51 protein-coding genes and 2 pseudogenes are annotated in these 54,209 nt (G+C 68.6%); 35 read left to right on the top strand and 18 right to left on the bottom strand.

Features of this window, described 5'->3' with window-relative positions:
- The first annotated feature begins 251 nt into the window (after positions 1–251).
- On the top strand, positions 252–1,298 hold the full coding sequence (locus ABZZ79_RS01565; protein WP_356685268.1) for a hypothetical protein: 1,047 nt from the start codon (positions 252–254) through the stop codon (positions 1,296–1,298).
- 132 nt (positions 1,299–1,430) lie between these two features.
- On the opposite strand, the gene ABZZ79_RS01560 is transcribed toward ABZZ79_RS01565, so the two are convergent.
- The 4 genes from ABZZ79_RS01560 to ABZZ79_RS01545 form a co-directional block, all read right to left on the bottom strand.
- Positions 1,431–3,200, bottom strand: a complete 1,770-nt coding sequence (locus ABZZ79_RS01560) for a TIGR03767 family metallophosphoesterase (RefSeq protein WP_356685267.1) — start codon at positions 3,198–3,200, stop codon at positions 1,431–1,433.
- Positions 3,201–3,948: 748 nt separating this feature from the next.
- Positions 3,949–4,419 carry an NUDIX hydrolase gene (locus tag ABZZ79_RS01555; RefSeq protein WP_356685265.1) on the bottom strand — a complete coding sequence of 157 codons (471 nt, stop codon included), beginning with the start codon at positions 4,417–4,419 and terminating at the stop codon, positions 3,949–3,951.
- Positions 4,420–4,428: 9 nt separating this feature from the next.
- A complete protein-coding gene (locus tag ABZZ79_RS01550; RefSeq protein WP_356685263.1) occupies positions 4,429–5,316 on the bottom strand; it encodes a pyridoxamine 5'-phosphate oxidase family protein in 888 nt (295 codons plus the stop codon).
- A 2-nt stretch (positions 5,317–5,318) separates the two neighbouring features.
- On the bottom strand, positions 5,319–5,807 hold the full coding sequence (locus tag ABZZ79_RS01545) for a VOC family protein (protein ID WP_356685261.1): 489 nt from the start codon (positions 5,805–5,807) through the stop codon (positions 5,319–5,321).
- A 118-nt stretch (positions 5,808–5,925) separates the two neighbouring features.
- Between ABZZ79_RS01545 and ABZZ79_RS01540 the strand changes: the two genes are divergently transcribed.
- The gene (locus ABZZ79_RS01540) at positions 5,926–6,462 is read left to right on the top strand and encodes a CGNR zinc finger domain-containing protein (protein WP_356685259.1); all 537 of its coding nucleotides are present in this window, start codon (positions 5,926–5,928) and stop codon (positions 6,460–6,462) included.
- Positions 6,463–6,631: 169 nt separating this feature from the next.
- Positions 6,632–9,916, top strand: a complete 3,285-nt coding sequence (locus ABZZ79_RS01535; RefSeq protein ID WP_356685257.1) for a S8 family serine peptidase — start codon at positions 6,632–6,634, stop codon at positions 9,914–9,916.
- 61 nt (positions 9,917–9,977) lie between these two features.
- Here ABZZ79_RS01535 and ABZZ79_RS01530 read toward each other — a convergent pair whose 3' ends face one another.
- Positions 9,978–10,736 carry a hypothetical protein gene (locus tag ABZZ79_RS01530; protein WP_356685255.1) on the bottom strand — a complete coding sequence of 253 codons (759 nt, stop codon included), beginning with the start codon at positions 10,734–10,736 and terminating at the stop codon, positions 9,978–9,980.
- Between the two features lies 1 nt (position 10,737).
- On the bottom strand, positions 10,738–11,271 hold the full coding sequence (locus tag ABZZ79_RS01525) for a sigma-70 family RNA polymerase sigma factor (RefSeq protein ID WP_356685253.1): 534 nt from the start codon (positions 11,269–11,271) through the stop codon (positions 10,738–10,740).
- A 122-nt stretch (positions 11,272–11,393) separates the two neighbouring features.
- Between ABZZ79_RS01525 and ABZZ79_RS01520 the strand changes: the two genes are divergently transcribed.
- Positions 11,394–13,640 carry a TerD family protein gene (locus ABZZ79_RS01520; protein WP_356685251.1) on the top strand — a complete coding sequence of 749 codons (2,247 nt, stop codon included), beginning with the start codon at positions 11,394–11,396 and terminating at the stop codon, positions 13,638–13,640.
- Between the two features lie 118 nt (positions 13,641–13,758).
- Positions 13,759–14,781, top strand: coding sequence for an aspartate-semialdehyde dehydrogenase (locus tag ABZZ79_RS01515; protein ID WP_356685249.1), 1,023 nt, complete (start codon positions 13,759–13,761; stop codon positions 14,779–14,781).
- A gap of 6 nt (positions 14,782–14,787) precedes the next feature.
- Here the strand turns inward: ABZZ79_RS01515 and ABZZ79_RS01510 are convergent, their stop codons facing one another.
- Positions 14,788–15,270 (bottom strand): DUF1203 domain-containing protein, encoded by a 483-nt coding sequence (locus ABZZ79_RS01510; protein WP_356685247.1) that lies wholly within the window; start codon positions 15,268–15,270, stop codon positions 14,788–14,790.
- A 209-nt stretch (positions 15,271–15,479) separates the two neighbouring features.
- Here ABZZ79_RS01510 and pepN point away from each other — a divergent pair, with 209 nt between their 5' ends.
- The gene (pepN, locus tag ABZZ79_RS01505) at positions 15,480–18,047 is read left to right on the top strand and encodes an aminopeptidase N (protein ID WP_356685245.1); all 2,568 of its coding nucleotides are present in this window, start codon (positions 15,480–15,482) and stop codon (positions 18,045–18,047) included.
- 222 nt (positions 18,048–18,269) lie between these two features.
- Here pepN and ABZZ79_RS01500 read toward each other — a convergent pair whose 3' ends face one another.
- Positions 18,270–19,529, bottom strand: a complete 1,260-nt coding sequence (locus tag ABZZ79_RS01500) for a M14 family zinc carboxypeptidase (protein WP_356685243.1) — start codon at positions 19,527–19,529, stop codon at positions 18,270–18,272.
- A 248-nt stretch (positions 19,530–19,777) separates the two neighbouring features.
- Here ABZZ79_RS01500 and ABZZ79_RS01495 point away from each other — a divergent pair, with 248 nt between their 5' ends.
- A complete protein-coding gene (locus ABZZ79_RS01495; RefSeq protein WP_356685241.1) occupies positions 19,778–20,899 on the top strand; it encodes a ThiF family adenylyltransferase in 1,122 nt (373 codons plus the stop codon).
- 23 nt (positions 20,900–20,922) lie between these two features.
- On the top strand, positions 20,923–22,077 hold the full coding sequence (locus ABZZ79_RS01490) for a hypothetical protein (RefSeq protein ID WP_356685239.1): 1,155 nt from the start codon (positions 20,923–20,925) through the stop codon (positions 22,075–22,077).
- An 11-nt stretch (positions 22,078–22,088) separates the two neighbouring features.
- Here the strand turns inward: ABZZ79_RS01490 and ABZZ79_RS01485 are convergent, their stop codons facing one another.
- On the bottom strand, positions 22,089–22,490 hold the full coding sequence (locus ABZZ79_RS01485) for an ATP-binding protein (protein ID WP_356685237.1): 402 nt from the start codon (positions 22,488–22,490) through the stop codon (positions 22,089–22,091).
- A gap of 159 nt (positions 22,491–22,649) precedes the next feature.
- Between ABZZ79_RS01485 and ABZZ79_RS01480 the strand changes: the two genes are divergently transcribed.
- Together ABZZ79_RS01480 and ABZZ79_RS01475 are read left to right on the top strand one after the other, a co-directional pair.
- On the top strand, positions 22,650–23,192 hold the full coding sequence (locus ABZZ79_RS01480) for a UTRA domain-containing protein (protein ID WP_356685236.1): 543 nt from the start codon (positions 22,650–22,652) through the stop codon (positions 23,190–23,192).
- On the top strand, positions 23,189–23,968 hold the full coding sequence (locus ABZZ79_RS01475; RefSeq protein WP_356685234.1) for a GntR family transcriptional regulator: 780 nt from the start codon (positions 23,189–23,191) through the stop codon (positions 23,966–23,968). The genes ABZZ79_RS01480 and ABZZ79_RS01475 overlap by 4 nt, the downstream gene beginning before the upstream one ends.
- Here the strand turns inward: ABZZ79_RS01475 and ABZZ79_RS01470 are convergent.
- Entirely contained in the window at positions 23,947–24,990 is a 1,044-nt protein-coding gene (locus ABZZ79_RS01470) for an EamA family transporter (RefSeq protein ID WP_356685232.1), read from the bottom strand. The genes ABZZ79_RS01475 and ABZZ79_RS01470 overlap by 22 nt on opposite strands.
- 169 nt (positions 24,991–25,159) lie before the next feature.
- Between ABZZ79_RS01470 and ABZZ79_RS01465 the strand changes: the two genes are divergently transcribed.
- Positions 25,160–25,729, top strand: coding sequence for a MarR family transcriptional regulator (locus tag ABZZ79_RS01465; RefSeq protein ID WP_356685230.1), 570 nt, complete (start codon positions 25,160–25,162; stop codon positions 25,727–25,729).
- A gap of 32 nt (positions 25,730–25,761) precedes the next feature.
- A pseudogene (locus ABZZ79_RS01460) lies at positions 25,762–26,013 on the top strand (GNAT family N-acetyltransferase); the annotation flags it as partial.
- A 106-nt stretch (positions 26,014–26,119) separates the two neighbouring features.
- On the opposite strand, the gene ABZZ79_RS01455 reads toward ABZZ79_RS01460, so the two are convergent.
- The 3 genes from ABZZ79_RS01455 to ABZZ79_RS01445 form a co-directional block, all read right to left on the bottom strand.
- Entirely contained in the window at positions 26,120–26,377 is a 258-nt protein-coding gene (locus ABZZ79_RS01455; RefSeq protein WP_356685228.1) for a hypothetical protein, read from the bottom strand.
- Between the two features lie 185 nt (positions 26,378–26,562).
- Complete coding sequence (malQ, locus tag ABZZ79_RS01450; protein WP_356685226.1) at positions 26,563–28,866, bottom strand: 4-alpha-glucanotransferase; 2,304 nt, start codon at positions 28,864–28,866, stop codon at positions 26,563–26,565.
- Entirely contained in the window at positions 28,867–29,046 is a 180-nt protein-coding gene (locus ABZZ79_RS01445; protein ID WP_356685840.1) for a hypothetical protein, read from the bottom strand.
- A gap of 580 nt (positions 29,047–29,626) precedes the next feature.
- On the opposite strand from ABZZ79_RS01445, the gene ABZZ79_RS01440 reads away from it, so the two are divergent.
- From ABZZ79_RS01440 to ABZZ79_RS01430, 3 genes and pseudogenes are all read left to right on the top strand, one after another.
- A complete protein-coding gene (locus tag ABZZ79_RS01440) occupies positions 29,627–30,160 on the top strand; it encodes a PadR family transcriptional regulator (protein ID WP_356685224.1) in 534 nt (177 codons plus the stop codon).
- 8 nt (positions 30,161–30,168) lie between these two features.
- Positions 30,169–30,462 (top strand): annotated as a pseudogene (locus ABZZ79_RS01435) (ATP-binding cassette domain-containing protein); the annotation flags it as partial.
- A gap of 90 nt (positions 30,463–30,552) precedes the next feature.
- The gene (locus ABZZ79_RS01430; RefSeq protein ID WP_356685222.1) at positions 30,553–31,593 is read left to right on the top strand and encodes a site-specific integrase; all 1,041 of its coding nucleotides are present in this window, start codon (positions 30,553–30,555) and stop codon (positions 31,591–31,593) included.
- A 436-nt stretch (positions 31,594–32,029) separates the two neighbouring features.
- On the opposite strand, the gene ABZZ79_RS01425 is transcribed toward ABZZ79_RS01430, so the two are convergent.
- The 5 genes from ABZZ79_RS01425 to ABZZ79_RS01405 form a co-directional block, all read right to left on the bottom strand.
- Positions 32,030–32,302: a hypothetical protein gene (locus ABZZ79_RS01425; RefSeq protein WP_356685220.1), complete on the bottom strand. Its 273-nt coding sequence runs from the start codon at positions 32,300–32,302 to the stop codon at positions 32,030–32,032.
- Positions 32,303–32,358: 56 nt separating this feature from the next.
- Positions 32,359–33,027 (bottom strand): hypothetical protein, encoded by a 669-nt coding sequence (locus ABZZ79_RS01420; protein ID WP_356685218.1) that lies wholly within the window; start codon positions 33,025–33,027, stop codon positions 32,359–32,361.
- Positions 33,028–33,569: 542 nt separating this feature from the next.
- Positions 33,570–34,028 (bottom strand): DNA cytosine methyltransferase, encoded by a 459-nt coding sequence (locus tag ABZZ79_RS01415; protein ID WP_356685838.1) that lies wholly within the window; start codon positions 34,026–34,028, stop codon positions 33,570–33,572.
- Positions 34,029–34,520: 492 nt separating this feature from the next.
- Complete coding sequence (locus tag ABZZ79_RS01410; RefSeq protein WP_356685215.1) at positions 34,521–34,715, bottom strand: hypothetical protein; 195 nt, start codon at positions 34,713–34,715, stop codon at positions 34,521–34,523.
- A gap of 14 nt (positions 34,716–34,729) precedes the next feature.
- Complete coding sequence (locus ABZZ79_RS01405) at positions 34,730–34,942, bottom strand: hypothetical protein (protein WP_356685213.1); 213 nt, start codon at positions 34,940–34,942, stop codon at positions 34,730–34,732.
- Between the two features lie 450 nt (positions 34,943–35,392).
- On the opposite strand from ABZZ79_RS01405, the gene ABZZ79_RS01400 reads away from it, so the two are divergent.
- The 20 genes from ABZZ79_RS01400 (at position 35,393) to ABZZ79_RS01305 (ending at position 54,197) form a co-directional block, all read left to right on the top strand.
- Entirely contained in the window at positions 35,393–35,722 is a 330-nt protein-coding gene (locus ABZZ79_RS01400) for an HNH endonuclease signature motif containing protein (RefSeq protein WP_356685211.1), read from the top strand.
- 288 nt (positions 35,723–36,010) lie between these two features.
- Positions 36,011–36,472: a phage terminase small subunit P27 family gene (locus ABZZ79_RS01395; protein ID WP_356685210.1), complete on the top strand. Its 462-nt coding sequence runs from the start codon at positions 36,011–36,013 to the stop codon at positions 36,470–36,472.
- 111 nt (positions 36,473–36,583) lie between these two features.
- Entirely contained in the window at positions 36,584–36,823 is a 240-nt protein-coding gene (locus tag ABZZ79_RS01390) for a hypothetical protein (protein ID WP_356685208.1), read from the top strand.
- 2 nt (positions 36,824–36,825) lie between these two features.
- Positions 36,826–37,149 (top strand): HNH endonuclease, encoded by a 324-nt coding sequence (locus ABZZ79_RS01385; protein WP_356685206.1) that lies wholly within the window; start codon positions 36,826–36,828, stop codon positions 37,147–37,149.
- A 61-nt stretch (positions 37,150–37,210) separates the two neighbouring features.
- Positions 37,211–38,962 (top strand): terminase TerL endonuclease subunit, encoded by a 1,752-nt coding sequence (locus ABZZ79_RS01380; protein ID WP_356685204.1) that lies wholly within the window; start codon positions 37,211–37,213, stop codon positions 38,960–38,962.
- A 196-nt stretch (positions 38,963–39,158) separates the two neighbouring features.
- On the top strand, positions 39,159–40,454 hold the full coding sequence (locus ABZZ79_RS01375; RefSeq protein ID WP_356685203.1) for a phage portal protein: 1,296 nt from the start codon (positions 39,159–39,161) through the stop codon (positions 40,452–40,454).
- Complete coding sequence (locus tag ABZZ79_RS01370; protein ID WP_356685201.1) at positions 40,451–41,116, top strand: HK97 family phage prohead protease; 666 nt, start codon at positions 40,451–40,453, stop codon at positions 41,114–41,116. Before ABZZ79_RS01375 ends, ABZZ79_RS01370 begins: the two co-directional genes overlap by 4 nt.
- Before the next feature lie 38 nt (positions 41,117–41,154).
- Positions 41,155–42,369 (top strand): phage major capsid protein, encoded by a 1,215-nt coding sequence (locus tag ABZZ79_RS01365; protein WP_356685199.1) that lies wholly within the window; start codon positions 41,155–41,157, stop codon positions 42,367–42,369.
- 92 nt (positions 42,370–42,461) lie between these two features.
- Positions 42,462–42,677: a hypothetical protein gene (locus ABZZ79_RS01360; RefSeq protein ID WP_356685197.1), complete on the top strand. Its 216-nt coding sequence runs from the start codon at positions 42,462–42,464 to the stop codon at positions 42,675–42,677.
- A 2-nt stretch (positions 42,678–42,679) separates the two neighbouring features.
- Positions 42,680–43,510 (top strand): hypothetical protein, encoded by an 831-nt coding sequence (locus tag ABZZ79_RS01355; RefSeq protein ID WP_356685195.1) that lies wholly within the window; start codon positions 42,680–42,682, stop codon positions 43,508–43,510.
- Positions 43,510–43,932 (top strand): hypothetical protein, encoded by a 423-nt coding sequence (locus tag ABZZ79_RS01350; protein WP_356685193.1) that lies wholly within the window; start codon positions 43,510–43,512, stop codon positions 43,930–43,932. Before ABZZ79_RS01355 ends, ABZZ79_RS01350 begins: the two co-directional genes overlap by 1 nt.
- A 165-nt stretch (positions 43,933–44,097) precedes the next feature.
- Positions 44,098–45,063, top strand: coding sequence for a phage tail tube protein (locus tag ABZZ79_RS01345; RefSeq protein ID WP_356685191.1), 966 nt, complete (start codon positions 44,098–44,100; stop codon positions 45,061–45,063).
- Between the two features lie 126 nt (positions 45,064–45,189).
- Positions 45,190–45,570 carry a hypothetical protein gene (locus tag ABZZ79_RS01340; protein ID WP_356685189.1) on the top strand — a complete coding sequence of 127 codons (381 nt, stop codon included), beginning with the start codon at positions 45,190–45,192 and terminating at the stop codon, positions 45,568–45,570.
- A complete protein-coding gene (locus ABZZ79_RS01335; protein ID WP_356685187.1) occupies positions 45,567–45,899 on the top strand; it encodes a hypothetical protein in 333 nt (110 codons plus the stop codon). The genes ABZZ79_RS01340 and ABZZ79_RS01335 overlap by 4 nt, the downstream gene beginning before the upstream one ends.
- A gap of 129 nt (positions 45,900–46,028) precedes the next feature.
- Positions 46,029–49,241 (top strand): phage tail tape measure protein, encoded by a 3,213-nt coding sequence (locus tag ABZZ79_RS01330; RefSeq protein WP_356685186.1) that lies wholly within the window; start codon positions 46,029–46,031, stop codon positions 49,239–49,241.
- Entirely contained in the window at positions 49,241–52,177 is a 2,937-nt protein-coding gene (locus ABZZ79_RS01325; protein WP_356685184.1) for a LamG-like jellyroll fold domain-containing protein, read from the top strand. The genes ABZZ79_RS01330 and ABZZ79_RS01325 overlap by 1 nt, the downstream gene beginning before the upstream one ends.
- A gap of 63 nt (positions 52,178–52,240) precedes the next feature.
- A complete protein-coding gene (locus ABZZ79_RS01320; protein ID WP_356685182.1) occupies positions 52,241–52,750 on the top strand; it encodes a hypothetical protein in 510 nt (169 codons plus the stop codon).
- A complete protein-coding gene (locus tag ABZZ79_RS01315; protein WP_356685180.1) occupies positions 52,750–53,070 on the top strand; it encodes a hypothetical protein in 321 nt (106 codons plus the stop codon). The genes ABZZ79_RS01320 and ABZZ79_RS01315 overlap by 1 nt, the downstream gene beginning before the upstream one ends.
- Positions 53,071–53,081: 11 nt before the next feature.
- Positions 53,082–53,957, top strand: a complete 876-nt coding sequence (locus ABZZ79_RS01310; RefSeq protein ID WP_356685178.1) for a peptidoglycan recognition family protein — start codon at positions 53,082–53,084, stop codon at positions 53,955–53,957.
- Positions 53,958–53,999: 42 nt separating this feature from the next.
- Positions 54,000–54,197: a hypothetical protein gene (locus ABZZ79_RS01305; RefSeq protein WP_356685176.1), complete on the top strand. Its 198-nt coding sequence runs from the start codon at positions 54,000–54,002 to the stop codon at positions 54,195–54,197.
- Positions 54,198–54,209: the final 12 nt, after the last annotated feature.

Here is a 54,209-nt window from a genome sequence, read left to right as displayed (position 1 = left end):
CGGGGCTCCGCGGACTGTTCGCGGGCGCGGGGCTCCGCGGACTGACCCTTGGCCATGGATTCGGCAGACGGTGAGCGTTACCGAATCCGGGCACGCATGACCGTAACCCCTGGTCCCCGATGTCGGGACCAGGGGTTTTCCGCGCATTGTCGGCATCCGAACACCCGTCCTTTAGTGCAGGGTTGTCCCGCTTTGTCGACGAGCTTGTAACAGCGGTTCAGGGGCGCTCCGGGGGCGGGAGTCTTCACGGCATGAACCACAACACCCCGCTCTCCCCCCGCCCCCTGCGTCATCTGTCCGAGGTGCACCGCGGTGTGCTGAGCACCGCCCAGCTGCGTGCGCACGGGGTCTCGGCCGCCTACCTGACCGAGCAGTGCCGGGCCGGCGGGCCCTGGCAGCAGATCCTTCCGGGGGTGTTCCTGCTCCACCCCGGGCCCCCCACCAGCGAGGAGCGGCTGCACGCGGTGCTGATGTACGCCGACCGGGAGACCAGGGCGGCCGGGGTGCCGGCCCAGCCGGGGGCACAGGAGCGGGCGGGGTACCCGCAGGTGATGATCACGGGCCTGGCGGCACTGAACCTGCACGGGTTCGCGGGCGCGCCGCCGCTGCCGCAGCTGGAGCGGATCGACGTCCTGGTACCGCGACTTCGGCGGCTGCGGTCGACGGGCTGCGCCCGCGTCGTGCGCACACCGGCCCTGCCCGACCCCTGCCAGGTCACCGGTCTGCCGGTCGCGCCCGTGCCCCGGGCGCTGGCCGACGCGGTGGCCCAGCTGTCGGACGCTGCCACGGTACGGCGGCTGCTGATGGAGGCCGTGCGCGGCGGGCACTGCGAGGCCGCCTCGGTGGTGCGCGAGCTGAACCAGGCCCGGCTGCTGGCCCGCCCGCACGTGGTGGACGCGGTGGACTCCCTGGTGGCGGAGGGCAGGGCCATCGCCGAGGACCGGCTGTACCGCATGGTGCGTGAACACGGGCTGCCCGACCCGGTGTGGAACGTCGACCTGCGGCTGCCCGGCGGCCCCCACCTCGGCGGGGTCGACGCCTACTGGCCCGAGCAGGCGGTCGCGGTGGAGCTCGACGCGCGCGCCGCCCGCCAGGGCCTGCGGCAGGACGAGGACGCCATGTGGTCGGAGTACGCCCGCAAGCGGGAGCATCTGGAGCGGCTGGGCATCACGGTCGTCCACGTCACGCCGAGGAAGCTGCGTGACAGCCTCGAACAGCAGGCCACGGTGGTCCGCACGGCCCTGATGGCCTCCGGCGACCGCGAACCGGCCGCGTATGTCGTGGTGCTGCCCCGGTAGCGAGCCGGGCGGGCATCAGGAGGGGAGAGGAGGGGCCGTCGGGTCGCACCGGGCGGCCCCTCCTCGTGCGTGCTCGGCGGCCGAGCCGTGGATGCCTCCGCCGTGGCCACGGACGTGGCGGCCACAGGGGTTTCAGCCCTTCTGGATGACCAGCTCGGTGTTGCGGTCGCGGGCGGCGCCCGCGAGGTCGGTGCGGCCGCCGGGGGCGTTGAAGGAGATCTCCCGGTAGAGGGCGGCGAGGCCGGTCTGGGAGAGGTCGGCGAAGTCGGTGCGGTGGGGGGCCGCGGACTCCACCAGGGTGGTGAAGAGGGACAGGGTGCCGTCCTTGTTGTCGACCAGTTCGACGACCCGGGCGAGCTGCGGGAAGTCGACGTGGGAGGCGGTGGAGATCTCCCAGAAGGAGCCGCCGTCGGGGGCGGGGTGGGCGAGGATCTCGTTGCGGTGGATGTGGCCGTTGACCCAGGCCAGCACGGTGCGGTGCCGGCCGAGCAGAGCGAGGAGCTCGGCCCCGCTGTGGCGGCGCTCGTGCGGGCGGGACGGGTCCGGCAGGGGGTTGTCCATGGACGCGCTGGTGTGGTGGCTGAAGACGATCGCGTAGGAGTCGCTGTTCTCCTTCAGGGTGCTCTCCAGCCAGCGCAGTTGGGCCGTGCCGATGGAGCCCTCGTAGTGGCCGCCGGGGTCGGTGGTGTCGAGGCTGATGCCGATGACGTCGTCGGCGATGCGGAAGCTGTAGTACTGGGTGCCCGTGTCCAGGTTGGCCGAGGAGTAGCCGTGCCCGACCGGGCCGGGGCCGGTGTGGGCCGGGTCCAGGTGGGCCCTGAGGTACTCGGCCGGGGTGTAGGGGGCGCGGCGCTCGTCGGGGGTGACGGGGCGCAGGTCACGGGCGTGGGCCTGGAGGAGGTCGCGGAGGGCGGTGCCGCGCGGGTCGCGGGCGGAGCGGATGGCGTCCTGGACCTTCCTGGCATCGGCGGCGGGCAGCTCCATCAGCTTTCTGCCGCCGACGGCGAACTCGGTGAGGGAGGAGTCGCCGTGCCCGTAGCAGCCGAGCGGCAGGGAGTCGTGGTTGCCGACGGTGGAGTACCAGGGCAGGTTGAGGCCGGGGCTGTGGACCTGGCGCCGGGCCGCGGCGAGGAAGCCGTCCAGGTGCGGGAAGCCGAGCTGTTTGTCGGTGTCGCGCACGGCGGAGTCGGGCTGCCAGTACTGCCTCAGGCCACTGTTCTGGACGCCCTCGTAGTGGCGCGGGTCGCCGGAGTCGGGGGTGACGCGGCCGCCGCTCATCACCGTCAGGTACCAGTCCAGCTCGCTCCGGGAGTTGTTGTCGGTGTTGTCGCCGGTCGTCATGGCGAAGTGCAGCGGGGTGCCGGTGACGGGGCCGCCGCGCAGGGCGTTGACCCGCTCCACCAGGGACACCGCGCCGTGCACGGTGAGCGCCTCGTGCGGGCGCCAGGCGCGGATGTCGGCGGAGCGCAGGAACTCCAGCCGCAGCGGGTGCTGTACGTCGGTCAGGTGCAGGTCGGTGAGCTGCACGAACGCGGCCAGCGGGGTGCGGCGGCCGGCTCGGCCGGACCGCGGCGCGGCCAGTTCGTCGCGGACCACGCGGCTCCAGCCGGGGCCGTCGCCCAGGCGCCGGTAGCCGGCCGCGGTGCGGGGCGCGGCGACCGTGGCGTCGGTGGTGCCGCGCGTGTAGGGGGCGAGGGGGGCCGCGGGCGCGTGCCGCGAGGAGGCGGCCACGGGCGCCTCCCGCTGGGCGGGGACGGCCGGCGCGGCCTGGCTGTCGAGGGGCCGCAGGGCGTAGCCGATGCCCGCGGAGACGGACACCGCACCGGTGGCGGCGAGGATCGTACGGCGGTCGACCGTCACGGCGGAGACGGCGGAAGCGGCGACAGAGCGTGGGCGCGGCATGGCGCGATCTCCCGGGGTGCGAACGCGTCGGCAGGGGTACGGGGCGGCCCGCCGGGCGGACCTCCCGCTCGCTTCGGATCGTTGGCATCGGGAATGGCCTGCGTATGAACGCGGCGGCAACGCGCAGCGCCGATCTGCGTACGGGGACCACGGACCGGTCCGGGCGACCGGAGCCGCTCGTCCGGCGGCCCGCAGCCGGTCACGCGGAGTTCATTTCATGGGACACGGATCCGGCCCCGGGCCCCGGACGCTCCGTCTCACGGCGGCCCGGTTCCGGGACTTGACGGACCCGCCCCGCGGCCATCCCGTACCGCGCCCCAGCGGACCCGCTCCACGGCCGTCCCGCTCCGGGGCGTAGCTGTCCGGGGCCGGGGACCGGCGGACCCGTCCCGCGGCGGTCCCGTTCCGGGGCCCGGCAGACCTCTCCCGCAGCCGTCCCGCTCCGCGACTCACCGGACCGCCACGGCGATCCCGCACCAGGTCCCAGCGGACCCGCTCCACGGCCGTCTCGCTCCGGGGCGTAGCTGTCCGGGGCCGGGGACCGGCGGACCCGTCTCGCGGCGGTCCGGTGCCGGGGCCCGGCGGACCCGCTCCACGGCGATCCCGCACCGGGACCCAGCCGACCCGCCCTACCGCCTTCCGGTTCCGGGACCCGGCGGACCCGTCCCTCGGCGATCCCGTACCAAGCCCCGGCGGACCCCGCCCCACGGCCGTCCCGCTCCGGGACCTGGCGGTCCGGGGGCGCGGCCTAGTTGTCCGGGGTCGGGGCCTGGCGGATTCGTCCCGCGGCCGGGCGTTCGCGCCACAGGCGCAGTGCTATGTCGACGAGCGGGATACGGGTGAGGCCGGGGACGGTGTCGAGGTCGTGCCAGGCGGCCAGGTCGGTGGAGCCGCCGGTCTCGAACGTCAGCTCGCCGCCCGCGACCCGCCCCTCGTACACGAGGCGTACGCCGTGGTGGTCGACCGCGCGGCGCAGTCGGCGGCGCGGCCGGGCAAAGCGGTGGGAGTGCACCCCGAGCAGGCCGGTGACCTCGATGCGGTAGCCGGTCTCCTCGGTGACCTCGCGCCGGACCGTGTCGTAGGGGTCCTCGCCGTGTTCCGCGCCGCCGCCCGGCAGCACCCACTCGGGGACGCCGTCCGGGCCGGGCGAGCGGGCGAGCAGGAGCTGTCCGTCGCGGACGCAGACGGCGTAGGCCGCCACCCTCAACCTTCGTCGCATCCAGGGACGTTAACGCGCCGGGTCGGGATTGGCGGGTGAGTACCGCGGTGCGGACCAGCGCAGCGGGACGGCCGCGGGTGTCTCGATCACCTCCTCGACGGTGAAGCGGACCGTGCGGCCGCCGTCCTCGGCGATCTCGGTGCGGGCCTCGCCGGTGAGCCGCAGCGCGGTGCCGTCGGTCCAGTCCAGCAGGAGCAGGCCGGCGCGGGGGTCGGCGGCGAGGTTGCCGAGGGTGAGGAACATGGAGTTGCCCGGGTAGTCGGGCCAGGCCAGTTCGTGCGGGGAGACGACCTCGACGAAGCCGGGGTTGCCGCCGCGGTGGCTGACGTCGGCGCCGCCCTCGTGCACGGTGGCCAGGAAGAAGGTGTCGGCCGCCGCGACGAACGCCCGCTGCGCCCCGGTCAGCGCGCTGCCGTGCCGGTCGGCGCCCGGGGTGCGGCCGGGCACGACCTCGTACGTCTCCCGCTTCTGGAGGTACTTCGGACAGTTGGAGAAGACCTTGTCGGCCTCGATCGCCAGGCCGCGCTCCGAGGCCGTGACGCGGCCGCCCAGGCGCATCCGGCGGCGCGTGCGCGGGTCGAGGGCGATGGTGCCGACGGCGGTGCCGGGTGTGGTGAGGGCCGTGGCGAGCGGGTCGGCGGGCGCGGGCCCGTCCGCGACGGAGACGGAGTGCGGGCCGGTGGCCCGGACGAAGCCGGGCGCACCGGTCAGCGGGGAGGCCCAGACCGCGCCGGTCGCCGGGTCCGCGGCACCGGCGATCAGCAGCGGCTGGAGCTCCAGGAAGGCCGCGGCCACCGGCTTGATGCCGGGGCCGATGGACCGGCCGACGTGGTCGGCGGCCTCGCGCACGCCGAGTCGGTCCTGAAGCGCGCGCGAACCCGCGTGGTAGACGGTCATGGCTAGAAGAACCCGCAGGTAGGCGCCGACTGTCCCCCGGACTTGGCTTCGCTCGACCGGGAGCGCCCCCATGGCGCTGGGGCCCCTTCGGCGCCGGTCGGCACGAAGATCTCCAGCCGGGTGCCGTCCGGGTCGTGGAAGAAGATGCCGCCCGACGCGGAGCCCTCGCGATGGGCGACGACGCCCTCGTAGGCGAAGTCGGCGCCGTAGGCCTTCAGGGCCGCCTCGTACTCCCGGACCTGCTCGATGGAGTCGGCCTCGAAGGCCAGGTGGTGCAGCCCGGCGCGGGTGGCGTCGAAGGCCTGGCCCGCCTGCTGCCAGAGCGTGAGCAGGAGCCGCTCCCCGTCGCCGAGGAAGGCGAAGCGGCTCTCGCCCTCCTTGCCCTCGCCGGTCACCGTGAAGCCGAGGACGTCCCGGTAGAAGGCGAGCGAGTGGTCGAGGTCGGTGACGCTCAGGCCGATGTGGCCGGTGCGCAGGGTCGTCGCGGTCATGGCTGTTCCCCTTCAGCTGACTATCTCTAACCTGTGAGTGTCACGTTAATGGTTAGAATCAAAAAGTGTCAACCGGTCACGTACTCTTGAGCGGTTAGCTCGAAGGGAGCCCTACGAAATGTCCGCAGACCCCCGCCCCCTGACCGGCGAGCCGCTCGCCCTCGACCTGCTGAACACGCGGTGGATGCGGGACGGCGCCCTCCAGGACCTGCTGACCGACACCGACGGGCTCACGGTGTGGCTCACGACGAACGGGCTCCAGGACCGCTTCACCGCGGACGCGGCGACCCTGCGGCACACCCTGCGGGCGCGGGACGCGCTCGCGACCGCGATCGACGGCTCGCTGGACCAGGGGGCCGACGCGGTGGACGCCGTCCTCGCGCACGGCAGGATCCGGCCGACCCTCGGCGCCGACGGGCCCGGCGAGCGACCCGAGTTCACCGACCCGGCCTGGGGTCCGGCCTGGCTCGCCGCCCGCGACTACCTGCGCCTGCTGGCCACCGCCCCGGACCGCATCAGGTCCTGCGCGCACGACGCCTGCGTCCTGCACTTCTTCGACACCTCGCGCAACGGCACGCGGCGCTGGTGCCGCATGGCCGTGTGCGGCAACCGCGCGAAGGCCTCCCGGCACTACGCGCGCGGCAAGGACGTCTGAGCGCAAAGAGACCTAAAGGGACCAATCCCCGCACACCGCATAGCGGGTTTTCCCCATACATCCATTTCGGTTCGGCCAACTCTCCCCAAAGACCTGTCCCTTGCGTAAGGCTGCGACCGTCCGGGACCGCATTCCGGACCCCTCAGTCCTTTACGTGCAAGGGATGCCGATGACCAACACCCCCCAGCGCGAGTCGATATCGGCCACCAGACGCACGGCTCGCATAGCCGTGGCCGCGGGTCTGGTGGCCGCTCTGTGCGCGCCGATCCCCCTCGCGCTCGCCGACGACTCGAGCCCGCTCGCCGCCGACTCCGGTGTCAAGTCCGCCCAGGCCAAGCTCGGTTCGGACGACGCCGACCTGCTGGCCGAGGCCAAGGCCGAGGGCGACAAGACCGTCACGCTGATGGTCGCCACCGCGCCCGGCCAGACCGAGCAGGTGGCCGGCCAGCTGGACTCCGTCGAGGGCGGTCTGGTCGGCCGTACCTACGACAAGCTCGGCTACGTCCGGGCCACCGTCCCGACCGCCAAGGCGGACGCGGCGATCTCCGCCGCCGCCAAGCTCTCCTCCGTGCACGGCATCGACCTGCGCCAGGAGATCGCGCTGGACGACCCGACGCCGGCCGCCGACAAGGCCAAGGGCGCCCCCGCCGCCACGGCGGGCAGCTACCCGGCCCCGGGGAGGAACACCCCGGCCGAGAACCCGTACAACCCGTCCTTCGAGACGGGCGCGGTCGACTTCGTCGAGGACCACCCGAAGGCCGACGGCCGCGGGGTCACCATCGGCATCCTGGACTCGGGCGTCGACCTCGGCCACCCGGCCCTGCAGAAGACCACCACCGGTGAGCGCAAGATCGTCGACTGGGTCACCGCGACCGACCCGGTGGCCGACGGCGACGGCACCTGGCGCCGGATGAACAACCCGGTCAGCGGCCCCGCCTTCACCATCGCGGGCGCCAGCTGGACGGCCCCCGCGGGCGGCTACCAGTTCAACCTGTTCCGCGAGTCCTTCACCGCGGGCGGTGACGCCGCGGGCGACGCCAACCGCGACGGCGACACCACGGACGTCTGGGGCGTGCTCTACGACGCGGCCGCCGGCACCGTCCGGGTGGACCTGAACAACAACCACGACTTCACCGACGACGAGGCGCTGAAGCCGTACAAGGACGGCTTCCAGATCGGCTGGTTCGGTACCGACAACCCGGCCACCGACGTCGCCGAGCGCCAGCCGTTCGTCGTCGAGATCCGCAAGGACGTCGTCTACAACGCGGCCGGCGCCAAGGCCGACTACGTCAACATCGGCGTCATCGAGTCCGAGCACGGCACCCACGTCGCCGGCATCACCTCCGCCAACGGCCTGTTCGGCGGCCGGATGAACGGCGCGGCCCCCGGCGCGAAGATCGTCTCCTCGCGTGCCTGCACCTGGAGCGGCGGCTGCACCAACGTCGCGCTCACCGAGGGCATGATCGACCTCGTCGTCAACCGTGGCGTCGACATCGTCAACATGTCCATCGGCGGTCTGCCCGCGCTGAACGACGGCAACAACGCGCGCGCCGAGCTCTACACCCGCCTGATCGACACCTACGGCGTCCAGCTGGTGATCTCCGCGGGCAACTCCGGCCCCGGCGCCAACACCATCGGCGACCCCGGCCTGGCCAACAAGGTCATCTCGGTCGGCGCGTCCATCTCCAAGGAGACCTGGGCCGCCAACTACGGCTCGGCCGTGGAGACCAAGTACGCGATGCTGCCCTTCTCCTCGCGCGGCCCGCGTGAGGACGGCGGCTTCACGCCGACCCTGGTCGCCCCGGGTGCCTCGATCAACACCACCCAGACCTGGCTGCCCGGCGGCCCGGTGACCGAGGCGGGCTACCAGCTCCCGGCCGGCTACTCCATGCTCCAGGGCACCTCGATGGCCTCCCCGCAGGCCGCCGGCGCCTCCGCGCTGCTGCTGTCCGCGGCCAAGCGCAAGGGCATCGAGCTCACCCCGGCCACCCTGCGCACCGCGCTGACCTCGACCGCCGACCACATCCCCGGTGTGCAGGCGTACGCCGAGGGCGCGGGTCTGATCAACATCCCGGACGCCTGGGACGCGATCCTGGACGGTGCCACCGCCCACGAGTACACGGTCAAGGCGCCGGTCGACACCGCGATCGACCAGTTCCTGAAGACCCCGGGCTTCGGCACGGGCCTGTACGACCGTGAGGGCGGCCTGAAGACCGGCCAGAAGAAGACGTACGAGATCACGATCACCCGTACGACCGGTGCCGACCGCACGATCCGCCACGAGCTGTGGTTCGAGAACAACGCGGACCGCACCTTCAAGATCGTGGGCTCCGACGAGGTCGGCCTGCCGCTGAACCAGCCGGTCACCGTCAAGGTCCAGGCCGCCCCGGGCTCCGCCGGTCTCAAGAGCGCGATCCTGGAGGTCGACGACCCGCGCACCGAGGGCATCGACAAGCAGGTCCTCTCCACGGTCGTGGTCTCGGCCCCGCTGGACTTCACCTACTCGGCGTCGTCCACGGTCCAGCGCAACGCGCACAAGTCCTACTTCGTGACCGTGCCCGAGGGCGCCAAGTCCCTGGAGGTCGCGATCGGCGGCCTGGCCGACAAGAGCCAGACCCGCTTCATCGCCATCCACCCCTACGGCGTCCCGTCCGACACGACCGGCACCCCGTACTGCTACAACAACTACCTGGACGGCAACGGCTGCAAGCCCGACGTCCGCTCCTACGCCGACCCGCAGCCGGGCGTCTGGGAGATCGAGGTCGAGTCCCGGCGTACGTCGCCGCTGCTGGACAACCCGTTCAAGCTGGACGTCGCCGTCCTCGACGCGGCCTTCGACCCGGAGACCGTGACCCTGCCCGAGGCCAAGGTCGGCTCGCCCGCCCCCGCCTCCTGGAAGGTGACGAACAACCTCGCCGCCCTCGACGGCAGGCTGGTCGGCGGTCCGCTGGGCTCCTCCAAGGCCACGCGGCCGACCATCGCGGAGGGTGAGCTGCACGTCACCACGGTCGACGTGCCCGCAGGCGCCGCCTCGCTGGACGTCGCCATCGGCAATGTCTCCGACGCCGCCGCCGACCTGGACCTGGCCGTCTACAACGCGGCCGGCACCCGGGTCGCCAGCTCCGCCGACGGCGACTCGGAGGAAGCCGTCTCCGTCAAGAACCCTGTGGCGGGCACCTACCGCATCGAGGTCGACGGCTACGCCGTACCGGCCGGCTCCACCGCCTACGACTACCTGGACGTGTTCTTCTCCGCCGCGCTGGGTTCGATCTCGGTGGACGGTTCCGACCCGGTCCGGCTCGGCACGGGCGCCTCGGCGACCTTCACCGGCAGCGTCAACGCCGCCGCTCCGGCCCCCGAGGGCCGCGAGTTCTTCGGCAAGGTCTCCCTGGTCAACGCGCGCGGCACGGTCGCGGGCGTGGGCAATGTGAAGATCGAGAAGGTCACGCCGTAACGGCATGACGGTCTGACGGTCTGTGAGGGGCGGGTGTCCGTGAGGGCACCCGCCCCTTCCGCTATTCGCAGGCCATGGCGCGCGACCGCGGAAGCGCCTCGTCGATCCAGGCGCGGCTGCGGGCCACGTCCCCGTCGCCCACGCTCCAGACGTCCGGGGAGGCCGAGCCGCTCGGGATCGAGACCAGCGCGTGGTCGCCCTCGCGCAGCCGGGGGTCGGCGTCGCGGTCCATCACGAAGGTGACCACGGCCCGGCCCTTGTCGGGCTTGATGTGACGGGTGACGCGCAGGGTGACACGGTCCTGCGCGGCGCCGGGGACGGGGTCGACGGCGGTGACGTCTCCCTCGGCGACGAGCCGGGCGCAGGCCAGGTAGCCGGGGGCGCTCATGTCCGACTGTGCCCCGGGGCCCGACTTCTCGTCGGAGGCCGCCGCCTTGTTCCCGGCGTCGGACGAGGCGTCGGCGCCGCCCCCCGACCGCACCGCGGCCCAGCCCATCAGGGAGAACACCCCGACCGCGCAGGCCACCCCCACGGCACGCACCGCGAGGACGAAGGGGCGGCGCCGGCGCACGGGCGCGCGAACGGCCACCGGCTCGGGGACCGGCCGCTCCGGGGGTTCGCCGAGGGCCCTGCCGAGGAGGCCCAACTGCTCGCGCAGCAGCGCGACATCGGCCTCGGCGGACCGGTGGGCGGCCATGAAGGCGGCGTCCGCGCGGGCCTCGTCCGGCAGGGGTTCGCCGGTGACCACGGCCATCAGCGGGTCGGGGCCGTCGCCTTCGAAGCCCTCGCCTCCGTCGAAGCTGTCGTGTTCGACGGTCACGTCACACCACCTCGTCCTCGTGCAGCCGGGCGCGCAGGGCCCGGACCGCGGTGTGCAGCCTGCTCTTGACCGTGCCCTCGGGGATGCCGAGCTCCTGGGCTATGCCGCGCACGGGCAGATCGGCGTAGAAGCGCAGCACGAGCACCTGCCGCTGGGCGTCGGGCAGTTCGTCCAGGCCCTGGGCGACGGCGAGGGAGAGCAGGCTGGTGTCCTCGCCGGAGGAGTGCTCGCTCTGCCGCAGGGAGGCCAGCCGCTCCCCGAGGCGCTCCTGGCGGCGCTTGGACCGGTGCCAGTCCATGGCGAGGTTGGAGGCGACCACGGCCGCCCAGGCGGACACGTCCCGCGGCGCCTCGCGGCCGCTTGCGGCCCGCTCCAGCAGCCGCAGGCGGACCTGCTGCACCCCGTCCAGCAGGTCCGCCTGCGGCACCCCGCCGAGCGCGAGCACCGCCCGCACCCGGCGCTCCTGGGCCGCGTCCAGCGGGTCGTCCACAGCGTGGTCCGCCCCCTGGCCGCGGCGGGCCTTTCTGCGCAGCACAGCCACCCCTCTCCTCGCCGCGTTTCTCCTACGACGCGGGAGGGAGCGGAAACGTTCGACCCGGTTTCCGGAATCTCCTCGTCGATCTTTTCTTCACACTGTCTCCACTTAGCATGGGCCCCATGAGTCACATCACCAAAGGAGCCAACACCCCTGTCCCCGCAGCTCCCTTGCGGGTCGCGGTCGGCCGTGCCGCCGTCGCGGGCACTCCGGCCGTGGACGCCTCCGCGCTGCTGCTGGACGCCGCGGGCCGGGTGCGCGGGGACGCCGACCTCGTCTTCCACAACCAGCCCGCGCACCCGTCGGGCGCGGTGCGGGACGGGGGTGTGGGTGAGGGCGGCGGACAGTTCGCCGAATGGCTGGAGCTGGACCTGCCGTCCGTCGAACCGGACGTCCGGCGCGTGGTGATCGCCGGCTCCTGCGACGGCGGGACCTTCGGGCAGGTGCCCGGACTGTACGTCCAGGCGATCACGGCCCACGGCACGATCGTCACCCACTACGAGGTGACCGACGCCTCCACCGAGACGGCCTTCGTCCTCGGCGAGTTCTACCGGCGCGACGGGGAGTGGAAGTTCCGCGCGGTGGGGCAGGGCTACGAGTCGGGGCTGGCGGGTCTGGCGACGGACTTCGGGGTGGCCCCCGCGGCGGCGGCGTCCTCGGGCCCGGTGCCGCTGACGGGCGTGGCGAAGGTCGGCTCGGCCCCGCCGGGGGCACCCGTGGGACCGGCCGGGCTGCCCGCCGCGGCGGAGCCGGCCGCGGGCGGGCTCTCGAAAGCCCGGTCCGAGGCGGCGCGGCCCGCCGCACAGGCCCCGGAATCGGCCCCCGCGCAGCCCGCCGCCCCGGGGGAGTCCCCGTTCCACGGCCCCGGCTTCTTCGACTTCGAGCCGTACGTCGTCTCCGGCGCCGGATCGGACACCGGCGTCGAGAAGGTCACGGTCACGGTGGACATCCCGTTCCCGCCGGAGTGCGCGCCCGTGATCGTCGAGGCGCAGGTGGCGGAGGGCCGACACCAGTCGATCTACGTCCAGATGCCCGGGCGGTCCGACTACGTCCTCAGCCACGATCTGCCCGACCGGCGCGGCAGCACACTGTTCGTGCCGCCCCGCAAGGGCGGCCCGGTGCGGCTGATCGTGCGCAGCAACGGGGAGTGGACGCTCACCGTGCGTCCCCTGTCGACGGCCCGCGGAATAGGCCCCGGGACGGTACAGGGGCGCGGCCCCGAGGTCTTCGCATACGCGGGCGACACCGAGGCCGAGGTGAAGATCCGGGTCAGGGACCGCGAGAAGCACTGGTTCAGCCTGAACTACCACAAGGCCGATGAGAGCGACCCCCTCAAGAAGGACCGGTATCTCCACTCCGGCCAAGGCCGGGTCAAGAAGACCGTACGGATTCCCGAGGGCCCGCTCCTGCTCGTCGTGGAGCACGGCGTCAACGAGTGGGACCTCACCCTCGACCCGCTGCCCGCCCGCACACCGGAGCCGGAACCGAAAGCCGCCGCCCCCGCGCCCCGCCACGCCGGGTGGACAGGCCCGCGGCCCTTCCACGACGCGGAGACGGGCCGCAGGACCGGCGTCTACGCGGGCCGGGGCACGCAGACCGTCACCCTGGTCAACCCGCGGCCGGGCCGGCCGGCGCTGGTGCGGTACGCCTTCGAGGGCGAGGTGAAGCGCCTGATGCTCGCGGTGATCAACATCGACGCCTACGGTGACGAGGACGAGTGGCTCAACGGCGTGCACTACGGCGTGCGGGGCGTGCGCATGGTGTTCCCCAAGGGGAAGGCCGAGCAGACCCTGCGGGTGGAACACGGGGGCGAGTGGAGCCTGACCCTGCTGCCCGAGGAGGAGGCGCCGCTGCTCACAGGCCCCACGGAGGGCCAGGGCTCCACCGTGCTGCGCTACCCCGGGCCGCCCACGCTGATGACGCTCCAGCGGACGTCCACCCGCGGAAAGATCCAGCCGCTGGCCGCGGACGCCGCGAACCACCCCCTCGGCAAGCGGGCCTCGATCGCCGACACGGTCGGCCGGGGCCGGCCCGTCGTGGGGCCGGTGTGGGTGGACTCGGGCGGGACCTGCTTCGTGACCGTCACCGCGGGCGAGCACACGACCTGGCGGCTGGAGCCGGTCCCCCTCGACACGGCCCCCGTGCTCGGCGCGCGCACCGAGGGCGGCTGGTACGGAGTCGTACGTCACACCGGACCCGAGACGGAACTGTCGGTCGCCTCGACGGGCGGCGAGACACAGATCTACGAACTGGACGAAAACCTGTTTCCCCTCCGCAAAGTCACCGGATCTTCCGGCCCGTACCGCGTCCGGCGCGCGTTCCTCCAGGTCCGCTCGCATGGCGAATGGGTGCTCGGGCTGCGCCCGTGACAGGAGTGGCGGTCCATCCCTTGGGCAAAGGATTGGACACATACGCCCGGGTCCCCCGCATGATGGAAGGGTCCCGGCCGTCTGGGCACACACAGGCACGTCACGCAGAGGAGTCCCCGTGAAGGTAGGAATCGTCGGAGCCACCGGCCAGGTCGGCACGGTCATGCGCAGGATTCTCACCGAGCGCGACTTCCCCCTCGACGAGCTGCGTCTGTTCGCCTCGGCCCGCTCGGCGGGGACGGTCCTGGACGGCGTGACGGTGGAGGACGCGGCCACGGCCGACTACACCGGCCTGGACATCGTGCTGTTCTCGGCGGGCGGCGCGACCTCGAAGGCGCTGGCCGAGAAGGTCGCCTCGCAGGGTGCCGTCGTGATCGACAACTCCTCGGCCTGGCGCAAGGACCCCGAGGTGCCCCTGGTGGTCTCCGAGGTCAACCCGCACGCCGTCGCGGACCGCCCCAAGGGCATCATCGCCAACCCGAACTGCACCACGATGGCCGCGATGCCGGTCCTCCGCCCGCTGCACGACGAGGCCGGCCTCGAAGCGCTGGTCGTCGCCACCTACCAGGCGGTCTCCGGCTCCGGTGTCGCGGGCGTCGCCGAGCTGCACGGCCAGGCGCAGAAGGTGATCGCCGACGCCGACAAGCTCACCCACGACGGCGAGGCGCTGGACTTCCCCGAGCCGAACGTCTACAAGCGGCCCATCGCCTTCAACGTCCTGCCCCTGGCGGGCTCGATCGTGGACGACGGCCTGAACGAGACGGACGAGGAGCAGAAGCTCCGCAACGAGTCCCGCAAGATCCTGGAGATCCCCGGCCTGAAGGTCTCCGGCACCTGTGTGCGCGTCCCGGTCTTCTCCGGCCACTCGCTCCAGGTCAACGCCCGCTTCGCCCGCCCGATCAGCCCCGAGCGCGCCACCGAGCTGCTCGCCGGCGCCCCCGGCGTGGTCCTCACCGACATCCCGACCCCGCTGCAGGCCGCCGGCAAGGACCCGTCGTACGTCGGCCGCGTCCGCCGGGACGAGACGGTCGAGCACGGTATCGCCCTGTTCATCTCCAACGACAACCTCCGCAAGGGCGCCGCGCTGAACGCGGTCCAGATCGCGGAGCTGGTGGCCGCGGAGCTGAAGGCCGCCCGCTAGGGGCTGTCAGCGCGGGCCCCCGGGCCTGCGCACCTCATAGAGAAAGCAGCCGTACTCGACGGCCCGGACGTGGACCAGTGCCACGGCCGGGTCGTCGAACGCTTCCCTCAGGGCCTCCTCGAAACCGGTCTCCACCAGCGTTCCGCCCAGGATGCGGCCGTCGACGGAGTAGCGCCGCAGCACCCGGTGGGCGCCCGTGAAGGGCAGGCCGCCGCCCCGCGGACCCGGGCACTCCTCGGCGTGGACGAAGACCGGGCCCTGCTCGTCGTAAGCGCCCGGATCCACGCCCGTCGCCGCCGCCCAGCGCCGCAGCGGGGCGTAGGTGACCAGCGCGATCCGCTCCCCCGGACCGCTCTTGCGCAGACAGCAGCGCAGCGGTGCGCCGCCCTCCCCGTCCGTCACGGGAACCGGCCTGCGCCCCGAGTCGTCGGCGGAGCGCAGCTCCTTCAGGACCGGTGCCTCGACGGGTCGTGCGATGTAGGTCGTCATGTCCCCAGCGTCACCCCGTGGTGACCCGCGCACCGGCGGGATCCGGACATCGTGCTCCGCCCGCCCGTACGCCGCCGACGGCGTGCCCCACCCGGCAGAGGGTTTCCCCTCGCCTCGCCCGAGGCGGGCCCGGGCCAGCCCGCATCGACTCATGCGCATGGAAGGATGGCCGGACCGACACATACGAGGCGGACCGAGGAGATGACCGCGTGCCTGGCACAAACCTGACTCGCGAAGAGGCGCAGCAGCGGGCGGAGCTGCTCACCGTTGACTCGTACGAGATCGATCTCGACCTCTCCGGCGCGCAGGAGGGCGGCACCTACCGGTCCGTGACCACGGTGCGCTTCGACGTGGCCCGGAGCGGGGCCGAGTCCTTCATCGACCTGGTGGCGCCGGCCGTCCACGAGGTGACCCTGAACGGCGACGCGCTCGACGCGGCCGAGGTCTTCGCCGACTCCCGGATCGCGCTGCCCGGCCTCCTTGAGGGCCGCAACATCCTGCGCGTGGTCGCGGACTGCGCGTACACCAACACCGGTGAGGGCCTGCACCGGTTCGTCGACCCGGTCGACGACCAGGCCTACCTCTACACCCAGTTCGAGGTGCCGGACGCCCGTCGGGTGTTCGCGTCGTTCGAGCAGCCCGACCTCAAGGCGACCTTCCAGTTCACCGTGAAGGCGCCGGAGGGCTGGACGGTCGTGTCCAACTCCGCGACCCCGGAGCCCAAGGACAACGTCTGGGTCTTCGAGCCGACCCCGCGCATCTCGACGTACATCACGGCCCTGATCGTGGGCCCGTACCACTCCGTGCACAGCGTGTACGAGAAGGACGGCCAGTCGGTGCCGCTCGGCATCTACTGCCGGCCGTCGCTGGCCGAGTACCTGGACTCGGACGCCATCTTCGCGGTGACCCGGCAGGGCTTCGAGTGGTTCCAGGAGAAGTTCGACTACGACTACCCGTTCGCGAAGTACGACCAGCTGTTCGTGCCGGAGTTCAACGCGGGCGCGATGGAGAACGCGGGCGCGGTGACCATCCGCGACCAGTACGTGTTCCGCTCCAAGGTGACCGACGCGTCGTACGAGCTGCGCGCGGAGACCATCCTGCACGAGCTGGCCCACATGTGGTTCGGCGACCTGGTCACCATGGAGTGGTGGAACGACCTGTGGCTGAACGAGTCGTTCGCCACCTACACCTCCATCGCCTGCCAGGCGTACCACCCCGAGTCGAGGTGGCCGCACTCGTGGACCACGTTCGCCAACTCGATGAAGACCTGGGCGTACCGGCAGGACCAGCTGCCCTCCACGCACCCGATCATGGCCGAGATCGGTGACCTGGACGACGTCCTGGTCAACTTCGACGGCATCACCTACGCCAAGGGCGCCTCGGTCCTCAAGCAGCTCGTCGCCTACGTCGGCATGGACGAGTTCTTCACCGGGGTCCAGGCGTACTTCAAGCGGCACGCGTTCGGCAACACCCGCCTGAGCGACCTGCTGAGCGCGCTGGAGGAGACCTCCGGCCGTGATCTGAAGACCTGGTCGAAGAAGTGGCTGGAGACGGCGGGGATCAACGTCCTGCGCCCGGAGATCACCACCGACGCCGACGGGGTCGTCACCTCGTTCGGCATCCGCCAGCAGGCCCCGGCGCTCCCGGCCGGAGCCAAGGGCGAGCCGGTGCTGCGCCCGCACCGCGTCGCGGTCGGCCTGTACGACCTGAACGAGTCGGGCAGGCTGGTGCGCACCGAGCGCGTCGAGCTGGACGTGGACGGCGAGCTGACGCACGTCGAGGCGCTGGTGGGCCGCCGCCGCCCGGCCGTGGTGCTGCTCAACGACGACGACCTGTCCTACGCCAAGGTCCGGCTGGACGAGGAGTCGCTGGCCTTCGTCACCGAGCACCTCGGCGACTTCGAGGCGTCCCTGCCGCGGGCCCTGTGCTGGGCGTCCGCGTGGGACATGACCCGGGACGCCGAGCTGGCCACCCGGGACTACCTGTCGCTGGTGCTGTCCGGCATCGGCAAGGAGTCCGACATCGGTGTGGTGCAGTCGCTGCACCGCCAGGTGAAGCTGGCCATCGACCTGTACGCCGACCCGGCCGCCCGCGAGGCTCTGCTGACCCGGTGGACGGACGCCACGCTCGCCCACCTGCGCGCGGCCGAGGCGGGCGGCGACCACCAGCTGGCATGGGCGCGGGCCTTCGCGGCGACGGCCCGCACGCCGGAGCAGCTGGACCTGCTGGAGGGCCTGCTGGACGGCTCGCAGTCGGTCGAGGGCCTGGTCGTGGACACCGAGCTGCGCTGGGCGTTCGTCCAGCGGCTGGCGGCGGTCGGCCGGTTCGACGAGACGGAGATCGCGGGCGAGTACGCGCGCGACAGGACGGCCGCCGGTGAGCGGCACGCCGCGACCGCGCGGGCCGCGCGCCCGACCGCGGAGGCCAAGACGGAGGCCTGGGCGTCGGTCGTGGAGTCCGACAAGCTGCCCAACGCCGTGCAGGAGGCCGTCATCGCCGGCTTCGTGCAGACCGACCAGCGCGAGCTGCTCGCGGCCTACGCCGAGCGGTTCTTCGACTCGGTGAAGGGCGTGTGGGAGTCCCGCTCGCACGAGATGGCCCAGCAGATCGCGGTCGGCCTCTACCCGTCGCTCCAGGTCTCCCAGGACACCCTGGACCGTACGGACGCCTGGCTGGCCGCCGCCGACCCGAGCGCGGCGCTGCGGCGTCTGGTCTCGGAGTCCCGTTCGGGCGTCGAGCGGGCGCTGAAGGCGCAGGCCGCGGACGCGGCCGGCTGACGCAGGCAGGACGCCTCCGAGGGGCGGGTGACCGTATCGGTCGCCCGCCCCTCACGTCTGCCGGGGCACTCTCGGAGGCACACCCGCGCGACCCTCACGCGTCCTCGGCACACACCGGCCCGCCCGTCACACGCCCACGGCACACACCCGCCGGCCCGTCACACGCCCACGGCACACACCCGTCGGCCCGTCACACGCCCACGGCACACACCGGCCCGCCCGTCACACGCCCTCGGCACACACCCGTCGGGCGATGTCGAGCATCGTGCGCACGTGCAGGCCGGTCTGGGCGGAGACCGGCACCCAGCGGGGGCTGTAGGTCTTCTCCAGTTCCCGGCACCACTCGCGGACCAGGTCGCCGAGGGCGTCGGCGGTGCACGGGTCGGTGCGGGCCAGGGCGCGGCGCATCATGGCCGCCGCGCGCAGCGGGATGCGGCGGGCGGCGATGCCGAGCGTGGCGTAGTGGCCCCGGGACCCGGAGCGTTCCTCCGCGGCCCAGGTCGCGGCGACCGAGGGCGCCACGTCGACCAGTTCGAGGGCGGCGTCCCGCAGCGGGGCCAGCTCCTCGGGCACGTCGGGGGTGTCGGCGCGCCCGTCCAGTACGGCGGCCAGCTCGTCGTTGCGGGACAGCAGGACCTCGCCCACCCGGGCCACGGCCCGCTCGGGGTCGGCGGCCGGCCGCGGGTCGGCGACGGCGGCGACGCCCCAGGCGGGCGCCTCGATCAGCGTGGTGAGGGTGCCGTAGCGGCGCGGGTACAGCCAGGTGCTCTCGGCGACGAAGCCGCTCGGGTCGCGCTCGCTGCCCGCCCGGCCGGCGGGCAGCAGCAGCAGGCCCGGCCGGTCCGGCCGCCAGTCGGGGCCGTCGCAGGGGTGGTCATCGAGCGGCACGTCCAGCAGGGCGGCGCTGCGGCGGAAGGCCCGTCCGGCGCCGGGCACCCGGCGCGTCATCATCGCGAAGGCGCCGCCGAACTCGATGCCGTGCAGGGTGAACTGGGCGGCCGGGCGCAGCTCGTCGAGCAGCCGCACCAGCGTCGCCGACTCGGGCAGGGGCGGGCGGGTCTCGCCGAGGGCGGGCAGGGACTCCGGCTGGCGGGCGAACGCGGGCCGGTACAGCCGCAGATGGCACTCCTCCAGGGACGGCGCGGGCTCCTCGGGCTGCCAGCCCTCGTTCAGCCGGGCGCCGTCGGGGTCGAGGCAGAGCAGGAAGTGCCAGGCGCAGCCGAGCTGTTGAAGCAGCTGGGGCCGGCGCGCTAACACCGTGGCAAGGCGAAGCGCGGAGGCGCCGCCCACGGGCTCGTTGGCGTGCGCGCCCGCGACGGTGAGGACATGCCGGTCACCGCGACCGGCGGTCAGCAGCCACAGCGGGCGGCCGGCGCGGCTCGCTCCGGCCGCCCGCAGGCTGATCGCTTCGGGTACCGCGGCGGCCAGTGCGCGGGCCTGCCGCTCCAGGTCGACGACGGTGGGATACGACGAGGTCCGCACGCCGGGGCTCCGCTCAGGCACCCTGGGAGTTGCTGTCCCCCGTGGTCTCCTTCTTGTCCAGCGGGCGGATGACGATCTTCTCGGCCATGTGAGGCTCCCCTCCATCAACGCGCCTACGACACAACGGACTTGGCTGAAAAAAAGCCCCTACACGGGCTTCTTGCCAAGAGTCACGCGGGTGAACAACAGTGTCAAGGGCAGGCGTTCACGCTATTCCTGCACCATACGACCACGGGGGTGGTGACCGCGTGACATCCGAGACGGCGTCCTTACGACGGCCCCGCGTCAAGCCCGAGCACCGGCCCTACCGCACCGTCGAAGGCCATGTCCGGATCGGCGGTGTCGTGTACGGCATCGGGGCGGAGATCGCCGATCCGCACGGCTGGATCTGGCGGCTGATGGAGGCGATGGACGGCTCCCGGGACCCCTCCGGGGTGGTCGCCGAAGTGGTGGCCGGGCATCCCGGGGTGAGCGGGGACGACGTGCTCCAGGCGATGGCGGACCTGCGGGACGCCGGGTTCGTGGAGGACGCGGCCGCTCCGGTGCCGGTGTCCGACCGGGAGCGCGAGCGCTACAGCCGGGGTGTGCCGCTGCTGCGCTGGATGGACCTGGGGCCGCGGGCCAGCGCCTGGGAGGCTCAACTGGCGCTGAGCCGGGCCAGGGTGCTGCTGCTCGGCGTGGGCGGCACCGGCGGGCACGCGGCGCAGTGTCTGGTCGCCTCCGGCGTGGGGCATGTGCACTGCGTCGACCCGGACGTGGTGGAGCTGTCCAACCTCAACCGGCAGCCGCTGTTCCGCGAGGCGGACATCGGCCGGCCCAAGGTGGACGCGGCACTGTCCACCCTGCGGGCGCTGAACTCGGATGTGACGGTGACGGGCGAGCGCACCGAGGTGCGCGGGCCGGACGGGCTGCGCGCGCTGCTCGGCCGGGTGCGTCCCGACCTGTTGGTGCTGGCCGCCGACCGCCCCGCCGACCTGCGCCGCTGGGCCAACCGGGGCTGTCTCGCCCTGGGCCTGCCCTGGGTGGACGCCGGCTATCGCGGCCCGCTGGTGACGGCCGGGGTGTACGCCCCCGGGCGGGGCGCCTGCTGGGAGTGTCTGCGCGAGGGCGAGGCGGCCCGCCGTGACCTGAGGCTGGCGCCGGGCCAAGACGAGGAGGTGGCCTCGCCGCGGATGCCCTGGAACCCGGCCACCGCGGTCACCGCGGGTCTGTCCGGCGCCCTGCTCGCCCATGCCGCGCTGGCCCTGCTCACCGGTGTCCCCGCGCTCGACCCGGGTGTCCGCTTCGGCCTCAACCTGATGCTTCCCGGCGACCCGCTCGTCCAGCGCTTTCCCCGCCGCCCGGACTGTCCGGCCTGCGGCGGGGTGTGAGGAACGGGGAGTGAGGTGCCCGCGTGAGCCGGGTCCGGCTGCATGAACTGGCCGCGCGGGCCGACGGGTCGGAGTGGATCGTGGGGCGCATGGCCACCGGCCGCTTCGTCGCCCTGCCCGCCGTCGGCAAGCGCGCCCTGGAACTGCTCGGCGAGGGACTGGGCAGCGACGAGGCGGCACGGCGGCTGCTGGCGGAGACCGGACAGGACCTCGACGTCGCGGACTTCGTCGACGCGCTCGTCGAACTCGGCTTCGTGGCCGAGGTGGACGGACGCCCGGTGCCCGAGCCCGACCCGCCGAGGCCGACGCTGGCCCGGCTGCGGCCCCGCCATGTGCGCTTCACGCTCAGCCCGGTCCTGCCCGTGCTCGTCGGGCTCCTGGTCGCCGCCGCCCTGCTGGCCCGGCCCGACGTCGCCCTCGGCTACCGCACCCTGCTGTGGAGCGGCCACGGCAGCGCCGTCGTCGCGTTCGGGGCGGCCGCGGGCTGGGCGCTGCTGCTGCTCCACGAGTGCGCCCATCTGGTCACCGCGCGGGCGACCGGCGTACCCGCCCGGATACGGCTGGGCACCCGGCTGCAGTTCCTGGTGATGCAGACCGACATCAGCGGCATCGAACTGGCCCCGCGCCGCCACCGTCTGACGGCGTACCTGGCGGGCATCGCCACCAACCTCGCCGTCGCCGCGGCGGCCGCCCTCGCCGCGGGCGCGCTGCACGGCACCCCGCACCGCCTGCTGGCCGCCCTGACCGTCCTCGCGCTGCTGCCCCTCCCCTTCCAGCTGATGGTCTTCCTGCGCACGGACGTCTATTTCGTCCTCCAGGACCTGCTGCGCTGCCGCGACCTGCACGGCGACGGCAGGGCCTACGCCCGCCACGCCGCCCGGCGTCTGCTGGGCCGCACGGGCGCGGACCCCAGCCTCGGTCTCCCGGCGCACGAGCGCCGCGCGGTCCGCGTCTACGCCGTCGTCCTCGTCGTCGGCACCGCCCTGTGCCTGGCCTTCCTCGCCACCGTGACGCTGCCCGCGGACATCACCCTGCTCGCCCGCGCGGCCGACGCGCTCGTGCGGCCCGACGCCTCGACGGCACAACGCCTGGACGCCGCGGCGGTGGCCCTCGCCCTGGGCGGCGTCCACGTGCTGTGGGCACGGACGTGGTGGCGAAGCAGGCGCCGACCCCGCTGACGGCCGCGGCGTTACACCCCGGCCTGCGCCGAGGCGGTCCTGAAGACCGCCCAGACCGTCTTGCCGGGAGCGTGCACCGTGACTCCGAAGTCATCAGCGAGGGCCGACACGAGGAGCAGTCCCCGACCTCGGATGTCATCCACCTTCGCCTGGACCACTTCCGCGGAGCCGTCGCCACTGTCACGCACTTCGACGCGGATCAGCGGCCCATCGGCAACGAACGCCAGGGAGAACTCACGCCCCGGTGGGACACCGTGAAGCACCGCGTTGGTTGCGAGCTCCGAGACGCAGAGCCGCACTTCGTCCAGTCGATCGGCGCAACCCCATGCCACGAGGGTTTCGAGAGCGAAGGCGCGTGCGGCGCTCACGGAGCTGCGGGCCCGGGGGAAGCGTCGTTGCCGCGACAAAGGCATGGTGAACCACCGCCTTGTTCTTGTGGAGTACGATCGGGAAAACCTTACCACTGTTCGCGAAAGGTAGAGAGGTCACCCTCCCTTTTGGGGGCATCCTGTGCGATTCGCTTAATGTGTAAAGCGGCAAGGTCCGGAACACTCGTCAGGCAGGAGGCCACCGTGAGTGAGAGCGGGTGGGTCAGCAGCTCGTTGCCGTATCTGACGCCCCGGGTGAAGGGGCAGACCGACGCCTGGGGAGCCGAGGCCGCCGCGAAGGGCGGCCAGGGCGGTCAGCTGATCGTCTTCGCCGGTGAGGCGCCCGCTCCGGCCGAGGTGGCGGAACTGCTCGGCATCCCAGCGGGAGAACCGGTCGTGGTCCGCCGACGGGTCATCCAACTCGACGGTGTGCCGTCTGAGCTGACGGACACGTACTACCCCGTGGACATCGCCCGCGGCACCCGTCTCGCCGAGAAGGGCAGGATCCCGGGCGGGGCCGTCACCTACCTCGCCGAACTCGGGTATGTCGGTGTACGCGTACAGGAAGACGTCACCGCACGCATGCCCGGCCCCGCAGAGCGCGAGACCTTGCGCCTGGACCGGGACGAACCAGCCCTCCGGCTGAGCCGGCTCACGCTGGACGGTGACGACCGGCCCCTTCAGGTCGACATGATCGTCCTGCCGGCTCATCGGCAGCGTCTGCGTTACGAGATCCAGATCGGATGAGCATGCCCGTCACCGACACAGACACCTCGGACCGGCGGTCGCTCCACGAGCGCATCGCCGCCGACCTCCGGGACGAGATCATGAGCGGCGACCTGGCACCGGGCGCCCGTCTGCCCTCCACCGCTCAGCTCAAGGCACGGTTCGACGCCTCCAACGCCACCATCCAGAAGGCACTCCAGATCCTCAAGGACGAGCGGCTCGTCGTCGGCCGCGCCGGTGCGGGGGTCACCGTACGCGAGCACCGGCAGCAGACCGTGCGACCTGCCGCGTTCATGGCTCCGGCCGACGCGGGACAGCCGTATCGCTGGCTGAGCGAGGCCTCGAAACACGGGAACCTGGCGCACAGCACGCTTCTGGAGGTGGCGGAGGTCCGGCCACCTGCCGACGTGTGCGCGGCGCTGGGCCTCAGCGACGGCGAGACGGCCGTACTACGGCACCAGGTCCTCTCCATCGACGGCGAACCGGTCGAAGTCGTCAAGTCCTACTACCCGTTCGCTCTCGCCCGGGGAACCGCCATCGCGGACCGGCGCAAGATCAGGGGTGGCACCCCGGCCCTCCTGGCCGAACTCGGCTTCCCGCCGCGCCTGAGCGTGGACCGGGTCTCGGCCAGAGTCCCCACCCAGGAGCAGTACCAGGCCTTGAACCTGCCCAGCGACCTTCCCGTGCTCCGCACCCTGCGCGTCGTGTACACCGACGACCGGCGGCCCGTCGAAGCCACCGTCATGGTCAAGGCGGGACATCTCTACGAACTGCGCTACGAGTTCGCCCCTGACTGACCATGGAGCCGGCTTGTTCGCCGCCGCTCAGTGACACCGTCGTGCGCAGCGCGGCCAGGACGCGGGGCTGTGCGGGTGCCGCGCGTGCGCCTCGGCGTACCGCCGCCGTCACGTGGCGTGCGGGGTCGCGATGCCGGACCGGTCACGTCCGTCGAAACGTCTGCCCTCGTCCGCTCACCGCCCAGCTGCCCGGCGACCGTCGCGCCGAACGCCAGGGCCATGCCCGCCAGTTGGACCGGGCTCAGTGCCTGGCCGAGCGCGGCCCAGCCGATGACGGCCGCGGTCAGCGGGGAGAGCGGGCCGAGGAAGGTGACCTGGGTGGCGGTGAGTTGGCCGATGCCGCGGAACCACAGCCAGTACGACACCGCCGTGTTGCCGAGCGCGAGGTAGAGGTAGCCGCCGATCGCCGGGGCGTCCAGCGCGGGCGGGGCGCCCTCGACCAGCAGGGCGAGCGGGGCGATCAGCAGGCCGCCCGCGGTGAGCTGCCAGCCGGTCAGGGCGAGCGGGCCGACGCCCTCGGGGCGGCCCCACTTCTTGGTCAGGACCGTGCCGGTGGACATCGACGCGGTGGAGGCGACGGCCGCCAGCACCCCGACGAGGTCCAGCGCCCCGGCCGCCTTCAGCACGACCAGGCTGACGCCCAGCGCCGCGGCGACCCCGGCGAGGGCCGAGCGCGGCGTGGCCCGCTGCCCGAGCAGCAGCGCCGACAGGCCGACCACGAACAGCGGGCCCGCCGAGCCGACCACCGCCGCCATGCCGCCGGGCAGCCGGTACGCCGACAGGAACAGCAGCGGGAAGAACGCCCCGATGTTCAGCGCGCCCAGCACCGCCGCCTTCCACCACCAGGCGCCGCGCGGCAGGACCCGCGCGAGGGCCAGCAGGAGCAGCCCGGCGGGCAGGGCCCGCAGCAGGCCGGTGAACAGGGGGCGGTCGGCCGGGAGGAACTCGGTGGTGACGGCGTAGGTGGTGCCCCAGGAGACCGGGGCGAGCGCGGTGAGCAGGACGGTCGCGGACCGTTTCATGGCCGGGCCTTTCGTGAGGTCGGGGGTCCTTCTGACGCATCTCGGTCCCCTGGTGCTCCGGCGAGATGACTCGCCAGGAAGTGACTTGATAGAAAGTAGCTTAGCGCTAAGCAACTTTCCGTCAAGCCACTTTCTTGCAGCCGACCGAACGGAAGCGGATACTCCTGCCATGAACCCGAACCCCGAGCCCCAGGACCGCGAGGACCCCCAGGAGCGTCAGGACCGCCCGGAACGTCAGGATCGTCAGGACGCGGTCGACGCGATCATCGGTCAGTGGGCGGCCGTACGGCCCGACCTCGACACCACGCCGATGGAGGTCTTCGGCCGGATCTACCGGCTCGCGCGCGCGATGGGCGACCGGATGGAGAAGGCGTACGCCCGGTTCGGGATCTCACGCGGCGAGTTCGACGTCCTCGCGACCCTGCGCCGCTCCGGCGAGCCCTACACCCTCTCGCCGCGCCAGCTGTCCTCCACTCTCATGCTCACCACCGGCGGCATGACCGGCCGGCTGGACAAGCTGGAACGCGCGGGCCTGCTGCGCCGCTCCCCCGATCCGCACGACCGCCGCGGCCTCCAGGTCACCCTCTCCGACGAGGGTCTCGCCCTCATCGACGAGGCGGTCGGCGCCGGTCTCGACGTCCAGACCGAGGGCCTGTCCGAGCTCACCGAGGAGCAGTCCGCCCAACTGGCCGACCTGCTGCGCAGGCTGCTCGCGGGCACGTCCGAGCCGGGCCGCTAGGCGAAGCCGGGCGACCGGGGAGAGGGGACCGCATGGCGGACTGGGAGATGCGGCAGGCCACGGCGGAGGACGTCGAGCCGGTGGCGGAGCTGCGGGCCGCGGCCATGCGGCCGGACCTCGAACGACTCGGACGCTACGACGATCACCGCGTCCGGCAGCGCCTGCGCGACGCGTTCGAGCCCGCGCACACCTGGGTGATCGAGGTGGCCGGCACCTTGGCGGGCTGCGTCGCCCTGCGCCCGGCGGACGACGCCCACTGGCTGGAGCACTTCTACCTCGACCCCCTGACCGCGGCGCATCCCTGAGCGGGGCCGGCGAACACCGAGAACGCCGGTCCCTGCCGTGTACGACGGGAGCGGCGCCCTCGGGGAAGAGCTGGGTGCGGGCCGGTCAGGCGCGAGCCTTGGCCTTGGGCTTGGTGACCCGGTACGAGGACCGGTCGAGGACCATCACCAGACCGATGGTGACGGCGAACAGGGCGAGCGGGGCGAGCACGAACAGGCCCAGCGTCTCGATGACGCTCAGGCCCGTGCCGGGGTCGTCGCCGTCGTCGCGGGTCAGCGCGAGGGCGGGGGACGACATGAGCAGCATCATCAGCGTCGTACCGGCAGCCAGGGCGCCGGCGCGCAGGGCGTTCTTCTTGTCCACGGTGCCAAAGTAGCGAACGCCGGTTGGAGCCGCTCGCCCGGGGGTCCGTTATGGCGACGCGCCACGTCAGCGGGGTGCGCCCGGGGGTGTCAGATCTCCCGCCGTTCCGCCGCTTCACGACCCCCGGTTCCGCCCTCCCGCACCGCTCGCCACCAGCGGCTCCGCGCCGGCCCTGGATGAGTCATCTAGGGGCTGTCGGGCAGGTTCTGCGGGCCTGCCTCCCGCGTCCCCTCCCGCAGCAGGTCGGCCAGCGCCCGCAATCTGGCGGACGACGTCAGCTCCTCCAGGGTGACCGGACGGCCCTCGGCGTCGGCGACGGGGAGTCGCCAGTTCGGGTACTCGTCCCAGGTGCCGGGGAGGTTCTGGGGACGGCGGTCTCCGACCGCGTCCGGGAGCCAGGCGCCGACGAGGCGGGCGGGAGTGCGCAACAGGAAGCGATGGACGGCGAGAACCTCGGCCACCTCGGAGTCCACGGCCACCTCGGACTTCACAGCACCCTCGGAGTCCACCGCCCCCTCGGAGTCCACCGCCCCCTCCGACGCCACAGCCCCCTCGGACTCCACCGCCGCCTCGAACTCCACAGCACCCTCGGAGTCGACGACCCCCTCGGACTCCACGACCCCCTCCGCCCGCTCGGGTCCCTCGGAGCCCTCCGACTCCCCGGCGGAGACGCGAACGCCGTCCAGCAGGCCCAGCCGGTTGAGAAGGGCCAGCCACTCGGCGATGTCGGCGGCGGCCGAGGCGCGTTCCTCGGCGAGCGGGCGGGTCAGCAGGCCCAGCCGGTCGCGGAGTTCGACGTGGTCGCCGGTGAGCCGGGCCGCGGTGGGCGGGAGGTCGTGGGTGGTGGCCGTGGCCAGGCAGTCCGGGCGCCAGGCCTCGGGCGGCAGGGGCAGGCCGTCGCCGTCCCAGTCCCGTTCGAACCACAGCACCGACGTCCCCAGCACCCCGCGCTCGCGCAGCGCCTCCCGGACGCCGGGCTCGACCGTCCCCAGGTCCTCGCCGATGACGATCGCGCCCGCCCGCGAGGCCTCCAGCACGAGCACGGCGAGCATGGCCTCGGCGTCGTGGCGGACATAGGTGCCGTCGGTGGGCGGCAGGCCCTGCGGGACCCACCAGAGCCGGAACAGGCCCATGACATGGTCGATGCGCAGGGCTCCGGCGCTGCGGAACAGGGCCTGGAGCAGGGCCCGGTAGGGCGCGTATCCGGACTCGGCGAGCCGGTCCGGGCGCCAGGGCGGCAGGCCCCAGTCCTGGCCGCGGGCGTTGAAGGCGTCGGGCGGGGCGCCGACCGACATCCCGGCGGCGAAGTGGTCGCGCCCGGCCCAGGCGTCGGCGCCCCCGGGGTGCACACCGACGGCCAGGTCGTGGACGATCCCCACCGGCATCCCCGCCTCGCGCGCGGTGCGCTGCACGTCGACGAGCTGGGTGTCGGTGAGCCAGGCGAGCCAGGTGTGGAAGTCCACACGGTCCGTCAGCCCGGCCCGCGCGCGGGCGGTTTCGGCCGACCGGGGGTCCCGCAGCGCGTCGGGCCACTGCTGCACGTCACCGCCGTGCACCTCGGCGAGCGCGTTCCAGGTGGCGTGGTCCTCCAGGGCGCTCCCCTGCGCGGCGAGGAAGTCGTCGTAGGCCGCGCGCCGCCCGGGGCCGAGCGGTACCGCGCGGACGAGTTCCAGCGCCTCGCGCTTGAGTTCCCATACGGCGTCCCGGTCGATCAGCGCGCCCTTGTCGAGCACGGACTCCCTGAGCCGGGCGGCGCGTTCCAGGAGCCCGGCGACGCGCTCACGGTCCTCGACGTGGGCGAACTCGGGGATGTTCGCCACACGCAGATGCACGGGGTCGGGGAAGCGGCGGGAGGAGGGCCGGTAGGGGGAGGGGTCCGTGGGTGTGCCGGGCACCGCCGCGTGCAGCGGGTTGACCTGGACGAACCCGGCGCCGAGCACCCGCCCCGCCCACGCGGCCAGCTCCCCGAGGTCCCCGAGGTCGCCCATGCCCCAGGAGCGGTGGGAGAGCAGGGAGTAGAGCTGGACGAGGAAGCCGTACGACCGCCCGGCCGGGGTGGGCAGCCGGGCGGGGGCGACGATCAGGTGGGCCTCGGCGGTGCGTCCGCCGGGCGCGGTCGCGGTCAGCCGGTGCACTCCGGGGGGCAGTCCCTCGACGGCGGCGCGGGTCGCACCCTGCTCGGTCTCGACGTGCAGCCGTGTCCCCGGGGGCAGTGCGCCCAGCGCGGCCGGCTCGCTCCCCTGCCAGGCCACGACGGTGGGCGGCAGCAGGCGTGCGCCGAGCTCCCGTTCGCGGGCGGCGAGTGCGGCGCGGATCGCCCCGGGCGTGCTCGCGTCGACGCCGAGGGCGGCCAGGACGCGGGTGACGGCGACGGGCGAGGCCGTGACGGTGCGGTCGGGGGAGGGGCGGTAGGACGTGGCGACGCCGTGCAGCTCGGCGAGGCGGGCCAGGTCCGCGGTCGGGGGCCGGTCCGGGCGGGGTGCGGTCATCTACGGCCTCGTGGTGTCGGCGTCCGGGGCGGCGAGCGGCGGCTCGCTGGTGAGGGGTTCGGTGTACGGCAGCGGGGGTTCGCTGGTCAGCGGGGTCTGGGCGTAGGCGCTCTCGGCGGAGCACACGCGCGCGCACTCGGCGGCGGGCTCCGCCGGGCGTTTGGAGGGGGCCGGGATCATCGGACGGGTCGAGGTGACCATGGGGACTCCTTCATCCGGAACGGGACACGGGACGAGACGGCGGACACGGAACGGGACGGGGACACGGGACGGGACGGCGGACGCGGGACGGAACGGGACACGTGGCGGAACGGCTGACACGGAACGGCGGACACGGAACGGCGGACACGGGACGGGGACACAGGACAACAGAGCCCTACCCAGCGGGCACGGCGGCAGACGTATCGGAAGACGAATACCGCGTGTCACCACAATCTCCGTCGACTCCTCGCCCGGTCACGGAAGATTCTCTGGCGGGTCCCCGGCAATCCGGCGCTGAGGCCCCTGCGGGCCACCCCACACCCCACCCACGCCCCGACGGCCCCACCGGCACGTCCCCTGACACCCCGACGGCCCCACCGGCAGGTCTCCCGACACCCCGTCGACCCCACCGGCACGTCCCCCTGACGCCCCGAAGGCCGGACGGCCACGCTCCCCGTGACCTCCCGAAGGCCCCACAAGCCCCGCTCGACCGACTTCGTGAAGATTCCCGCCGGGCGACTATTCACTCAGTACATGTACTCAGTACATAATGATCTCCATGAGCACCCGCCACATCCTGCTCGGGCTGCTCGCCACAGGTCCCAGCCACGGCTACGACCTCAAGCGACGGCACGACGAACGCTTCCCGCAGGCCCGCCCGCTGGCCTACGGGCAGGTGTACACGACCCTCCAGCGCCTGGTCCGGGACGGCCTCGCCGAGATCGACGGCACCGACTCCGACGGCGGACCGGAGCGCACCCTGTACCGGGCCACCGAGGAGGGCGCCCGCGAGCTGACCCGCTGGGCGGCCGAGGTCACCCCGCCCGCGCCCTTCGTGGCGAACGAGATCTTCGCGAAGGTCGTCGTGGCGATCCTGGCGGCCGGCGACCCGGAGGCGTATCTGCGCGACCAGCGTGCCGCGCACATGGCCCGTATGCGCGAGCTCACGGCGGTCAAGACCGCCCGCGGAGCGGATCTGTCGACGGTCCTGTCGGCGGACTACGCCCTGACTCATCTCGACGCCGACCTGCGCTGGATGACCACCACCGGCGCCCGGCTCGCTTCCCTCACCGCGGAGGTAGACACCGTATGACCACCGACATGACCACCGACACGAGTCCGAGCCCGCTGCTCGCGGCCTGCGGCCTGGTCAAGACGCACGGCCGGACCCAGGCCCTGCGCGGCGCCTCGGTCCGGCTCGCGGCCGGGGAGATCCTCGCCGTCACCGGGCCGAGCGGCAGCGGCAAGTCCACGCTGCTGCACTGCCTCGCGGGGATCGTGCGCCCGGACGAGGGCGAGGTGACGTACGGCGGTGAGCGCGTCGACCGCCTGTCCGAGGCGCGGCTGAGCGAGCTGCGGCGCACGGAGTTCGGGGTGGTTTTCCAGTTCGGGCAGACTAGGTTTCAATGTTAGTATCAAGCCGAGCTTGCAGCTCCCTGACGTGCGGATAGCGTGGCCAGGTTGCTTCGAAAGCGAGGTTCAGACATGGCTAGGCGCACCACTCCGAAAGTTAGTATCGCCGCGACTGAGTTTCTGGCGCTGCGGGCCCGTAGGTCGAGCAGCAAGACGGCGCTCTATGACTTTCGGAGCCTGCTTCGCCGGTTCGCGCAACGAGTCAACGACTGTCAGGTTGCCTCGCTCGTGCCCGACAACCTTGAAGACTTCTTCTACGGCCCTGGAGCCAGCCTCAGCCTGACGTGCCAGGGCGGGACCCTCCGCGCGCACAAGGGGCGGCTCAAGCAGTTTCTCGCCTTCTGCCACCGGAAGGGGTGGCACGCGCTCACCCCCGAAGCGCTACTTGATGGCATCAACCCGCGCGGCGCCCTGAACCGCAACCGCTACCGCATGACTCGCCCCGAGCTGCGCCGACTTCTCGAATGCGCAACAGACCCGCGAGACAGGGCGCTGATCGCCTTCGTGGCGAACACGGGGGTGCGGATCAGCGAAGCGCTTGCCATGACTGTGCAAGACGTCAGCTTCTCGAAGGTCGAGCTGCACGTTCACCTGCCCAAGACTCAGGAAGAGGTGCCGCTCCCCATGTCTGCTGATCTCGAAGCCGAGCTACGGGTGTGGCTCTCGGCGTACACGGAAGCCGTGGGGCAGCTTGAGAAGGAGTACCGCCTGTTCCCCGCGTACCGCAGGGGCCGATTCGTCGACGGCGCAGGAAGCAGGGTCCGCCACTTCAACCCGACTGCCAGGATCAGCAACCCGCGCATGGTACTTCAACCGGTGGCGGATGCGGCTGGCCTTGAGCTTGAGCCTGGCGACGGGTGGCACACGCTACGGCGCAGCTTCGGCCGGATCATCTACGAAGACGCGCGACGGCATGGGCACGACGACGCTCTGCGCATCACGCAAGCGGCACTGAATCACTCCAAGGTTGAGACGACGGAGCGCTACCTCGGGCTCGACATCGAGAGGCAGCGGTACGCCGACATGATGCGGGGGAAGCCGTTCCTTACCCTTGGAGAGGGGACAGCAGGCAACATCATCTCTCTGAGGGATCGAAGGGCGGACAATGGTTAGGGCGCAAGTCGAGGTGGCTCGTTGCGACGAGTGCGGGACGACCGAGGGTGTCGTCTCGGTCGTTGTGAGCATCGACGGCAGCACAACCGAGACTGATCTCTGCAATGAGCATGCCGCCCCGGCGCGAAAGATTGCTGAGATGGGGCGACCGGCCGAGCAGGGGGCGCAGCGTCGGAAGCGAGCGGCCCTGAGGAAGGCTGCTCACGCTGTCGTTGCGATTGAGGACCTTCCGGAGTTCAGCGGCCAGTGAGCGCGTGTAAACGGCCCCGCACCCATGAGGGTGCGGGGCCGTTGTCGTTCACCGCATGCTGTCGAGCCACTGCCGTTCCTGCTGCCGACGCTGTCTCCAGCCATACGGGATGCCGAGGTACGTCAGCGAAGGCGAGCGCAGGATTCCCGCGCGGTGAAGAAGTCTGCGAAGCCTCAAGGCTCCCCCTTACGTCCAGTACACGCCGCGACGCTTCGCTTCGTCGTCGACCTTCTCGCTCGCGGTAGACAGGGCGTCGCGCTTCGCGCGGTCGTACCCGTACTCGCGCTCAAGCTCGCCGTGCCGGTCTTTGTCTCTCCAGCAGTCGAGCGCATCTGAGATCACGCGAACCTCGGCATCTGTGAGGTCCGCTTGCGGCATGACTTCGCTCAGCACGCGCCGGCGAATGTCCTCATACGCGTCAGCCACTACTGCGGCGTACTGGTTCTGGGAAAGCTTCATGCCCCGTAGCGCATACGCTCGGCGCGTCAGAGACACCGGTACGTCGTCAGGATGTTTCACCACAGCCCCCCGTCGAGGCGCTCGACGTTCTCTCTGTGCACGTCCCGATCGATCGGCATAATCGCCCCTCGAAACGTGGGCCCGATCTTCACAAGCACGGGCTCTTTCGCGTCGAACACGCATAGGTCCATGGCGCGTTCAAGGTTCTCGTTCGATGCCCCCTTGACCTTCGCGACCTTGACCTTCGAGAAGTACGCCAGAAGGGCCGGATCGAACGCGATGAGTTCGGGGAGTGCCGGCGCACTGCGCTCCATCCGCTGAAGCAGGGTGTCGACCATGCCCCAAAGGGCCGTATCAGCGTTGGCGCCCTGGTCGTGGGCGACCGTAGGCGTGTCGTTGTTCGCGGGCTTGAAGACCAGGCCGTCACCGGCCTTGATCTCGACTCGCCCGTATCCCTTCTTGTCCTTTCGGCCCCCGCTGTCGAGATCCGACAGCGCAGCTCGGTCAATGTGCAGCGTCACACCCTCGGGGGGTCCGTCGTAGGTGTCGAGCGGGCACTGATCCTGCCCGATGGCGTATCCGTCCGTTCCCGTCGCGCGGAACCCTGTGGGGCCGAGATGTATCCGGGTCGTCTTGACGGTCGATCGTGCGGGCGAGAAGCAGAGGGCGTTGAAACAAACTCTCGCCATGTCATCGCTAAGCAGCGAGGCTATCGCGGCGCTCATACTCCCCTTCCATGAGTGCGAGCAAGTAGCCGTACGCGGCTCGGGCCTGCTGAGGAACGGCACCGTCACCGATGGCCTTGAGTTGGTCGCCTCGGGACACTCCGTCAACGGCCGTGATCCAGCCGGAAGGTAGACCCATCATCCATTCGGCGAAGGGCGCAGCGAGGCGAAGTCCGCCACGGGGCCCGTACTCGACAGGAACGGGCGCGGGGGCGTTCATCAGCAGCTCCCACCTGCCTACAGCAGGGCCGAACGCGTTCCACCATTCCGAAGGCGAGTGTGCTCGGCGCAGGCTCCATCTCGGGTCGTTCGGCTCGACCGCGAGCAGGTAGCAGACTTCGTCTTCGAGAGTCGGTCCGTGTCCCCCGGCCTTTCTCTTGTCGGGGTGCTGCGGAGCGCCATTCCTGCCCAGGTTGGCTGTCGGTGTCTTGAGGAGCTTCTCACCCTTCTCTCTGGGGAAGAGTCGAGCTACTGCGGTGACCAAATCGTCGCCCCCGGCTCCGGGACGCGCAGCCTTCGCGTAGTCGGGTCCGCGTTTGCTATCAGCGGCTGTAGGGGTCGGCAGGAGTGGCGACACAGAACCATCGGTCACGATGGTGGGGTGCCCCAACGCTGGACGCTCGGTAACTTGTCCATTCCGCATCGTACCCGCCCGCGGCCAGGTCCCCGAGTACGACGTCAAGGCCGCGGCTTCGGATTGCTCCGACGTTTTCCAGGAAAACGTACCTCGGTCGAAGTGTGCGAATGGCTTCGGCAACGTGCTTCCAGACCCCTGACCGCTCACCCTTAATCCCTACTCGCTTACCCGCGTTGCTGATGTCCTGGCAGGGGAAACCTGCTGTCAGAATGTCGACCTGCCCGATTAGGGGCGTCCAGTCGACTGACGAGATGTCCCCGAAGTTGGGAACTCCGGGGAAGCGTGCGCTCAGGATGAGCGACTTCGAGGGGTCGCTGTCAGCCACCCAATAGACGTGCCCGCCTGTCAGCTTCGACACAGCCATTCCGAGCCCCCCGTATCCCGCGCACAGCTCCAGGATTCGAGGGGCAAGGATGATTTTGTTACTCACAGTCCATCCCCGCAGGCTCTTCGCTCTCGAAGAGATCTCTCATGATCCGCTCGTGTTCCTCGCGGTCGAGCGAACCGAGGTCAATCACTTCCGCCATGACATCCCCTCGCTATCGCTTGTGCTTGCCCTTGCTCCGCGAGGAATTTGAGAGATCCTCTATAGCGAGGAAGATGAATCCGACCAGGGCGAAGAGTCCACACCCGAGCAGAATCCAGCGCTGCACTTCCCAGACTGCTTCCACGGCTATCCCCCCTTTCCGATGCTCGCGAAGGCGGCGAGAGCGGCCGTGATAGCGATTCCGAAGAAGAAGCCGCTCATCCATATGGCGAGCAACTAGCGTCCCCAGCGCACGGCAGCCAGCGCGACCAGGGCGAGCGCAGTGAAGGTGTAAAACTCGACGGGCGAGGAGTGGTAGACGAGCATCCGTCAGGCTCCCTTATCGGTCTTGCCGTAGGTCACGGCGTAGTCGTAATCGGCGTAGGCGTTGCGGATGCGGTAGGCAATTTTCGACAGCTCGCGCTTCCCCTTGAGCTGAGCCTTTTCGAGCTGCCAGACAGCAGCCGTGTAGTGCGGGTGGCTCTTGAAAGGGGCCATCATTTCGAGAGCCTTAGCGAGCGTCACCCCGGCGCCCTCTCTCAGCCGTTCTTCTGGGAAGCCGCAGCAATCTTCGCCATGGCCGCAGCAGTGGCCTTCACCTTCTTGTCCTCGGCCGGCGAAGTGGTCGAGTAGCGCAGAGTCGCCCCGTTGATGGAGATTCCGACCCCGGCCTTAAAAGAGGGGTTCCCGTCCTCGGGGCCGTTCTTCACGTAGTTGTTCGCCGAGGTCACGACTCGCGGAGAGAGGAACATCGAGACTCCATTTCGAATGACAGCTTCGATCCGTTTAAACGGCCCCCCTCGCAGGGGGCCGAGTGCTGCCGGTCGGGCTCTAGGTGACCCCTTCGGCGACGTTTCGAAACATAGCTTCGCTGCCATGGCGGTTACAAGAAGCCGCAGCTCAGAGGGCACGGCGTTACGCCGCGGCTGCCGTTACACGTCTAGTGGGGGTAAGGGGGTCGGGCTGAGTGAGCGGAGCGAGCGAAGACCGGGGGGATCGGGGGGCAGACAGCTACAGCTATAGCTACAGACTTCGGCCTAGGCCGAAGAGCTATCAGCGAACGAGCGACAGCGAGAGAGCTGAGAACAGATAGAACGGCAGCGCTCTCGCGCTGCCTCTATTACAGGTCTTCCCTCTATGAACACAGCGCGACAGCGCTGCACAATCCAGAGGGGCACCCCTCCGAAAGGGGGTGCACCCCTATGCCGTACTCAATGTGTCAGCACTGCCGAAAGCTAAGACCCCTCGGCACTGCATGCCCATGCCGGGCAGTAGCACCACGCAGACACAAGAGCAAGAACACCAGAGTCAAAGGCAAGTACGACGCACAGTGGAGAAAGGTAAGAGCGCAAGCCATTGCGCTTCACCCCTTCTGCCTCAAGTGCGGAAGCACCCAAGACTTGACCGGCGACCACATCCGCCCACTCAATCAGGGCGGAACCAACACGCTCGATAACGTTCAAGTTCTTTGCCGCTCATGCAACAGCAGCCGAGAACAGACCATAAGAAGGGCCCGCCGGGCCTCCCCGTAAGAGACACTCGTCTCTTTCGGGCCGTCCGGTTGCAGCAAGCCACTCCAGCGGCGCCCCCGAGGCGCCCGAAACGGCTTGCACCCCTCCACCGGCACGACAGCAGATCAATCACTAAGACACCGCTGCCTGATCCTGCCGGAATCTTGGAGGGGAAGGGGGATCTGAAACTTTTTCCGCTTTCTTTGGCACCCACATGTCTTTCCGCTTTTGCGAACGCGCGGGGGTTAGCCGGAACTGGTGGGAGCGTGCTACAGCCAAGGCCGAACGACCGGAGGGAGGAGAAACCCTATGCCCGGACCGCCGAGGACGCCTACGAAGCTCGACAAGCTTCGTGGCAACCCGTCGAAGAAGAAGCTGAACGAAGGCGAGCCTGAGCCGGCCACGGGGCAACTCGCCCCGCCCGGCGACTTCGAAGGGGAAGCTCTCGCTGAGTGGAACCGCGTAGTGCCCGAGCTGCTTCGCCTCGGTCTCGCCACGGTCGTTGACCGGGCTTACCTCATTGCCTACTGCTCGGCGTGGGCTTCCTTCGAGGAAGCGCGGCTTGTGCTCGCTGAGCGCGGCCCCCTGGTCGAAGGTCGCGACGGGAACCAAGTCAAGAACCCTGCCGCTCAGATCATGCGCGACAGCGCAGACATGATGATCAAGTTCGGCTCTCGCTTCGGCTTGTCGCCGAGCGACCGCACGCGGCTGTCTGTGGCTCCGAAGGAGCCCGAAGGGCCCGATGCTCAGGTTCTCTCTCTGCTGAGCTGAGAGCCGTCATTCTGCCCCGCCTCGGGGCCGCAGGGGTTGAGCGCCGGAAGGCGTTTGGGTGGCGCCAACTGCCGCGCTCCCCCTGCTCATTCGTCTACCGGGAGAAACGCCATGCCTTCGTATCCTGACCCGACCATCACCGTTCGCGCCGAAGTGCTCGACGATTACGCAGTTGAGTTCCGCGTGACCGGCGACCTTGGCCGGTGCACGCCTGCTATCGACGACGCGTTTCGCGCCCTGCGGGATGCCTGTGCGACAGCAGTAGCCGAGCGCACGGGACGGCCTGAGGACGTCGTCTCTTCGGCCGTGGTGGACACGCTGACGGTCGCACGCGAGACCGTGACCCTGTAGCCGTGGCTGAGGCGAGGAAGCGCCGCAGGCGCAAGCGGTCGCCCGGTTGGCTGTCGCGTCGGGAGTACGCCCTCAAGCTGCGCTGTGAGCGTTGGGGCGTGCCCTACACGAAGGTCAGCCGTGCGGCGGTCTTCCGGCGTGACGGGTACGTGTGCCAGCTCTGCTCGGAGCCCATCGACCGCGCCCTTCGCTACCCGAATCCGCGGAGTGCCTCACTCGATCACGTGGTGCCGCTCTCGCACGGCCCCGGAACTCCCGGACACGTTCTGTCGAATTGCCAGACGGCACACTTCGGCTGCAACGCATCGAAGGGAAATCGCGTGTAGCGACTTCCGCTCTATTACACGTCTTCTCTTTGTGAAAGCACAGAGGGGCGAGGGGGCGGGAATGAGCGAGCTTATCCTTTCCCCCTTCGGGCCGATCGATCCGAGAGAAGGCTTCTTTCGCTACGACGAGAAGAGGGCGACTCACGCGGTCAACTTCATTGAGAAGCTCATCGTGCATACAAAGGGGCGCCACGCTGGCGCCCCTTTTATTCTCGACGAGTGGCAGAAGAACGAGATCGTTCGCCCACTCTTCGGAACGATGATGTGGGACGACCAGTACGAAGAGTACGTTCGTCAGTACCGGATTGCGTGGCTCGAAATGGCGCGCAAGAACGGGAAGAGCGAACTGCTTTCCGCGTTCGCGCTGCTGGGTCTTGTTGGAGACTTTGAGGAATCCGCCGAAGTCTATTCGGTCGCAGTTGACCGAGATCAGGCCGGTCTCGTCTACAACACAGCGAAGCGCATGGTCGAGCTGAGTCCGATCCTGTCGAACCGGCTTGAGATCATCGACTCGAAGAAGCGCATCATCGACCGGAAGACCAATAGCTTCTATCAGGTCTTGCCCGGTGACGCTGCGGGTGCACTCGGCACCAACCCGAGCATGGTCCTGTTCGATGAGGTTCTTACTCAGAGGGACCGGCATCTCTGGGACAGCATGAGGCAGGGTTTCGGTACTCGCCGACAGCCGATCATGATCGCGGCGACTACGGCCGCGTATCGCACGGCGGCTTTCGCCCTTGAAGAGCATGAGCATTCGCTTCGCGTTCGTGAGAATCAGAATCTCGATCCGGCGCGTTTTGTCTTCGCTCGGAACGTTCCGGATGACTGGGACTGGACGAATGAGGGTGAGCCCCCTTCGGCCAAGCATCCGAAGGGAACGGGTTGGTATCTCGCTAACCCTGCTCTCGGCAGCTTCCTGAACATCAACAACTTGAGGGCCGAGGCTGACGAAGCCAAGGAGAAGCCCACGGCACAGAACGCCTTCCGGGTGTTCCGCCTCAACCAGTGGGTCTCTCAGGCGAACCGGTGGCTCGACATGCGCCTCTGGGATGAGAACGGGGCGAGCGTCAAGGTCGACCGGGAGAAGCTCAAGGGGCGTCCCTGCTACGCGGGCATCGACCTTGCTGCGACTGGTGACTTCAACGCGTGGGTCTTGCTCTTTCCTGGGAGCCCGGACGATGCCGAAGCCGAGGGGTGGACGGTTCTTGCGCACTTCTTCGTGCCCCGGCCGGCCGTCGACAGACGCTCGAAGATGAAGACGTCGTTCGAGGTCTGGGAGCGTGAAGAGGTTCTGACGGTCACGGAGGGGCCGACTACAGATTTCAAGGCGATCTTCCGGCACATCGCTCGCGACGCCGAGGATTTCCGAATCCGGTATCTCGGCTATGACCCGTGGAATGCAACGCAGCTCATCAACGAACTTGAAGAGCATGGCCTTACGGCGGTCAAGGTGCCGCAGAGCGCGGCTCGCCTGAACGATCCGTGTAAGGCGATTGAGAGCGCGCTCGCTGCTCGCGAGCTGCGGCACGGCGGGCATCCGGTGCTTCGCTGGATGGCCGATAACGTCGAACTGGACGTCACCAACGACGGATTGGTGAAGCCGAGCAAAGCGAAGTCGGGCGAGAAAATCGACGGCATAGCGGCTATCGCGAACGCCTTCTTCCTCACGGCTCTTCCAGAAGAGGAAGAGGCCCACGTCACGTTCATCAACTTCAACGAGACGTATTCGGATACGGAGCTTGAGGCTCTGCTCACTCCTGCCTCTCGGCAGGCTGACCGGGAAGCGTATTTCTTCCCGGATGACGACGACTAGGGGACGCAATGAAGTGGCTTGCCACGGCAAGCCGCTCACTCCTGTCTGCCGTTACCCACCACACGCCGACCGCCTTCCAGGCGGGCAGCTTGGGCTTTACTGCTCTCGCTGCTTACGACGTCGCGCGCCCCCTCGGGCATCTCGCGGTCGCTCTCGGCCTCGGGCTCATCGGGTATGCGGCGGACGGGGGTAAGCGGTGAGCCTGTTTACACGCATCCGTGAGCGCCGCTCGCTCGGGCTTACGTCGCCGCGTAGCACGTGGGAAGACGAATTCTCCGGACTCGCTCGGCGCACCTTCTCGGGTAAGCGCGTGAGCCGGGACGGCTCGCTACAGATGATCTCGGTCTATGCGTGCCAATCGTTGATCGCGGACGGTATCGCGTCGCTTCCCGTCGACCACTTCTCGAAGGTGACCGGCAAGAAGACCATGCTCGACGGCGCGAAGTCGCCGCGCTGGATCAGACAGCCGAATCCCTTCCAGACGGCTTACGCCTTCTGGCACCGCGTGATCGTTTCGCTTCTCAGCGACGGGAACGCCTTCCTCGCAATCATCCGCAACGACGCCGGGGTGATTCAGGCTCTCTACTGCCTGCACCCGCAAGACGTGCAGATCGAAGAGGGGCCAGCAGGCGACGACCAGTATCGAGTGACCGGCGTGCCCGAGCTGCTCGGCCGAGGTTCCATCCTGCATATACCGGCGTTCACGGTACCCGGTTGCAGTCGCGGCCTGTCGCCGCTCGACATGGCGCGCGAGGCTATCGGCCTCGGCATGACAGCCGAAGAGTTCGGCGCCCGGTTCTTCTCGCAGGGAACCACGATGGCAGGCGTCATCGAGCATCCGGGAACGCCGCGACCGGACGAAGCGAGACTTCTCCGCTCGATGTTCAAGAAGACGCACGCGGGCATCAACAACAGCCACACGGTTGGTGTGTTGACCGGTGGCGCGAGCTTCAAGCCAATCTCGATCACGCCCGAGCAGGCTCAATTTCTGGAGACGCGACGTTTCCAGAAGACCGAGATCGCCCTTCTCTACCGAGTGCCGGCCTACCTTGTCGACAGCTCTGTGACTAGCACGTGGGGCAGCGGAATTGAGGAACAGAACCGCTTCTTCGTGGATCAGACCTTGATGCCGTGGATCGTGCGTATTGAGCAGGCAGTGAGCACTTTCCTGCTGCCCGGACAGCAGTTCATCAAGTTCAATCTCGACGCGCGGCTTCGCTCGAAGACGAAGGACAGATACGAGTCGTATCGCACTGCGCTGACGAATGGCTTCATGACTGCCGACGAGATTCGCGCGCTTGAGGATATGGAGCCGCTCCCGAAGAAGAACGGGCAGCACTTCTATATGCCGTTGAACCTCGCCATCGTCGGCGAGGAGAAGGCCCCTGCCCCTGCCCCGGAAGCTCCGGTGGTGCCGGATGAACAACCGTCCGAAGCACCCGATGACACTCCGCCGGACAGCGACCAGGGCGAGCAGGAGACAACCGAATGAGCATGGAACGACGTACGGTCTCGACCGAGTTCGAGGTTCGCAGCGAAGGCCAGAAGTTCACCTTCTACGGCTACGCGCTCCGGTGGGGACGCAAGTCGCAGAACCTCGGGGGCTTCCGCGAGCAGGTCGCCGACAAGGCGACTACCGAGACGATCGAGCAGGACGACATTCGCGCCCTGTTCAATCACGACTCGAACCTGATTCTCGGTCGGAACATGAGCGGGACCCTTCGACTGTCGGAGGACAGCGAGGGACTCCACTACGAAGCTGATATGCCCGACACGACTTATGCGCGTGATCTCGCCGTGTCTATGGAGCGCGGTGACGTCACACAGTCGAGCTTCGGTTTCCGCACTATCGACGATGCATGGGGCATCGACGAAGACGACTTTCCCCTTCGAACCCTTCGGAAGATCAGTCTCTTCGATGTCTCACCCGTGACGTACCCGGCCTACACGGATTCAACATCCGGGGTCAACGAACGGGCACTTCGTTCGCTCGCGAGTGATCGCGGGCTTTCTGTGGCGCGGCTGGATTCGCCCGAGGCGATCCGGGCCGCAATTCGCGGTGAGGTTGATGTTCCGGCGCTGAGCGAAGCGCGGACCTTCCTCCCCGTGTATGAGCTTCCGACCGATCCGGTCGCGGCTCTCGCGGCTCTCTGATTCGCCGCAACGAATCCTCAACTCTCTTAAGGAAACTCATGGATTACCGTGCTGCGGCGAAGGCCGCGCTTGAGAAGCGCGCGAATCTCGTCACCGAGATGCGCTCCGTGAACGATGACGCGGCCCTGTCGGACGCCGAGAAGCGCGAGCGCATTGAGCGGCTGGACGCCGACATCAACGGCCTTGAGGCCGAGGCTCGCGAGGCTATCGAGCGTGGCGAGCGTGAGGCCGAGGTTCGCTCGCTCACGGCTCGCGCTGAGGGCCTGTTCGCGCCGAACGGCAACCGCCAGGAGCAGCGCGGCCACGGTGAGAGTCTGGACGAGCAGTTCCGCGCTGTCGCCCGGGGCGAGTCCCGCGGATTCGAGATCGAGTCGGACGGCTCCGAGCTGCGCACCGCGACGACCGGCAGCGCCGCGAACGCGGGCACGACCGTCGCGAGCACCTTCGTGCGTGAGGTGATGCAGGCTCTTCGCGAGTCGAGCCCGTTCATGCAGGCGGGTGTTCGCGTCGTTACCACGCAGTCCGGCGAAAAGATGGAGTGGCCCGTCAAGAACGGCCGCCTCATCGCGTCGAAGGTCGCCGAGGGCGCGACCTACCCGAAGAGCGACATGAGCTTCACCCGGTGGGAGATCGACTCTCACAAGGTGGGTGTGATCGCTGAGGCGACGAACGAGATGCTCGACGACAGCGCACTTCCGCTCGCGTCTCTCATCGCCGAGGACATGGGCGAGGCTATCGCCGACTCGACGTGCGCGGCGTTCCTGAAGGGGACCGGTACCGGTGAGGCGAACGGCCTGCTTCCGGCGATCACCCTGAACGCGGGCACCCTGTCGCTCGCGTCGACCGGCACGACCGCGACTGACAAGGTGGTCGAGCTTCAGCACGCGATCATCTCGAAGTACCGGCGCAACGCCTACTTCTACACCAGCGATGCGGGTGTTCTGTTCCTGCGGAAGCTCAAGGATGCTGACGGCCGCTATCTGTGGCAGCCGGCCACCACGGCGGGCACTCCTGACACCTTCCTCGGGAAGCCGATCACGACCGATCCGAACATGGAGTGGGCGACCACGAAGGTGGGACTCGTCTACGGCGACTTCTCGAAGTACCTGGTTCGCTTCGTGCGGTCGGTGCAGATCACGCGTTCGGATGAGTACGGCTACGACCGCGACGTTGTCGCATGGAAGGCAAGGCTCCGTTACGACGGCGGCGTGACCGACGGCGCGGCCTTCGCGAAGCTCACGCTCGGCGCGTAACGACAGCTCTGAAAGTGTCATTCGAAACGGCCCCCGCTTCGGCGGGGGCCGTTCGTGTATCCCAACTAAGGAGTCTCAGCATGCGAGTTCGCATGATCCGCTACTTCCCTGGCATGTGTGACGCGAAGCCGCTGCCGCGCATCGGCGAAGAGATCGATCTCAGTGAAGACAGCGCGGCTGGCCTGATCCGCATCAAGGTCGCCGAGCCGGTCGACGGCGACGAACAGGAGCAGGGCGAGCCCGAGCCGCCCGCCGAGCCTGCGCAGAAGCGCGGCCCCGGTCGCCCCCGGAAGACCGAGAGCGAGTAGCCGTGCGCTTTCTGAGCGGCAGGGGCGTTCGGCTTGAGTACACGTTCCTGGACGATGAGACCCCGCTTGACGTCCCTGCCGTTTCGGTGACCGTACGGGACAGCGCGGGAGAGACCGTTTACACGGGCTCGGCAGCGCAGAGCGGCGACGCGTGGGGGGTGACGCTGCCCCCGCTTCCGCTCGGCACCTACGCGGTCGAGTGGAAGGGCGGCGACGTCGCAACCGACCGCAGCATGTTCGAAGTGGTGGGGGCTTTTCTCTTCACTGTGCCCGAGGCAAGAGCCTCGGACGTCGACCTAGCGGACTCCGGACGCTTCCCCGCTGCCGATGTCCGGCACTACCGCGAAGTTGTAGAGCGTGAGTTCGAGACGATTACCGGGCGGTCTTTCGTGCCGCGCGTACGGCGCGTCACGGTTACCGGCGACGGCTCTTCATCGATTTTTACAGGTCTTCTAGATGTGATCGGACTGGTTGACGTGACCGGCCCGAGCGGCTCGCTCGATGCTTCCGGCTGGACGATTACGGATGCCGGATTCCTTCAAGCGCCGTACGAGCTGACGGAAGGCGTCCGATACTCCCTCGCGGTCGAGTACGGGCTTCCGGCCGGCCTTGAGGACGTGAAGCGTGCGGGCTTGATCCGGCTTCGCTCTCTGCTCACTGCCGAGAACTCCGGCATTCCCGATCGGGCTATCTCGTTCGTTGCTGCCGAGGGAGGGAACTTCTCGCTCGCCACGGCGGGGCGCAACGGCTACGAGACCGGCATTCCCGATGTTGACGCGACGCTCACGCGGTACCGCTACAGGATTCTTAACGACGTGCTCGGGGTGGCCTAGTGGCGACGAACGCCTTCGCGGTGAAGACCGCGCTTCGGGACATGGCGAAGTCCCTCCCCGAGCTTTCGGGCTATCAGGTCACCTACGGCTTCCCGGTGCGCAGCCCCCAGAAGCGTTGGGTCTTCATCGGCGAAGTCGTCTGGGAAGACAGCCAATGGGCGACGAATCGCAGCAGGGAAGAGGTTTTCTCGGTTGCTGCGGTCATCAACTGTCAGATATCGGGGGCGACGTCCGAGGACGTCGAGCGCGAGCTTCAGAGGATGGCCGAGGGAATCGAGAACGGCCTTAAGGCCAATCCTTCTCTCGGCATCGACACCGTTGCGACTACCGACTTCGTTCCGAAGAAGCTTGTCAGCTTTCCTTCTGACCAGACGTACGAGGGGCAGCTTGAATGCCTGCTTCGCGTGAAAGCGAGACTGTGACTTGAAGACCGTTATCTATGAGGGGCCTTACTCGGCGGTCGAGGTTCCCTCCCTTGGACTTACCGCCGTACGGGGCGAGCCGGTCGAGGTTGAGGCCGAGGCTGTCGAATCCCTCATTCGTCAGGGATGGCGAGAGGTTAAGGCTACGAAGGGGCAGGCTAAGTAATGGCTACGGTTCACGATCAGTATTTCGGCGTCGCCGATGAGGTGACGTACGGGACCGGCGTTGCCCCGACGAAGTTCTATGAGTTCCAGTCGGAAGGCGTTCAGGGGAACTATGAGCGCATCAACTCGGAAGCCGTTCGGGCTGGCACGAAGACGCTGCGCTCGGACCGCTTCGCCACGTCTGCGAAGGGCGCCGAGGGCGACTTGAAGCTTGAAGTGGTGTCGGGCGGCTTCGACTTCTGGCTTAAGCACATGCTCGGCGCTGTCTCGGCCGGCGCCCCCTCGGGCGGCCTCACCACCTACACGGCGACCGTTGGGCAGCTCGACGGCAAGAGCTTCACGGCGCAGGTGGGCCGTGTCGACAACACGGGCGCTCTGACCCCCTTCACGTACGAGGGAGGAAAGGTCAAAGAGTGGGAGATCTCCAACGCGGTTGATGAGCTTGTGACGCTGTCGCTCACGCTCGACTTCGGCAAGGAAACCATCGGCGCCGGATCAGGCGCATACGCGGTCTCGACTCCGACCTACGTCGCGAACACGAAGCTACTCGCGTTCAACGGTGGCTCGGTCAAGGTCGGCGGAACCGACTTCCCCGTTTCGGACTTCTCGCTGAAGGCTGACAACGGTCTGAACGTTGAACGGTACTTCATTCGTGCGGGGGCGAAGGGCGAGCAGCGGGAAGAGGGCCTTCGGTCGTACGAGTGGTCGCTTAAGGGCGAGTTCGCCGGAACGACCCACATCAACCGTGTCGCGGCTGCGGTCGCCTCGGGCGCGCTCGCGTCCATTGAGGCTTCCTGGTCGGGCCCGGACGGCTCACAGCTCAAGGTCGAGCTTCCCTTTGGTCGCTTCGACGAAGGCCCGGTGACGGTCGGCGGCTTCGAGCTTGTCGAGCAGGAACTGTCCGGTGTCGGGCTGACGGACGGCGCGGCTTCAGCGGTGACGATCACCTACAAGGCCGTCTCTTAAGCGGTCTGAAACTACCATTCGAGGCGATTCGAAGTGAGTTGAGCGATGCCTCAAGATGGATACCTGACGAATGTTGAGGGGCTCGCTCAATTCGCTCGCGCTCTCCGTCGTGTCGGCGGGGGCGAGATGACGACCGAAATGAAGCGGCTGAACTTCGAAATCGCTGACAAGCTCGCTGAAGCGACGAAGGCGACTGCTGCCGCAGGTAACCGGCAACAGAAGTCAGCCGCTCAATCTCTCCGGGCAACGAAGACCGCGAACTATGCGGCTCTTCGGCTCGGCAGCAAGCGAAAGCCTTACGCACTCGGCGCCGAGTTCGGCGCGAAGAAGCGGACCCATAAGGGCAATGTCATTGCCGGTTTTGGTCCGTGGCGTGGAAACCAGTGGGGCGGCTGGGAAGGTGGCCCCGGTTACTTCCTACACCCAACGATTCGCAGCGTGGGCCCCGTCCTTCTGCGCGAATACTACGACGAAATCGAGCGCATCGCTCGGGAGGCATTCCAATGACTGACGCTATCTCTCTGCGTATCGACCCTGACAACTTGACGATCGGCGACCTTGAAGATTTCGAGGATGTCGTAGGACAGCCGATCTATCAGGCCCTTTCCCCGCGCCCGGTCGTTGTCGACGGGAAGCGGGTGCTCGACGAGAAGGGCCGTCCCGAGCTTGAGACGCAGGTTTCGACGAAGGCTCTCAAGGCTCTCATCTGGATTTCTCAGCGCGCGATCAACCCTGACTTCACCCTCGCGGATGCCCGCAACGTCAAGGTCGGCGAACTTCAGATCGTCGCCTCGGAGGGGGACCCGCAGGGAAACGGCGAAGGGCAGAACGGCTAAGGGAGCGAGCCGCCTTCTGCCACTTCTACCGCATGTCCCCTGCCGAGGTCCGGCGCCTTTCCAGCGCCGAATACGGGGCCTTCTGTAAGTACATGAGCGAGTATCACGCGGCCAAGGGGGGCCCCGGCAATGGCTGGTGATTCCAGGACACTTCGCGTTGTCGTCGTCGGCAACGCGCGTTCCGCAGAGCAGTCGCTTGACCGGCTCGGGGATTCCGCGGACGGCGCTCGCCGTGACGTCGAGCATCTCGGCGACGCGCTGAACGATGCAGGCGACAACACAACGTCGCTCGGCGACGGAGCAGGCGAGGCCGGCGGGCGCCTCGGCGCCATGAGCGACATGCTTCCCGGCCTTCGGGACGGACTCCTCGGACTCGGCGCGGCCATCGTCGCCGCTCTCCCGCTGGCCGCAATCGTCGGCTTCGAGAAGGGCCTTGAGCGCATCGGCGAGAAGGCCAAGCTGTCCGCCCAGCTCGGCGTGACGGGTCCGGAGGCCGAGCGGGCGGGCAAGCTCGCGGGCGACCTATACGCAGCGGGTTGGGGCGAGTCTTTCGCGGCTGCTGGCGAAGCCGTCAAGCGCGTCACTCAAGACATTCAGATCGATCTCAACTCGGCGGACTTCAAGCCGATTGCGTCGAAGGTTATGGCGCTGAGCGACACGTTCGACCTTGAGCTTGGGGGCACAACTCGCGCTGTCTCGCAGATGCTCCGGACCGGTCTCGCGAAGGACGCTGACGAAGCTCTCGACATCATCGCGGCGGGAATGACCAACGGCGTCGACAAGTCGGAAGACTTTCTCGACACGCTGAATGAGTACGGCACTCAGTTCAGGAAGCTCGGGCTTGACGGCACTACCGCCACCGGCCTTCTCTCGCAGGGCCTTAAGGGCGGTGCGCGGGATGCCGATTTGGTCGCGGATGCTTTCAAGGAGTTCTCGCTTCGCGCGATTGACGGTTCTACGGCTTCCGCTGACGGTTACAAGCTGCTCGGCCTTGAGGCCGACAAGCTGACTGCGCAGATAGCCAAGGGTGGGCCCGAGGCTTCGAAGGGTCTGCAAACCGTTCTCGACCGCCTCAAGTCGATTGAAGATCCGGTCAAGCGCAATGCGGCGGGTGTCGCCCTTTTCGGAACGCAGTTCGAGGATTTGGGCGATGCGATATACGCGCTCGATCCGAAGACGGCTGTGAAGGGTCTGGGTGACGTCAAGGGCGCGGCTCAGGAAATGGCCGACACGATGAGCAACAACGCCGCTCACAAGGTGGAGGCGTTTAAACGGCGCATCGGGAACGCCTTCACGGAAGGCTTCGCGTCGCTCATCACCAGTGCGCAGGGCATCGGCGGGCAACTGTCTGGGGCACTGTCGGGAGCCGGATCGGCCCTTGAGCCCGTTCTCGCTCCGATCCGGCAGGGAATATCCGGGCTGCTCGACGCCGTGAGGCCCGCTCTCTCGGACTTCGCGAGCTTCTTCCGGGGCACGGTCGTGCCACTCTTCCGCGAGCTGTGGACGCAGGCTCAGCCTGTCCTCGCGCAGCTCGGTACGAGCATCGGCACCTGGCTCGGGTACGCGAAGACCATCTTCGAGGGATTCGTTTCCGGGGTGAAATTCCTGTGGGGCATCTTCGGCGGCTTCATCATCTCGACAATCAAGAACGTCTTCGACGGCGCCATGCAGTTCATTTCTGGCGCTCTTCAGACGATCGAGGGAATCTTTCAGATCTTCTCCGGGATCTTCACGGGCGATTGGTCGAAGGCTTGGGAAGGCGTGAAGAACGCCTTCGGCGGCATTTGGAAGATGATTGTCGGCGCCTTCAAGGTCTACATCTATGGCTCGATCGTCGGCATTCTCCGGGGCGGCGTGGTCCGGCTCGCTGCTCTCTGGAAGGGCGGGCTCAACGGGATCAAGGCGTTCTTCGTCGGCATTTGGAACGGCATCCGAGCGTTCTTCTCGGGCAAGATCCGGCAACTGACCGTCGCGGCATCCAATGGCGCTTCGGGCATCAAGCAGTTCTTCATCACGCACTTCCAGTCTCTTGCGTCCGGAGTGCGCGACAAGATCACTGTCTTGTATGGGTACATCAAGGCGATTCCCGGAAGGGTGAAGGGGTTTTTCAAGGATCTTCCGGGCGCTTTGAAGCAGATCGGCTTGAACATCATTGAGGGCCTGATCAATGGCATCCGCAGTTCCTGGCACAAGGTGACCGCAGTCGTTGACGGCCTGGTGGACAAGATTCCCGGCCCGATCAGGAGTGCCCTCGGAATTCACTCGCCTTCACGCGTAATGGCGGATATCGGCAAGTGGATTACGGCCGGTCTCGTCAAGGGCATGCTCGGCGGCTCGAAGTCGGTGGAGGCCACTTCGAAGAAGCTGCATGAGCTTGTGACGAAGGCTTTCAAGGTGGGCAAGATCTCGAAGGGGAAGAGCAACAGCCTTCACGCGTACATCTCGAACCAGAACAAGACGCTGTTCCGGCTGTCGAAGGATCGGGAGAAGATACAGAAGGCTATCAGCGCTGCGAACCTGAAGCTCGCGGACCTGAAGAAGGCAAAGCTCGAAATATCTTCGTCCGTCGCCGGTAAGGCGAAGGATTACGGGTCTTTCATGAGTGCCTTCGACTCTTCGGAGTTCGGCGACAACTCGGCGAGTGCGATCGTTGCCCGGCTGAAGAGCAAGCTGCAAGGGATCATCGACTTCCGGCGCAACTTGCAGACCCTCGCGAAGCGGGGCCTCGGTCGCGGCATCATCAACCAGATTGCACAGGCCGGCCCCGAAGAGGGCGGGCAGATGGCTCAGGCTCTGCTCAATGCTGGTGGCACCGAGATCAAGCAACTGAACTCGACCTACAGCGCCATCAACACCGAGTCGAGCAAGCTCGGCAGCTTCGTAGCGTCCAACTACTACGACGCCGGAATTCAGTCCGTGAACGGCCTTCTGCGGGGCCTGAAGGCGCAGGAGAAGACCCTTACCAAGCAGATCGAGAACTTGGCCGAGGCCATGGTCAAGGCTCTGAAGAAGAAGCTTGGTATCCACTCCCCCTCGCGCATCTTCAAGAGGCTCGGCGGTTTCACGGCTGACGGGTACGCCCTCGGCGTTCGTGGTGGTGCTGACGGCGTTCAGGCGGCGGTCGACGAACTCGCGGCTATCCGCCCGAGTGCGGGTTCCGTGGCGGGGCCGGCGGTGCGCGCGGCTTCGCGGTCGAGCTACTTGAGCGCTGGCGTTCGCGACGTGATCGTGAACGTGGGAGGCAACGTCACTTCTGAGCGTGATCTCGCGAAGGCCATTGCAACGACTGTTCGCGATGAGCTTGTGCGCAACGGCAAGCGGAATGGTGGGAGGATTTTCTAATGGCTGACGGTCCGCCGATCACGGTAGAGGTCGCCTTCGACGGCGGGCCGAATGCCGACACGTATACGTGGACGGATGTGACTCCTTGGGTTTCCGGTTTCGGTATCAAGCGGGGACGTAACTCCGAGCTTGACCGTATCGAAGCCGGGACCCTGTCCCTTGCTCTCGACAACTCGGATGGCCGTTTCACGCCCATGCGTAACGCGAGTGTCGAGCTGCTTCCTCCGAACGTAACGACTGGCTCTGACACTCTCGGCACGACTGCGGGCTTCAACGGCATCGTCGTGTCGAATACGAGCAGCAACACGCACAGTGGCGCTCGGGCTATTCAGTCTGTCGGCTCAACCCTGTCGTCGGGAACGGCGGTCGTTTACACGGACCGGATTCCGGTCCGGCCCGGCAACAAGTATCAGGGTTCCTTCTGGGTCCGGAACGCCGTTGACGCTGTCACAGCGCTTCCGGGGCGGTGCGTCATACGGTGGCGCGACGCTGCGGGCAACTTCATCTCGGACTCGATCGGGACCGCGTGGACGGGGGTTCCAACGTCCTGGTCGCAACTCTCGGCCACGGGGGTTGCTCCCCCGAACGCGGCCTTCGGCATTCTGATTCTGGAGAACACGTCTGCGGCGACAGGGGCTTGGTCCATATGGTCTGACGACTTCTCGCTTGCCGAGGTGTCGCCCTACTGGCCGAACGTGCTGCCCCGTCGGCGCGTTCGGGTACGCACGGCAAACCTGCTGCCGAAGGACGTTTCTACAGGCGGAGACATCTCTCGTAGCGCGGACATGTTCACGGGTGGCCAGAGTGGCGTGTCTGCGGCCTTCGAGCTGACGCCGAAGAGCGGGACCGGATCGATCCGCGTGAATCTGGCCAGCAACGGTGCAGCCGACTTCGCTTCGTCTGTCTACTGCGGCTTCGTGAAGACGATTGCTGATGATCGTCGCTGGTGGTCGACGACGAAGCTTGTGCCGACCGGACTCGCGAAGGTGGTCGGCGGGGCCGTTTACACGGCCTCCGGACAGCTGAGGCTCGGCGCCGGTTCGGGCGCCCTCGGGGTGAAGTGCCGCATCCGTTGGTACACGGCCGCGAGTGCCCTGATCAGTACGAGCGCGGCGACCGCCGCGGTCGCGCTCAATGCTGGTGGCTGGTCGTCGTTTGCTGTCACGGCCACGGCCCCTTCTGCTGCCGCGTGGGCCGGTATCGAAATCGGCTCTTCAGGCGGTGACGGTGGCGCATGGTTCCTCGCTGACGAACTCCAGCTTGAAGCCGGGACCGCGGTGACCCCGTGCACTCCAGGCGGAAGCATCTTCTCCGGCTTCATCGAGAAGTGGCCCGTCAAGGTCGATTCGATGTCATCGAGCATCGAGCTTCCAGCGACAGACGCGTTCCTTGTCTTGGGTGAGGCTGAACTCCGCTCGCCGTATCAACAGGCGGCGCTAGCGAGTCAGCCTGTCGGCTACTGGACGCTCGGCGACGCGTCCGGCGCTGCGCGAGTCGAGAACCTCGCTGACGACACGAAGCCCGCCGCTGTGCGGGCGTCGAAGTACGGTTCCGGCACGCCGCAGTTCGGCGCCGCTTCCCTGGTGCTGCGGGACAGTGAAACGACGTCCTACAACCTGGCGAACGTTGCGAGCGACAAGGGCAGCGTCATCGACCTGAACGACCTTGGTCGGCGCAAGTACGCGCTCGGCACGGAACTCACGGTTGCCTTCTGGACGCTTCCGACCCGCCCGGCCGCAGGCAACATGGTCACGCTCTTCGCCGCGTGGGATGACGCTGCTCGACGACTCATCTCGTTCAGGCTCACCTCGGACGGCTATCTGCAAGTTGAGACCGGCTTTGCTGACGGAAGCTCGACCTATCTCGACACGGTAGACCTCGACGTGAAGCTGTCGACGTCGAAGGCTTCCTTCATCGTCGCCTATGTCCAGAACGGCGAGACGATGCTGTACGTCAACGGCTCAAGCGTGGGCTACAGCCTCAATCACGGTCCCGCACCCACGACCACAGACCTGCGAGACATGCGCTGGTCGTCGGTCGCGGGACAGCAGGCGGGCAGCATCTATAAGGAGTACGCGAACGGCCGCTTCGGTCACGTCGCCCTCTGGGACAGGCGCCTTAACGCATCGGAGATCACCGAGCTGTGGGCTGTCGGCGACAACGGCGGGGCCGTGTTCAGCGAGTCCGAAGCTGCTCGGGTGCTGCGCATAGCGCGTTACGGCAGCTTCGCGGGAGAAGTGGTTACGGATGCGGGCATGAGCACGGTGCTCAGTCCGTCATGGTCCGAGGGGTCGACGGCGCTCGAAGAGGTGCAGCTCGCGGCGGCTGACGGCGGCGGATACGCCTTCATGGACGGCGACGGCCGGCTTACGTTCCACAACCGGGCTCGGCGACAGTCGGCGCCCCTGCGCTATGTCCTGTCGGACACGGCGGGAACGCCGTTCGAGCCGGGCCTTGAGTTCGACATGGACGGCGACCAGGTGGTGAACGAGGTTGCCTACAAGAGGCCCGAGGGCGTCGAGTCGACGCTGAGAGATAACACGTCTATAAGTACGTACGGGCGAAAGTCGCGGTCGATAGAGCTTCGCGTGACTGATGATTCAGCCGTTGTCGATGCCGCTTACGCGATGCTGTCGTCATACGCGAATCCGATCGTTCGATGCGATCAGGTGGTTATCAAGCCTACGGCTACGCCTGCGCTCTTCTCGGTCATGCTCGGAATCGAGATCGGCGATCGAATCACTCTGGCCGATCTTCCGAACGCTGCCCCGGCTTCCTCTTTCAACTTCTACGTAGAAGCCATTGACATTCAGGTCGACGCGAACGGCACCGCACCCATTTGGGTTGCGACGCTCTCGCTCTCGCCTGCTTCGGCTACGGACGTCTTTGTCTTGGGCGATTCGCCGCTTGACGGCAGCTTCGGACTCGCCTACTAGCAACGCACGGCAGGGGCCCCCAGAGGGGGTCCCTTTAGCTGTCTGACTTCAAGGATTCCCCTTATGGCAACTGTGCCTTCGCTTGATACGTGGGTCGCTAAGGAGACGCCGACCGCGAACAAGATGAACAAGAACGTCCGCGACGCGTCGAACTTCCTGCTGAACACCCCCTTCGCGTGGGGCTACCGAAACGCGGTGCTCTCGCTGACTGACGGCGTGTGGACTGACGTGACGTTCGACGCCGAGAAGGCGGACAACGATGCGATGTTCTCGACGTCTACCGGCTTCACGGTCGTTACGCCCGGCTGGTACTCGGTCCGGGCAGGGTCCCGCTTCGGCACAAGCGGGACCGGGTACCGCGCATTGCGGCTTAAGCAGAACGGCAACGACATCGATGTTGTTTACGGTCCGGGACTTGCCAGCGCCAACGTGACGTTGCGCGCCGAGACCGAGGTGTATTGCAACGCGGGCGACACCTTCACTCTCGCTGTGATGACGTCCGGAGTCGCAGTCGCAGTCATCGTTGGGCAGCCTTTCTACACCTTTCTTCGCGCCCGATGGATGGCCGCGTAATGGACATCATGGCTATCGCTGGTTGGGTGTTCGGCGCTCTCGCGGGTATCGGCGCTCTCGCTGCTGCCTTCGTCAAGGTGAAGTCGAACGTCGACAACGCCACGGCGGAGATTTGGCGGGGCGAGGCAGAAGCGCAGAAGGCAAGAGCGGACCGGCTAGAAGCCGAGTTTGGCGAGCTGTCTGCTCGCGTTACACGTCTTGAGCAGGAGAGAGAGCTTCTGCTGTCCATGGCCACGGGTCAGACAGCGATTGTCGAACTGCGCACGGCTATGACCGCGCAGCTCGACGAGATCAAAAGCCTTCTGACGTCCGCCCTTTGAGAGGTTTCCGCATGAAGACCACCCTTGCTCGCTGGTTCGGCCCCGGTCGCACCGCTCCCATTCGCGTCATCGTCATTCACGACATGGAGGCACCCGAGGGGCCGAACACTGCCGAGAACGTCGCCGCGTACTTCGCCAACCTGCCCGCGACGAATAAGGCTTCGGCTCACGTGTGTGTGGACAACAACTCGGCCGTGCGCTGCGTCGCCGACGGTGACCGCGCCTGGCACGCGCCGGGCGCCAACGGCGACGGCCTCGGCCTTGAGCTTGCCGGGTATGCGCGTCAGACGCGCGCTGAGTGGCTCGACGACTACTCCAAGGGGGTCATCGAGCAGGCTGCGCAGGTGGCTGCGGATTGGTGCAGGAAGCACAACATCCCCGCGAAGAAGCTGACGGTTGCCGAGCTGAAGGCGGGGAAGCGGGGCATCGTCGGTCACGTCGACGTGTCGCAGGCATACGGGCAGACCAACCACTACGACCCCGGTCCGGCGTTCCCGTGGGACTACTTCCTTGACCGCGTGAACGCGCGGCTCGCGAAGCCCGATGCGCCGGCCGGTGACCTCAACCCCCCGCGCGTGATCACTCGCCCCGCGAAAGTGGTGAGCCTCGCTCACATCGTCCGTGGCACTCTGCGCGACCCTGGCCTTCCGCAGGGCGTAGCCACCTACAAGGCCGAGGGTCTGACGGTTGAGTCGGCGCTTCACGCCGAGGGCCTGCTTGCTGCGCGGTACGTAGACGGCTCGCTCGGTACGGCCTTCCGGGCGGCTTACACCGAGTGGCAGGTGAGGTGCGGCTACCCGCGCCACTCGCAAGCTGCTGACGGCATCCCCGGTCCCGCCACTCTTAGGAAGCTCGCGAAGAAGCGCGGCTTCAAGGTCACGAAGTAAGGAGTCCGCCCCGTGAAGTTCCTCCGGAAGCATCCTGCGCGCGTGTACGCGTTCGTCACTGCCGGTCTCGGCCTTCTGGTCGCCTATGGCGTAGACGTGCCCGAGACGCCGATTCTCGGCGTACTGACGGCCACTCTCGCGCTGATCTCTGGTGAGGTTGTGCAGCGCACAGAGGACGCGAAGACCGTGCAGGCGTTCGCAACTCCCGTCGAGTCTCACGTCGAGCTTGTCGGCAAGTAACCTCCGAAGCCC

The organism is Streptomyces sp. NPDC006458, assembly GCF_040612135.1.
GTDB lineage: Bacteria > Actinomycetota > Actinomycetes > Streptomycetales > Streptomycetaceae > Streptomyces.
This window is presented reverse-complemented; position numbering and strand designations above follow the sequence as displayed.

What these genes read in the sequence shown, in the direction of transcription:
- ABZZ79_RS01400 (WP_356685211.1), top strand. Translation starts at nt 35,393, where the DNA reads ATGCCGTACTCAATGTGTCAGCACTGCCGAAAGCTAAGACCCCTCGGC.
- ABZZ79_RS01380 (WP_356685204.1), top strand. Translation starts at nt 37,211, where the DNA reads ATGAGCGAGCTTATCCTTTCCCCCTTCGGGCCGATCGATCCGAGAGAA.
- ABZZ79_RS01330 (WP_356685186.1), top strand. Translation starts at nt 46,029, where the DNA reads ATGGCTGGTGATTCCAGGACACTTCGCGTTGTCGTCGTCGGCAACGCG.
- ABZZ79_RS01555 (WP_356685265.1), bottom strand. Translation starts at nt 4,419, where the DNA reads ATGCGACGAAGGTTGAGGGTGGCGGCCTACGCCGTCTGCGTCCGCGAC.
- ABZZ79_RS01430 (WP_356685222.1), top strand. Translation starts at nt 30,553, where the DNA reads ATGGCTAGGCGCACCACTCCGAAAGTTAGTATCGCCGCGACTGAGTTT.
- ABZZ79_RS01470 (WP_356685232.1), bottom strand. Translation starts at nt 24,990, where the DNA reads ATGAAACGGTCCGCGACCGTCCTGCTCACCGCGCTCGCCCCGGTCTCC.
- ABZZ79_RS01390 (WP_356685208.1), top strand. Translation starts at nt 36,584, where the DNA reads ATGCCTTCGTATCCTGACCCGACCATCACCGTTCGCGCCGAAGTGCTC.
- ABZZ79_RS01420 (WP_356685218.1), bottom strand. Translation starts at nt 33,027, where the DNA reads ATGAGCGCCGCGATAGCCTCGCTGCTTAGCGATGACATGGCGAGAGTT.
- ABZZ79_RS01360 (WP_356685197.1), top strand. Translation starts at nt 42,462, where the DNA reads ATGATCCGCTACTTCCCTGGCATGTGTGACGCGAAGCCGCTGCCGCGC.
- ABZZ79_RS01325 (WP_356685184.1), top strand. Translation starts at nt 49,241, where the DNA reads ATGGCTGACGGTCCGCCGATCACGGTAGAGGTCGCCTTCGACGGCGGG.
- ABZZ79_RS01540 (WP_356685259.1), top strand. Translation starts at nt 5,926, where the DNA reads ATGTCCGCAGACCCCCGCCCCCTGACCGGCGAGCCGCTCGCCCTCGAC.
- ABZZ79_RS01415 (WP_356685838.1), bottom strand. Translation starts at nt 34,028, where the DNA reads ATGGCTGTGTCGAAGCTGACAGGCGGGCACGTCTATTGGGTGGCTGAC.
- ABZZ79_RS01315 (WP_356685180.1), top strand. Translation starts at nt 52,750, where the DNA reads ATGGACATCATGGCTATCGCTGGTTGGGTGTTCGGCGCTCTCGCGGGT.
- ABZZ79_RS01340 (WP_356685189.1), top strand. Translation starts at nt 45,190, where the DNA reads ATGACGACCGAAATGAAGCGGCTGAACTTCGAAATCGCTGACAAGCTC.
- ABZZ79_RS01510 (WP_356685247.1), bottom strand. Translation starts at nt 15,270, where the DNA reads ATGACGACCTACATCGCACGACCCGTCGAGGCACCGGTCCTGAAGGAG.
- ABZZ79_RS01565 (WP_356685268.1), top strand. Translation starts at nt 252, where the DNA reads ATGAACCACAACACCCCGCTCTCCCCCCGCCCCCTGCGTCATCTGTCC.
- ABZZ79_RS01370 (WP_356685201.1), top strand. Translation starts at nt 40,451, where the DNA reads ATGAGCATGGAACGACGTACGGTCTCGACCGAGTTCGAGGTTCGCAGC.
- ABZZ79_RS01485 (WP_356685237.1), bottom strand. Translation starts at nt 22,490, where the DNA reads ATGCCTTTGTCGCGGCAACGACGCTTCCCCCGGGCCCGCAGCTCCGTG.
- ABZZ79_RS01310 (WP_356685178.1), top strand. Translation starts at nt 53,082, where the DNA reads ATGAAGACCACCCTTGCTCGCTGGTTCGGCCCCGGTCGCACCGCTCCC.
- ABZZ79_RS01320 (WP_356685182.1), top strand. Translation starts at nt 52,241, where the DNA reads ATGGCAACTGTGCCTTCGCTTGATACGTGGGTCGCTAAGGAGACGCCG.
- ABZZ79_RS01395 (WP_356685210.1), top strand. Translation starts at nt 36,011, where the DNA reads ATGCCCGGACCGCCGAGGACGCCTACGAAGCTCGACAAGCTTCGTGGC.
- ABZZ79_RS01445 (WP_356685840.1), bottom strand. Translation starts at nt 29,046, where the DNA reads ATGATCCCGGCCCCCTCCAAACGCCCGGCGGAGCCCGCCGCCGAGTGC.
- ABZZ79_RS01535 (WP_356685257.1), top strand. Translation starts at nt 6,632, where the DNA reads ATGACCAACACCCCCCAGCGCGAGTCGATATCGGCCACCAGACGCACG.
- ABZZ79_RS01560 (WP_356685267.1), bottom strand. Translation starts at nt 3,200, where the DNA reads ATGCCGCGCCCACGCTCTGTCGCCGCTTCCGCCGTCTCCGCCGTGACG.
- ABZZ79_RS01335 (WP_356685187.1), top strand. Translation starts at nt 45,567, where the DNA reads ATGACTGACGCTATCTCTCTGCGTATCGACCCTGACAACTTGACGATC.
- ABZZ79_RS01520 (WP_356685251.1), top strand. Translation starts at nt 11,394, where the DNA reads ATGAGTCACATCACCAAAGGAGCCAACACCCCTGTCCCCGCAGCTCCC.
- ABZZ79_RS01475 (WP_356685234.1), top strand. Translation starts at nt 23,189, where the DNA reads ATGAGCATGCCCGTCACCGACACAGACACCTCGGACCGGCGGTCGCTC.
- ABZZ79_RS01425 (WP_356685220.1), bottom strand. Translation starts at nt 32,302, where the DNA reads ATGAAGCTTTCCCAGAACCAGTACGCCGCAGTAGTGGCTGACGCGTAT.
- malQ (WP_356685226.1), bottom strand. Translation starts at nt 28,866, where the DNA reads ATGACCGCACCCCGCCCGGACCGGCCCCCGACCGCGGACCTGGCCCGC.
- ABZZ79_RS01345 (WP_356685191.1), top strand. Translation starts at nt 44,098, where the DNA reads ATGGCTACGGTTCACGATCAGTATTTCGGCGTCGCCGATGAGGTGACG.
- ABZZ79_RS01365 (WP_356685199.1), top strand. Translation starts at nt 41,155, where the DNA reads ATGGATTACCGTGCTGCGGCGAAGGCCGCGCTTGAGAAGCGCGCGAAT.
- ABZZ79_RS01465 (WP_356685230.1), top strand. Translation starts at nt 25,160, where the DNA reads ATGAACCCGAACCCCGAGCCCCAGGACCGCGAGGACCCCCAGGAGCGT.
- ABZZ79_RS01405 (WP_356685213.1), bottom strand. Translation starts at nt 34,942, where the DNA reads ATGTTCCTCTCTCCGCGAGTCGTGACCTCGGCGAACAACTACGTGAAG.
- ABZZ79_RS01440 (WP_356685224.1), top strand. Translation starts at nt 29,627, where the DNA reads ATGAGCACCCGCCACATCCTGCTCGGGCTGCTCGCCACAGGTCCCAGC.
- ABZZ79_RS01545 (WP_356685261.1), bottom strand. Translation starts at nt 5,807, where the DNA reads ATGACCGCGACGACCCTGCGCACCGGCCACATCGGCCTGAGCGTCACC.
- ABZZ79_RS01550 (WP_356685263.1), bottom strand. Translation starts at nt 5,316, where the DNA reads ATGACCGTCTACCACGCGGGTTCGCGCGCGCTTCAGGACCGACTCGGC.